This is a genomic window from Methylobacterium sp. UNCCL125 (genome assembly GCF_900116795.1).
Classification (GTDB): Bacteria; Pseudomonadota; Alphaproteobacteria; order Rhizobiales; family Beijerinckiaceae; genus Methylobacterium; species Methylobacterium fujisawaense.
Genome location: NZ_FPBW01000036.1, coordinates 1 through 52,790, shown reverse-complemented (window position 1 = coordinate 52,790; position 52,790 = coordinate 1). Strand labels below are relative to the sequence as shown.

The 52,790-nt window shown below is 69.3% G+C and carries 73 protein-coding genes and 1 pseudogene (1 of these 74 running past the window's edge); 48 read left to right on the top strand and 26 right to left on the bottom strand.

All coding sequences use genetic code 11. The annotated features are described in order from the left end of the window. From BM396_RS27500 to BM396_RS27490, 3 genes are all read left to right on the top strand, one after another. Nucleotides 1–294, top strand: the end of a protein-coding gene (locus tag BM396_RS27500; RefSeq protein ID WP_043387397.1) for an SDR family oxidoreductase. Its footprint begins 720 nt before the window's first position; the window shows 294 of its 1,014 coding nt (coding positions 721–1,014); its start codon lies off the left edge, out of view; the stop codon is at nucleotides 292–294. Continuing rightward, nucleotides 295–1,206 (top strand): alpha/beta fold hydrolase, encoded by a 912-nt coding sequence (locus BM396_RS27495; RefSeq protein ID WP_043387399.1) that lies wholly within the window; start codon nucleotides 295–297, stop codon nucleotides 1,204–1,206. A gap of 428 nt (nucleotides 1,207–1,634) precedes the next feature. Continuing rightward, nucleotides 1,635–3,323, top strand: coding sequence for a methyl-accepting chemotaxis protein (locus BM396_RS27490; protein ID WP_043387401.1), 1,689 nt, complete (start codon nucleotides 1,635–1,637; stop codon nucleotides 3,321–3,323). Nucleotides 3,324–4,068: 745 nt separating this feature from the next. Here the strand turns inward: BM396_RS27490 and BM396_RS27485 are convergent. The 23 genes from BM396_RS27485 to BM396_RS33000 form a co-directional block, all read right to left on the bottom strand. Next, nucleotides 4,069–5,277: a site-specific integrase gene (locus tag BM396_RS27485; RefSeq protein WP_051976250.1), complete on the bottom strand. Its 1,209-nt coding sequence runs from the start codon at nucleotides 5,275–5,277 to the stop codon at nucleotides 4,069–4,071. Nucleotides 5,278–5,494: 217 nt separating this feature from the next. After that, nucleotides 5,495–5,908: a hypothetical protein gene (locus BM396_RS27480; RefSeq protein WP_043387402.1), complete on the bottom strand. Its 414-nt coding sequence runs from the start codon at nucleotides 5,906–5,908 to the stop codon at nucleotides 5,495–5,497. Next, a complete protein-coding gene (locus BM396_RS27475; RefSeq protein ID WP_081948764.1) occupies nucleotides 5,905–6,288 on the bottom strand; it encodes a DUF4031 domain-containing protein in 384 nt (127 codons plus the stop codon). The genes BM396_RS27480 and BM396_RS27475 overlap by 4 nt, the downstream gene beginning before the upstream one ends. Next, a complete protein-coding gene (locus tag BM396_RS27470) occupies nucleotides 6,285–6,986 on the bottom strand; it encodes a hypothetical protein (protein WP_043387403.1) in 702 nt (233 codons plus the stop codon). Before BM396_RS27470 ends, BM396_RS27475 begins: the two co-directional genes overlap by 4 nt. Then, entirely contained in the window at nucleotides 6,979–7,878 is a 900-nt protein-coding gene (locus BM396_RS27465) for a DUF5131 family protein (RefSeq protein WP_043387404.1), read from the bottom strand. The genes BM396_RS27470 and BM396_RS27465 overlap by 8 nt, the downstream gene beginning before the upstream one ends. Beyond that, the gene (locus BM396_RS33165; protein WP_199807266.1) at nucleotides 7,871–8,362 is read right to left on the bottom strand and encodes a hypothetical protein; all 492 of its coding nucleotides are present in this window, start codon (nucleotides 8,360–8,362) and stop codon (nucleotides 7,871–7,873) included. The genes BM396_RS27465 and BM396_RS33165 overlap by 8 nt, the downstream gene beginning before the upstream one ends. A gap of 4 nt (nucleotides 8,363–8,366) precedes the next feature. Further along, a complete protein-coding gene (locus BM396_RS27455; protein WP_043387405.1) occupies nucleotides 8,367–9,047 on the bottom strand; it encodes a hypothetical protein in 681 nt (226 codons plus the stop codon). Then, entirely contained in the window at nucleotides 9,044–11,644 is a 2,601-nt protein-coding gene (locus tag BM396_RS27450) for a DNA methyltransferase (RefSeq protein ID WP_043387406.1), read from the bottom strand. Before BM396_RS27450 ends, BM396_RS27455 begins: the two co-directional genes overlap by 4 nt. After that, entirely contained in the window at nucleotides 11,641–12,117 is a 477-nt protein-coding gene (locus BM396_RS27445) for a hypothetical protein (RefSeq protein ID WP_139239554.1), read from the bottom strand. The genes BM396_RS27450 and BM396_RS27445 overlap by 4 nt, the downstream gene beginning before the upstream one ends. Beyond that, on the bottom strand, nucleotides 12,110–12,376 hold the full coding sequence (locus tag BM396_RS27440) for a hypothetical protein (protein ID WP_043387410.1): 267 nt from the start codon (nucleotides 12,374–12,376) through the stop codon (nucleotides 12,110–12,112). The genes BM396_RS27445 and BM396_RS27440 overlap by 8 nt, the downstream gene beginning before the upstream one ends. After that, the gene (locus tag BM396_RS27435) at nucleotides 12,373–12,969 is read right to left on the bottom strand and encodes a hypothetical protein (protein WP_043387411.1); all 597 of its coding nucleotides are present in this window, start codon (nucleotides 12,967–12,969) and stop codon (nucleotides 12,373–12,375) included. Before BM396_RS27435 ends, BM396_RS27440 begins: the two co-directional genes overlap by 4 nt. Nucleotides 12,970–12,971: 2 nt before the next feature. Continuing rightward, the gene (locus BM396_RS27430) at nucleotides 12,972–13,205 is read right to left on the bottom strand and encodes a hypothetical protein (protein WP_043387412.1); all 234 of its coding nucleotides are present in this window, start codon (nucleotides 13,203–13,205) and stop codon (nucleotides 12,972–12,974) included. Then, nucleotides 13,205–13,498, bottom strand: a complete 294-nt coding sequence (locus BM396_RS27425) for a hypothetical protein (RefSeq protein WP_043387414.1) — start codon at nucleotides 13,496–13,498, stop codon at nucleotides 13,205–13,207. Before BM396_RS27425 ends, BM396_RS27430 begins: the two co-directional genes overlap by 1 nt. A 1-nt stretch (nucleotide 13,499) precedes the next feature. Further along, a complete protein-coding gene (locus BM396_RS27420) occupies nucleotides 13,500–14,135 on the bottom strand; it encodes a lambda exonuclease family protein (protein WP_051976251.1) in 636 nt (211 codons plus the stop codon). Further along, on the bottom strand, nucleotides 14,128–14,706 hold the full coding sequence (locus BM396_RS27415) for a hypothetical protein (RefSeq protein ID WP_051976252.1): 579 nt from the start codon (nucleotides 14,704–14,706) through the stop codon (nucleotides 14,128–14,130). Before BM396_RS27415 ends, BM396_RS27420 begins: the two co-directional genes overlap by 8 nt. 1 nt (nucleotide 14,707) lies before the next feature. Further along, entirely contained in the window at nucleotides 14,708–15,499 is a 792-nt protein-coding gene (locus tag BM396_RS27410; protein WP_051976253.1) for an ERF family protein, read from the bottom strand. A gap of 10 nt (nucleotides 15,500–15,509) precedes the next feature. Further along, the gene (locus tag BM396_RS27405; protein ID WP_051976254.1) at nucleotides 15,510–15,770 is read right to left on the bottom strand and encodes a DUF2188 domain-containing protein; all 261 of its coding nucleotides are present in this window, start codon (nucleotides 15,768–15,770) and stop codon (nucleotides 15,510–15,512) included. Between the two features lie 5 nt (nucleotides 15,771–15,775). Beyond that, on the bottom strand, nucleotides 15,776–16,141 hold the full coding sequence (locus BM396_RS27400; RefSeq protein WP_043387417.1) for a hypothetical protein: 366 nt from the start codon (nucleotides 16,139–16,141) through the stop codon (nucleotides 15,776–15,778). After that, nucleotides 16,138–16,566: a helix-turn-helix domain-containing protein gene (locus BM396_RS27395; RefSeq protein ID WP_043387419.1), complete on the bottom strand. Its 429-nt coding sequence runs from the start codon at nucleotides 16,564–16,566 to the stop codon at nucleotides 16,138–16,140. Before BM396_RS27395 ends, BM396_RS27400 begins: the two co-directional genes overlap by 4 nt. Beyond that, complete coding sequence (locus tag BM396_RS27390; RefSeq protein ID WP_043387421.1) at nucleotides 16,563–16,979, bottom strand: hypothetical protein; 417 nt, start codon at nucleotides 16,977–16,979, stop codon at nucleotides 16,563–16,565. Before BM396_RS27390 ends, BM396_RS27395 begins: the two co-directional genes overlap by 4 nt. Continuing rightward, nucleotides 16,976–17,344 (bottom strand): hypothetical protein, encoded by a 369-nt coding sequence (locus tag BM396_RS27385; protein WP_043387423.1) that lies wholly within the window; start codon nucleotides 17,342–17,344, stop codon nucleotides 16,976–16,978. Before BM396_RS27385 ends, BM396_RS27390 begins: the two co-directional genes overlap by 4 nt. Beyond that, complete coding sequence (locus BM396_RS27380) at nucleotides 17,341–17,625, bottom strand: hypothetical protein (protein ID WP_043387425.1); 285 nt, start codon at nucleotides 17,623–17,625, stop codon at nucleotides 17,341–17,343. The genes BM396_RS27385 and BM396_RS27380 overlap by 4 nt, the downstream gene beginning before the upstream one ends. Before the next feature lie 2 nt (nucleotides 17,626–17,627). Further along, nucleotides 17,628–17,777 carry a hypothetical protein gene (locus tag BM396_RS33000; RefSeq protein ID WP_158713304.1) on the bottom strand — a complete coding sequence of 50 codons (150 nt, stop codon included), beginning with the start codon at nucleotides 17,775–17,777 and terminating at the stop codon, nucleotides 17,628–17,630. Between BM396_RS33000 and BM396_RS32355 the strand changes: the two genes are divergently transcribed. Both BM396_RS32355 and BM396_RS27375 read left to right on the top strand, forming a co-directional pair. After that, nucleotides 17,770–18,276: a hypothetical protein gene (locus tag BM396_RS32355; RefSeq protein WP_139239553.1), complete on the top strand. Its 507-nt coding sequence runs from the start codon at nucleotides 17,770–17,772 to the stop codon at nucleotides 18,274–18,276. The genes BM396_RS33000 and BM396_RS32355 overlap by 8 nt on opposite strands. 34 nt (nucleotides 18,277–18,310) lie before the next feature. Further along, nucleotides 18,311–18,577: a hypothetical protein gene (locus BM396_RS27375; RefSeq protein ID WP_043387427.1), complete on the top strand. Its 267-nt coding sequence runs from the start codon at nucleotides 18,311–18,313 to the stop codon at nucleotides 18,575–18,577. 2 nt (nucleotides 18,578–18,579) lie between these two features. Here the strand turns inward: BM396_RS27375 and BM396_RS27370 are convergent, their stop codons facing one another. Further along, on the bottom strand, nucleotides 18,580–19,404 hold the full coding sequence (locus BM396_RS27370; protein WP_158713305.1) for an XRE family transcriptional regulator: 825 nt from the start codon (nucleotides 19,402–19,404) through the stop codon (nucleotides 18,580–18,582). On the opposite strand from BM396_RS27370, the gene BM396_RS27365 reads away from it, so the two are divergent. The 42 genes from BM396_RS27365 to BM396_RS27170 all read left to right on the top strand — a co-directional run bounded on the left by BM396_RS27365 (nucleotide 19,394) and on the right by BM396_RS27170 (nucleotide 50,365). After that, nucleotides 19,394–19,636, top strand: a complete 243-nt coding sequence (locus BM396_RS27365) for a helix-turn-helix domain-containing protein (protein WP_043387429.1) — start codon at nucleotides 19,394–19,396, stop codon at nucleotides 19,634–19,636. The two genes, BM396_RS27370 and BM396_RS27365, sit on opposite strands and share 11 nt — an antisense overlap. After that, complete coding sequence (locus tag BM396_RS27360; RefSeq protein ID WP_051976256.1) at nucleotides 19,636–19,938, top strand: hypothetical protein; 303 nt, start codon at nucleotides 19,636–19,638, stop codon at nucleotides 19,936–19,938. The genes BM396_RS27365 and BM396_RS27360 overlap by 1 nt, the downstream gene beginning before the upstream one ends. Then, nucleotides 19,938–20,102: a hypothetical protein gene (locus BM396_RS32995; RefSeq protein WP_158713306.1), complete on the top strand. Its 165-nt coding sequence runs from the start codon at nucleotides 19,938–19,940 to the stop codon at nucleotides 20,100–20,102. The genes BM396_RS27360 and BM396_RS32995 overlap by 1 nt, the downstream gene beginning before the upstream one ends. Nucleotides 20,103–20,191: 89 nt before the next feature. Beyond that, nucleotides 20,192–20,608 (top strand): hypothetical protein, encoded by a 417-nt coding sequence (locus tag BM396_RS27355; RefSeq protein WP_139239550.1) that lies wholly within the window; start codon nucleotides 20,192–20,194, stop codon nucleotides 20,606–20,608. 360 nt (nucleotides 20,609–20,968) lie between these two features. Then, nucleotides 20,969–21,457 (top strand): hypothetical protein, encoded by a 489-nt coding sequence (locus BM396_RS27350; RefSeq protein WP_043387431.1) that lies wholly within the window; start codon nucleotides 20,969–20,971, stop codon nucleotides 21,455–21,457. Nucleotides 21,458–21,459: 2 nt separating this feature from the next. Further along, on the top strand, nucleotides 21,460–22,002 hold the full coding sequence (locus tag BM396_RS27345) for a DUF2829 domain-containing protein (protein WP_051976257.1): 543 nt from the start codon (nucleotides 21,460–21,462) through the stop codon (nucleotides 22,000–22,002). A gap of 32 nt (nucleotides 22,003–22,034) precedes the next feature. Continuing rightward, nucleotides 22,035–22,340 carry a Gp49 family protein gene (locus BM396_RS27340; RefSeq protein WP_043387433.1) on the top strand — a complete coding sequence of 102 codons (306 nt, stop codon included), beginning with the start codon at nucleotides 22,035–22,037 and terminating at the stop codon, nucleotides 22,338–22,340. 2 nt (nucleotides 22,341–22,342) lie between these two features. Then, entirely contained in the window at nucleotides 22,343–22,636 is a 294-nt protein-coding gene (locus tag BM396_RS27335; protein ID WP_043387435.1) for a hypothetical protein, read from the top strand. 70 nt (nucleotides 22,637–22,706) lie between these two features. Further along, entirely contained in the window at nucleotides 22,707–23,360 is a 654-nt protein-coding gene (locus BM396_RS27330; protein WP_081948766.1) for a DUF2312 domain-containing protein, read from the top strand. Nucleotides 23,361–23,374: 14 nt separating this feature from the next. Continuing rightward, the gene (locus tag BM396_RS27325; protein ID WP_024828629.1) at nucleotides 23,375–24,304 is read left to right on the top strand and encodes an ATP-binding protein; all 930 of its coding nucleotides are present in this window, start codon (nucleotides 23,375–23,377) and stop codon (nucleotides 24,302–24,304) included. Between the two features lie 2 nt (nucleotides 24,305–24,306). After that, nucleotides 24,307–24,765, top strand: a complete 459-nt coding sequence (locus BM396_RS27320) for a RusA family crossover junction endodeoxyribonuclease (RefSeq protein WP_244538978.1) — start codon at nucleotides 24,307–24,309, stop codon at nucleotides 24,763–24,765. Nucleotides 24,766–24,865: 100 nt separating this feature from the next. Beyond that, the gene (locus BM396_RS27315; protein WP_091995088.1) at nucleotides 24,866–25,480 is read left to right on the top strand and encodes a TRM11 family methyltransferase; all 615 of its coding nucleotides are present in this window, start codon (nucleotides 24,866–24,868) and stop codon (nucleotides 25,478–25,480) included. 3 nt (nucleotides 25,481–25,483) lie between these two features. Continuing rightward, nucleotides 25,484–26,338 carry a hypothetical protein gene (locus BM396_RS32350; RefSeq protein ID WP_139239549.1) on the top strand — a complete coding sequence of 285 codons (855 nt, stop codon included), beginning with the start codon at nucleotides 25,484–25,486 and terminating at the stop codon, nucleotides 26,336–26,338. After that, nucleotides 26,310–26,903 (top strand): hypothetical protein, encoded by a 594-nt coding sequence (locus BM396_RS27305; RefSeq protein ID WP_081948807.1) that lies wholly within the window; start codon nucleotides 26,310–26,312, stop codon nucleotides 26,901–26,903. Before BM396_RS32350 ends, BM396_RS27305 begins: the two co-directional genes overlap by 29 nt. Continuing rightward, nucleotides 26,900–27,184, top strand: coding sequence for a hypothetical protein (locus BM396_RS27300; protein WP_043387867.1), 285 nt, complete (start codon nucleotides 26,900–26,902; stop codon nucleotides 27,182–27,184). The genes BM396_RS27305 and BM396_RS27300 overlap by 4 nt, the downstream gene beginning before the upstream one ends. 64 nt (nucleotides 27,185–27,248) lie before the next feature. Then, nucleotides 27,249–27,638, top strand: coding sequence for a hypothetical protein (locus BM396_RS27295; protein WP_244538977.1), 390 nt, complete (start codon nucleotides 27,249–27,251; stop codon nucleotides 27,636–27,638). A 95-nt stretch (nucleotides 27,639–27,733) separates the two neighbouring features. Continuing rightward, nucleotides 27,734–28,603 (top strand): hypothetical protein, encoded by an 870-nt coding sequence (locus BM396_RS27290; protein ID WP_043387866.1) that lies wholly within the window; start codon nucleotides 27,734–27,736, stop codon nucleotides 28,601–28,603. Nucleotides 28,604–28,889: 286 nt separating this feature from the next. After that, entirely contained in the window at nucleotides 28,890–29,840 is a 951-nt protein-coding gene (locus BM396_RS27280; RefSeq protein ID WP_081948805.1) for an AlbA family DNA-binding domain-containing protein, read from the top strand. Nucleotides 29,841–29,914: 74 nt separating this feature from the next. Continuing rightward, nucleotides 29,915–30,151 (top strand): hypothetical protein, encoded by a 237-nt coding sequence (locus BM396_RS27275; protein ID WP_091995082.1) that lies wholly within the window; start codon nucleotides 29,915–29,917, stop codon nucleotides 30,149–30,151. A 167-nt stretch (nucleotides 30,152–30,318) separates the two neighbouring features. After that, nucleotides 30,319–30,561: a hypothetical protein gene (locus BM396_RS27270; RefSeq protein WP_043387861.1), complete on the top strand. Its 243-nt coding sequence runs from the start codon at nucleotides 30,319–30,321 to the stop codon at nucleotides 30,559–30,561. A gap of 107 nt (nucleotides 30,562–30,668) precedes the next feature. Continuing rightward, nucleotides 30,669–31,499 carry a recombinase family protein gene (locus BM396_RS27265; protein WP_244538976.1) on the top strand — a complete coding sequence of 277 codons (831 nt, stop codon included), beginning with the start codon at nucleotides 30,669–30,671 and terminating at the stop codon, nucleotides 31,497–31,499. Between the two features lie 12 nt (nucleotides 31,500–31,511). After that, nucleotides 31,512–31,682, top strand: coding sequence for a hypothetical protein (locus BM396_RS32990; protein WP_158713313.1), 171 nt, complete (start codon nucleotides 31,512–31,514; stop codon nucleotides 31,680–31,682). Continuing rightward, nucleotides 31,679–31,906: a hypothetical protein gene (locus BM396_RS27260; protein WP_043387858.1), complete on the top strand. Its 228-nt coding sequence runs from the start codon at nucleotides 31,679–31,681 to the stop codon at nucleotides 31,904–31,906. Before BM396_RS32990 ends, BM396_RS27260 begins: the two co-directional genes overlap by 4 nt. Continuing rightward, nucleotides 31,900–32,088 (top strand): hypothetical protein, encoded by a 189-nt coding sequence (locus BM396_RS27255; protein WP_043387856.1) that lies wholly within the window; start codon nucleotides 31,900–31,902, stop codon nucleotides 32,086–32,088. The genes BM396_RS27260 and BM396_RS27255 overlap by 7 nt, the downstream gene beginning before the upstream one ends. Beyond that, the gene (locus BM396_RS32985) at nucleotides 32,088–32,261 is read left to right on the top strand and encodes a hypothetical protein (protein WP_170867512.1); all 174 of its coding nucleotides are present in this window, start codon (nucleotides 32,088–32,090) and stop codon (nucleotides 32,259–32,261) included. Before BM396_RS27255 ends, BM396_RS32985 begins: the two co-directional genes overlap by 1 nt. Next, the gene (locus BM396_RS27250) at nucleotides 32,261–32,566 is read left to right on the top strand and encodes a hypothetical protein (protein WP_043387854.1); all 306 of its coding nucleotides are present in this window, start codon (nucleotides 32,261–32,263) and stop codon (nucleotides 32,564–32,566) included. Before BM396_RS32985 ends, BM396_RS27250 begins: the two co-directional genes overlap by 1 nt. Continuing rightward, complete coding sequence (locus BM396_RS27245) at nucleotides 32,566–33,198, top strand: putative metallopeptidase (protein ID WP_051976290.1); 633 nt, start codon at nucleotides 32,566–32,568, stop codon at nucleotides 33,196–33,198. The genes BM396_RS27250 and BM396_RS27245 overlap by 1 nt, the downstream gene beginning before the upstream one ends. A gap of 30 nt (nucleotides 33,199–33,228) precedes the next feature. Then, a complete protein-coding gene (locus BM396_RS27240; protein WP_043387852.1) occupies nucleotides 33,229–33,690 on the top strand; it encodes a DUF2280 domain-containing protein in 462 nt (153 codons plus the stop codon). Further along, nucleotides 33,623–34,987, top strand: coding sequence for a PBSX family phage terminase large subunit (locus BM396_RS27235; protein ID WP_051976289.1), 1,365 nt, complete (start codon nucleotides 33,623–33,625; stop codon nucleotides 34,985–34,987). Before BM396_RS27240 ends, BM396_RS27235 begins: the two co-directional genes overlap by 68 nt. After that, nucleotides 34,984–37,074, top strand: a complete 2,091-nt coding sequence (locus BM396_RS27230; RefSeq protein WP_107059930.1) for a portal protein — start codon at nucleotides 34,984–34,986, stop codon at nucleotides 37,072–37,074. The genes BM396_RS27235 and BM396_RS27230 overlap by 4 nt, the downstream gene beginning before the upstream one ends. Nucleotides 37,075–37,077: 3 nt before the next feature. Then, the gene (locus BM396_RS27225) at nucleotides 37,078–37,362 is read left to right on the top strand and encodes a hypothetical protein (protein WP_043387850.1); all 285 of its coding nucleotides are present in this window, start codon (nucleotides 37,078–37,080) and stop codon (nucleotides 37,360–37,362) included. Between the two features lie 67 nt (nucleotides 37,363–37,429). Next, nucleotides 37,430–38,473 carry a hypothetical protein gene (locus BM396_RS27220; RefSeq protein ID WP_043387849.1) on the top strand — a complete coding sequence of 348 codons (1,044 nt, stop codon included), beginning with the start codon at nucleotides 37,430–37,432 and terminating at the stop codon, nucleotides 38,471–38,473. Between the two features lie 375 nt (nucleotides 38,474–38,848). Further along, nucleotides 38,849–39,952: a N4-gp56 family major capsid protein gene (locus BM396_RS27215; RefSeq protein WP_043387847.1), complete on the top strand. Its 1,104-nt coding sequence runs from the start codon at nucleotides 38,849–38,851 to the stop codon at nucleotides 39,950–39,952. A 111-nt stretch (nucleotides 39,953–40,063) separates the two neighbouring features. Next, a complete protein-coding gene (locus BM396_RS27210) occupies nucleotides 40,064–40,465 on the top strand; it encodes a hypothetical protein (protein WP_043387845.1) in 402 nt (133 codons plus the stop codon). A gap of 96 nt (nucleotides 40,466–40,561) precedes the next feature. Continuing rightward, nucleotides 40,562–41,200, top strand: a complete 639-nt coding sequence (locus BM396_RS27205) for a phage adaptor protein (protein ID WP_043387844.1) — start codon at nucleotides 40,562–40,564, stop codon at nucleotides 41,198–41,200. 7 nt (nucleotides 41,201–41,207) lie between these two features. Then, complete coding sequence (locus BM396_RS27200) at nucleotides 41,208–41,864, top strand: phage adaptor protein (protein WP_091995079.1); 657 nt, start codon at nucleotides 41,208–41,210, stop codon at nucleotides 41,862–41,864. 3 nt (nucleotides 41,865–41,867) lie between these two features. After that, the gene (locus tag BM396_RS27195; protein WP_043388065.1) at nucleotides 41,868–43,367 is read left to right on the top strand and encodes a hypothetical protein; all 1,500 of its coding nucleotides are present in this window, start codon (nucleotides 41,868–41,870) and stop codon (nucleotides 43,365–43,367) included. After that, nucleotides 43,364–43,669, top strand: a complete 306-nt coding sequence (locus tag BM396_RS27190) for a hypothetical protein (RefSeq protein ID WP_043388064.1) — start codon at nucleotides 43,364–43,366, stop codon at nucleotides 43,667–43,669. Before BM396_RS27195 ends, BM396_RS27190 begins: the two co-directional genes overlap by 4 nt. Next, nucleotides 43,669–44,091 carry a hypothetical protein gene (locus BM396_RS27185; protein ID WP_043388062.1) on the top strand — a complete coding sequence of 141 codons (423 nt, stop codon included), beginning with the start codon at nucleotides 43,669–43,671 and terminating at the stop codon, nucleotides 44,089–44,091. The genes BM396_RS27190 and BM396_RS27185 overlap by 1 nt, the downstream gene beginning before the upstream one ends. Before the next feature lies 1 nt (nucleotide 44,092). Then, nucleotides 44,093–45,379: a hypothetical protein gene (locus BM396_RS27180; protein ID WP_091995076.1), complete on the top strand. Its 1,287-nt coding sequence runs from the start codon at nucleotides 44,093–44,095 to the stop codon at nucleotides 45,377–45,379. Between the two features lie 9 nt (nucleotides 45,380–45,388). Further along, the gene (locus tag BM396_RS27175) at nucleotides 45,389–47,128 is read left to right on the top strand and encodes a hypothetical protein (protein WP_043388058.1); all 1,740 of its coding nucleotides are present in this window, start codon (nucleotides 45,389–45,391) and stop codon (nucleotides 47,126–47,128) included. 3 nt (nucleotides 47,129–47,131) lie between these two features. Further along, nucleotides 47,132–50,365, top strand: a complete 3,234-nt coding sequence (locus BM396_RS27170) for a hypothetical protein (protein WP_043388056.1) — start codon at nucleotides 47,132–47,134, stop codon at nucleotides 50,363–50,365. 521 nt (nucleotides 50,366–50,886) lie between these two features. Here BM396_RS27170 and BM396_RS27165 read toward each other — a convergent pair. Both BM396_RS27165 and BM396_RS32345 read right to left on the bottom strand, forming a co-directional pair. After that, entirely contained in the window at nucleotides 50,887–51,096 is a 210-nt protein-coding gene (locus tag BM396_RS27165; RefSeq protein ID WP_043388054.1) for a hypothetical protein, read from the bottom strand. Nucleotides 51,097–51,355: 259 nt separating this feature from the next. Beyond that, nucleotides 51,356–52,360, bottom strand: a complete 1,005-nt coding sequence (locus tag BM396_RS32345) for a hypothetical protein (protein WP_139239548.1) — start codon at nucleotides 52,358–52,360, stop codon at nucleotides 51,356–51,358. 186 nt (nucleotides 52,361–52,546) lie between these two features. On the opposite strand from BM396_RS32345, the pseudogene BM396_RS27160 reads away from it, so the two are divergent. Next, nucleotides 52,547–52,790, top strand: a pseudogene (locus tag BM396_RS27160) (hypothetical protein); the annotation flags it as partial.

Here is a 52,790-nt window from a genome sequence, read left to right as displayed (position 1 = left end):
AAGGCCTTCGTGGCCGGCAAGGAATTCGCGCCCGGGGCCTACGACCACCTCAGCTCGGCGATCATCGCCCTGCAGAAGCGGACGGACGCGCCGCGCAATCCGGACGGCGCCCTGCATGCGCCGGTGGCGGCCGGCGAGACGCGGGGCGACCCGCCCGTCCCGGTCATGCGGACCAGCGCCTATACCCGTGCGAGCCTGCACCCCCTCGCCGCCGCGGCCGGTCTCCTCGGCGTCGGCGCGGTCACGGCCTTCGCGGTGCTCGGCCCATCGTCCGGGCGCCGACGGCGCCTGTAAGTGGCCGCTGCCACGGAGGCTCTGCTCGGCGCCGTTCGGCCGGCGCAGGGAGCCGGGGCCGATCCCCAGATCGTGCCGCGCCGGATCGTCGCTTTGGCGCAGGACCGGACGATCGCCTACGCGGAGACCGGCACCGGACCGGACCTCGTGGCGATCCACGGCACGCTGATGTGCCTGGAGGACGTCTGGCTCGGCCCCGTGCCGGCACTGGCCGAGCATTTCCGCGTGGTCGCCGTCGACCGACCGGGCCACGGCTTCAGCCGACGCCCGCGGGGCGCCGCCGCCGACATCTGGGATCAGGCCGCGAGCATCCGGGAAGCCGTGCAGCGCCTCGGCCTGCGGCGGCCGGTGATCCTGGGTCACTCGTTCGGCGGGGCCGTCGCCCTGGCGTACGGGATGCTCCATCCGGAGGAGATCGCCGGCGTCGTGGCCCTGGCGCCGATCTGCTTCCCGGAGCCGCGGCTGGAGCAGGTGCTGTTCGGGCCGCGGGCGCTGCCGTTCGGCGGCGACGCTCTGTCGGCCCTCCTGGCCGCGAGCAGCGACCGGATGCTCCTGCCGCTCCTGTGGAACGCGATGTTCTTTCCCGAGGCGATGCCGCCGCGCTTCGCCCGGGACTTCCCGTTCGATCTCGCGGGTCGCCCGGCGCAGATCACCGCCGAGGGGGAGGATGCCGGCTGGCTCTGGCCGGCGCTGACCCGCAGCGTCCTCGGCTACCCGTCGCTGCACCGGCCCGTCCGCATCCTGGGCGGCAGCGCCGACCTGGTGGTGAACACCACCCTGCACGGACAGCGGGCGGCTGGGATGATCCCCGGCGCGCGGTTCGAACGTCTGCCGGACGCCGGCCACATGCTCCATCATTTCCAGGCCGCTGCGGTCGTGCGCGCGGCCTGCGCGGTGCAAGCCTGCGCCTGACGCGTCCGGCGGCCCCGCGCGTGGCGAGGGTACCTGAAGATGCTGCCCCGTGCAGATCCCGATCAGTCCACCGGACATGGCCCGATCACGGCCCGATCACGGCCCGCGACGGGAATGTTCCGATCCAACGACGCGCCGTTCACCTCGATCCAGCCCGTTATCGCTGCCCGTCGCTGCCCGTCGCCGCTTTGACCGCCCGGCTTCCCGCGCAATAAATCTCAGCCGACCCGGAACTTTTCACCTTCGCATGCGTCGTGCACGCGGATGCGGTGCCGCCAATCCCGGCGCGCGCCCGAAACCTCTTGCGCACACAAGTCGAAAATCGCGACACCAAGGAAAAAAACGCGCGATTAGGATTTTCTTTATCCGATACGCCGAAGATTGAGCACGTAATTCCAGCTCAATCACCTCGGATACTGGCGATCCACATGCCCCGCCTGACAATCGGCCGCAAACTGATTTTGTCGTCCGCCGTGACGGCCTTGTTCGCTACTGGCGTGATCTACAACCAATGGAACAGCGACCGTCGGATCGCGGAAGCGACCGACGCCGTCGCCCGGGAGCAGACGATCCTGACCGGGATCTCGCAGGCGCAGGTCGCCCTGAACCGGATCCAGCTGAGCCTCAAGGCCGTCGATCTGGCTCGGACCGCTCCCGAGGCCGACGCGGCCGTCACCCGGGCGGCCAAGGAAGCCGAGCAGGCGTCACGCGGCCTCGAGCGCCCGATCGCCATCGCGTTGAAGCCGCAGATCCTGCGTGACAGCGGGACGGCTTTGCAGGATCTGGCCGGCGCCGTGAGGACTTATGCCGACGCCGGACGGACGGACCTGCGCGGCGGCGCGGTCGATCCGGACGCGGCGAACGCGGCACGACGGTCGATCACGGAGCAGATCGCCCGGGCCGAGGGCATGATCGATCAGGCCGTGGCCAACGCGCGCGGCTTCACCGACAAGGCCATGGAGACCACGACCGAGCAGGTCAGCGCGGCGACGCGCTTCGGCCTCTTGGCGGGTGCGGCCATGCTGCTGAGCCTGCTCGCGGCCGCGATCCTGCTGATGCTCAACATCCAGCGCCCGATCACCCGCTTGGTGGCGGTGCTGGAGCGCATGGCCGCCGGCGAGATCGACGCGGAGATCCCCGAAAGCCAGCGGGGCGACGAGATCGGCGCGCTCGGCCGCGCCGTCGACAACATCAAGACCATGGTCGCCCGCAAAGCCGCCGAGGAAGCGGAACTCCGGCAGATCGCCGATGCGGCCGCCGCGGCGGAGCGCCGGCGCACGATGGTCGAACTGGCCGACAGCTTCGAGCGGGCGGTCGGCGGCATCGTCAGCATGGTCTCTTCGTCCTCCACGGAGTTGCAGGCCACGGCGGAGCAGATGACCGCCAATGCGAGCCAGACGGCCGCGCAATCGACCACGGTCGCCGCGGCGGCCGAGGAGGCGGCGGCCAATGTCGGGACCGTGGCGGCAGCCGCCGAGGAATTGGGGACCTCCGTGCAGGAGATCGGCCGGCAGGTGGCCGGCTCGGCCGGGCTCGCCCAGGCTGCGGTGGCGGAGGCGGACCAGACCACGCGCCTCGTGCAGGAACTCAGCCAGGCCGCCGAGCAGATCGGCGCGATGGTGGGAATGATCTCGAACATCGCCGGCCAGACCAACCTGTTGGCCCTCAATGCGACGATCGAGGCCGCCCGGGCGGGAGAGTCGGGCCGCGGCTTCGCCGTGGTGGCGGCCGAGGTGAAGGAGTTGGCCAATCAGACGGCACGGGCCACCGAAGAGATCGGCCGGCGGATCGGGCAAGTGCAGGGCGTGACCGACCAGGCCGTTTCGGCCATCGATGGGATCACGGGGCGGATCCGCGAGATCAACGACGTGGCCTCCAGCATCGCGGCGGCCGTCGAGCAGCAGAGCGCCGCCACGCAGGAGATCGTGCGCAACGTGGCGCAGGCTTCGAGCGGCACGGCCGAAGTGACCGGCAACATTGCGGGTGTGGCCCGCGCCTCCGAAGACACGGGCGCAGCCGCCGCGCACGTCCTCACCTCGGCGTCCGAGCTGTCGCAGCAATCCGAACATCTGTCGGCCGAGGTGCGACGCTTCCTGACCACCGTCCGGGCGGCCTGAGCCCGCCCGGCAGGCCTCCTCGCGATGCCCGATCGGGTCGCGCCTGGCAGTGCGCCCCGATCGGCCGAAGCGTAGGCCGGCCCCGAGGTCGCGATTCACACGACGTGCGCCGATCGGCCCTCGATACGCCAGATCGGCACATGGCTCTCAAACGGTTGCAATCATTGACGTTCGGAGGCGCGGCCGCTCAGCACACAGATCGATGCTCGACCCCGGGCCATGTGGCGCGCGGACAGATGCGCAGGATCGAAAGGTGCGCATTGGCCCTCGGTCCTGCCGCAAAAGACACCGTCGAAACCGACGCGCCGCCGGACCGCGCGTGATCCCCTCCGGGACCTCGTAACGAGGCCGGCTCGCCCCCTGGCGCGCTTTGCCGGCTCGGTGGCATGGCGGTGCCGTCAGAACGGTCCCCGTGCAGGACGTGCGACCGGTGAAACGGCCAGCTCCGCGAAAGAGGGAGGTTTCTGGTGGGCGGTGAGGGACTCGAACCCCCGACCCTCTCCGTGTAAAGGATTGGCGTTCCCAAGCCTTAGAGCGCCGGCAGAGAGGGAAAGAGCCTTAGAGGGTCTTCCGAGACCCTTTCGGGCCTTCGTTTCCGGAGAATAACCGGAGACCTGTTCCGGGGGCGTTCGCGGTGGTGGAGCGTCGCCCTTCAGCGCGCGTAGAGGACGCCGCCGAAAATCAGTGCGATGCCAACGATCCAGATCACTGTCTCGATATCGAGCTTCATCGGCACCCTCCCGGCTCACGATCTGCCGCCGCGCGACACGGTCTCGACGACGCCGCGCAGGTGCTCCGGCAGGTGGTGGCCATAGACCTGCTCCACGACCTGCTCGGTGGTGCCGAGCGCCCGGGCGACCTTGCCGAACGGCACACCCGCCATCACAGCCCAGGTCGCGAAGGTGTGGCGCAGGACGTGCGGCGTGATCTCGTCGCCGAGCTCGGCGCCCTTCCGCGCCGTCGTCCAGGCGCGTCGTAGGCGCAGGATCGGCTTGCCATCGAACTCGATCACGTAGGCGCCGTTCTTCCGCCAGCGCCGCATGTGCGCGGCGAGCCGCTTCGACATCGGGATCGGGGTCCGGCGCTTCGAGGACTCTCCCTCGGCGGTACCGCGCCGGTAGATGATGCCGGAGCGCAGGTCGACGAAGCCGCCGTCGGTGCTCTCGATCCACTTCAGGCGCAGGATCGCCTCGTGCCGGGTGCCGGTGTAGAGGCCCGCCAGAATGAACCGGGCGACGTGGCGCTGGACGAACAGCGCGCGGCCCCGCCCCTCGCCCGGCCGCGCCTTTTCGCGCGGCCGCCGCCAGATCTCCTTCCCCTTCGCGTCGTGCCGCCCGGTCGGCCGGAAGCCCAGCGCGGCGAGCAGCAGCGCGGCCGCCTGGGAGCGGCTGAGCCACCGATCGCGCGCCGGCGCCCGGTCCGGCATCGTCACTGGGACCGGGTAAAGCAGCTTGTGCTCGCTGTGCGCGTAGCCGAAGGCGGCCGAGAGCACGCCCAGCTCGCGGCGCGCGGTCTGATCGCCAACGCGGGGCACCTCGGCCTCGGTCGCGTACCGATAGCCCGGCCCGAACTTGAACCGCGCCTGCGGCTGAGAGGTCCGCCACTTCGCGTAGGCCCGGCACAGGTTCGGCGTGGCGTGGGCGACCTTCTTCCCATCGAAGAAGGTGATCAGGTGCGGGAGCGCCGACCAAGCGACGTCGGGCCGCTTCGTGCCAGCGGCATGCTCGTCGGCGTAGAGCTTCAGGACGTCCGCGATCTCGACTGTAGCGGGATCACCGCGGCCGAAATCGGGGGTGTGCTTCTCGGAGAGGTAGGCTTGCAGCGCTCTTTCAGCCGCCTCACGCTCTCCATAGCTGCAGCCCGTGCCGCGTTCGATGCCACCGGTGTCTCGGATGACCCAGCGGTCGTCGGCGGCCTTGTAGTAGAGGCGGGCACCCTTGGCTGGACGCGGCATCGCTTCACCATCTTCTTGATGTCGCCGAGGGTCGTGTGCAGGCGCCCAAACACCTCGTAGGTCGTTAGCCGATCATGCTCGGCCTCGCGCCGCAAGGCCTTCGCCGACGCGCTCGTGACGACGCCATGCGCGACCGCGACCTCGGCGGCCACGCTGAGCGGCATCATGGTCTCGTCGGTGACCTCGTTTGGGGCAGGAATCCTGGCGCTTCGGGGCATCAGCGGGGGCCCTCCAGCATCAGCGGCTCGGTCGGCATCCGGCCCTCGTCGTAGGCGACCTGGAGCTGCGGCTCGATCCAGTCGCCGACCGTTCTGCCGTTGGGCAGGACGATGTGCGCAAGCCACTCCTGCTCCACGGTGGTGATCCCCTGCGCGACGGCCTCGATCTTGGCCTTCACGACGAGGCCGATCGCTCGCCAGATCGCCCGGCGGCGCTGGTCGCTAGCGTCGCCCGGGATCTCGATCCGGAGCCGGATCAGGCGCCCGGCGAGCATGAACGCGACCACCGTCTCCAGGGCCTCGTCCATGGTGACGATCCGGTTGGCGCCGGCCTTCCGCAGCATGGTCTCGATCTGTGCCCGGCTCTGCGCGATCGGGACCTTCGTGCCCTCGGCATAGACGCGTCGGCTCACGCTGCCCTCCCGCTCGTGTCCTCGGTCGGCCGAATGATGCCGTCGACCGGCTTCCCCGCCTTGGCTCGGATCGCCTCGATGTCCGCGACCATCTTGGTGCGCCCGCGCTGCTGGGCGTCGAAGTAGCTGGCCCCGTAGCGGTCGGTCTCCAGCGCGCCGGCCTGGATCGCCAGGGCGCGCTTGCCTTTCGCGATGTCGAAGTGGACCCACGAGGCGTTGCGGTGCTTCCCGAAAGAGAGATCCGGGTGGCCCTGGATCCACTTCCGGTCGACACCGATGCGGTCCACCATCGCCAGCAGCTCGTCGAGGCTGTCGGCCCAGAGGTGGCACATCATCATGCGCCCGAATGGGAAGATGGGCTGGTCGACGTAGCAGCTCATTCTGCGGCCTCGGCGATCGGCTCGAGCTGGTCGATGTTGCGCGCGTGGACGGAGAACCCGACCACGACGACCCAAGGATTGACCAGCCAGGACTCGGGCCCGTTGATGTGCCCCCAGAGCTTCGCGAAGCTGCGCGCCGCGTGGCGGCCGCCGGGCTCCTCGACGCCGACGGCAGTGATGCTGTGCGGCCAGATCCCGGGCACGTAGTGGAAGGGCGGGTCGGCGCTTTCGAGCTCGACGCCCTCCGCGGCCGCGTCCCCCTCGCTGATGTCCTGCAGGCGCTCGACCCGGACGTCCGTCACTAGGAGCGTCAGGCGCGAGGCCCGGCGCGGCATGTGGATCGATGGGCGCCAGCGCGAGATCTCGCCGTCGACCGTGCTTCCATCGGCCCGGTAGAAGCCGCGGTCGGCCAGGGCTTGGGCACCCGGATCGCTATGGGTCAGCGCGTCGAGTGGCGCCCACGCCTCGCGGACGTAGAGGCGATCGCCGACGGCATACGGCACCTTGAACGGATCTGATGCCGGCTCGCTGCCGTAGATGCGCCAGCCACCGCCTTCGCGGTGCGCTCGGAGCTGCGAGAACCGCGGGTTCACGTGGTCGTAGATCTGGACCTTCGCGAGCCGCCGCGTCTGCGTCTTCCGACCGGCCAGCAGCGCGCGGATCATGGGCGCCGAGAAGATGATGGGACGGTCAGCCACGGGCCACCTCCGGGAATCCGTTGTGCTCGACGCCGTCGAGGAGCCGGCCGGCGACCTTCTTGCCGACGAGCTGCATCCACACCGGCTCGTCGCCGGCGCCGAACCTGGAGTCGTCCTCGCCGCGGTCGGTGAGCTTGATGCAGGGCGCCGCCTTCGCCTCCGGGAAGACGATGCCCTTCGCGCCCCGGGGCGCCCACTCGCCGTTTTGCTTGTGGTGGTAGACGCGGCCAAGGGCGGCGCTCTGGTCGCGCAGCTTCCGGAACCACGTCGGATGGCTCGGCCGGGCCCGATGCTGGCCCTGGTGCGTCTCGCCGCCGGTGATGATCCAGTCCGGCGCGTCGTCGTCCATCACGATCATGCCGAGCAGCGGCTCGAAGCTGCCGAAGGTGAACAGCGGCTCGCGGTCACGCCGCACCGCTGCGAGCTTCGGCGCGTCGCGGTCGTATTCCTCCTGCTTCGCCATCGTAGCGCCGACGGCGGCGTTCACCGGCAGGAGCGGGTTGCCGCGCTCCGGATCGGTCATCCGCAGCACGTTGCCAATCCGCTTCGTGAGCAGCAGCCAGACGAGATGCGGCGTCGCCTCGATCAGGGCGAACAGGTCCCGGCGCCACGCCGGATCCACCTCGTTGTCGAACACGTCGGCGAGCGAGGCGCAGAAGACGAAGGGCCGGGTCCCCTGTTCTGCCGCCTGCCGGTTCCAGCGCAGAGGCTGCCGCCAGTTCGCGGCCGACGTGCGCACGCGGTCCTCGCCCGGGCCCCAGGACACCTTGCCGTAGCGGGTGTCCATGAGTGCCTCGGCGTAGCACCCCGCACAGGCGACGGAGACCTTCGTGCAGCCCATCCAGGGGTTGAAAGTGTGCGTCGTCCAGGAGATCGCGCTGTTCTCAGCCACGGGCGCCTCCCGTCGCGAGGGCGGGCGACAGGTCGGCGACCTTCTTCTTGGGCCACGCCTCCATGCGGTCGGCGTGCTCCAGCGCCATCGCGATGATGTCTGGGCCCGCGCCCATGTTCTCGGCCTGCTCTACCCACCAGCGCACGGTGTCGGCGGCGACCACATCCTGCCCGCGGAGCAGGAACACCGGCTCGTCTGCGGGGATGATGCGCACCGTGCCGTTGGTCGTGATCGTGGAACAGGCGACCGCCTCTTCGCCCCACGCCTTGATGCCAGCGAGCGCGAAGTCGCGGCGCTTGCCCGTGTCCGGCTCGTCGGCCGTCATCAGCCACTGCGGCTCGGGGTGCCACTCGGTCGACCCAAACCACGTCGGCCCCGGCACGATCCGGCGCACCGACGTCTCGCCGCGCCAGTTCACGTAGAGGATCGGGACCGGCGTCGTGGAGACGGGCGGCTCGCGCGTGATGATGCTGGACTCGGCCATGGGGCTACTCCGCGGGCGTGAAGAGGGGAGCCGGAGCCGATCGGGCTGACCGCTTCCGGACCGGGAAGAGCGCGGGCATGGTCGCCCGGGTCGCCTCCCTGGTGATGCGCGCCACGTGGCAGCGCAGGTTGTGGACGGCCGGGAAGAAGCCCCTCGCCGGCAGGCGCAGGCCGCTGGGCGCGATCACCGCGAAGCCCTCGCCGTCCGGGCTGCTCTCGGCCTGGAAGCCGTCGCCGAGGATCCGCTGCGTGATCTCGACGAGCTTCGCCGGATCGCCGGTCCCCCAGGCCTTGCCGGCCTGGTCGCGCGCATAGACGGCCAGGATCAGGTCGACGTTGAGCGGGGACTCGGCGAGCTGCCGAAGGGCAACCATCGCCCCCTGCGCCGGCTGCGGTCGATCCTCACCCGCGAAGGGCTGGCGGTAGACGGTGGCCGGGAGGGGGAACGGCCCCTTCTTGTCCTTCCGCTGCTCCGCGATCAGCGCGGCCAGGATGTCCTCGGCCGGGCCAGGGCGGTCGTTCCCGGCCGACCGGAAGCCGGTCTCGCTCGGGAACGGCTTGCCGGCGTCGATGGCGTAAAAGCAGCACCACTGGTCGCGCTCGACGATCGCGCGGATGCCTTCGACCTCGACCACCGGGAAGGTTCGGACCGTAGGCTTGAAGCTAAAGAGATCGGGCGCGTTCATGCCGCCTCTCCCGATTTCGCGGCGGCCGGCTGGCCCTCGGCGGCGAGCAGGTCGAACAGCGACGGCGTGGCGTGGGTGCGCTCCTGCGCCCGCAGGTAGGCCGTAGCGTCCGAGAAGTAGCCGGGGTTCAGCTCGACACCGGCGCCGCGGCGGCCGGCCTTCACCGCGCGGAGCGGTACCGTGCCGATCCCGGCGAAGGGGTCGAACACCAGCTCACCTCGGGCCGAGTAGCGCTCGATCAGCCGGTCCACGATGTCGAACTGGAGCGGGCAGACGTGCTTCTCGCGCCCCTTGGCGGCCTGACCCGTGTTCAGGGTGAGCATGCGGGCGATGTCGGTCCAGACATCATCACGGGACGATCCAGGCCACAGGCTCAAGAACTGCGACGGCAGGGCGAACCGCGCCTCCAGCTCCTCGCCGATCCGGACGTGCGTCTCGTAATCGTAGACCTGCTGCAGGCTGAACTCGCGGAACACGCGGGCCAGGACGTCGGGGCCGAGCTTCGCCATCTCGTCGGCGGGCATCAGCCGGTCGCCCGAGGACCGCCAGCGGGCGTGCGCGTCGACCTGCCAGCGGGCCCGCGAGTAGCCGGTACCTGGCACGGACGGGAGGCGCTGATCGAAGGGGACGAGACCGCCCTCGGCCGTGAGGCAGTGCGGCTTCGTCTTCGTGACCGGATCGTCGGCATAGGCCTTCGACAGGTCGGACGGCAGCTTCCGGAAGATCAGGACGAACTCAGGGGACCCGACCCCCATCTTGGTCGAATCCTTGCCGTTCTCCGTCCAGCCGAGGCGGTAGGTCTGATTGTTCTCCCGCACCACATCGGTGTCGATGAAGATCAGGCCCATGTAGGCGAAGCCGTGGCGCTGGTAGTGAAACAGCGTCTTGGCGTGGAACGGGTTGACCGTCGGCGTGCCGAAGCCGGTGGCCGAGCCGAACAGGATCCGGTCCTTCACGTGGATGCAGGCGAGCCGGCCGGGCTTGAGCGCCCGCAGCAGCTCCGGGGTGAGAAAGTCCATCTGCGCGAAGAAGTGTTCGTCGCAGTCGGTATGGCCGAAGTCGTTGTAGCTCGGCGTATACTCGTAGTGGTTCGAGAACGGGATCGACGTAACGATCAGGTCGAGGCTGTTCTCCGGTAGCCGCCGGCATTCCTCGACGCAGTCGTTGTTGACCATGCGCCAGTCGTGGCCGGACGCCTCGATGCGCTCCGTTCCGATGGACCGGGCAAGCGCCTGCGCGAACGCGGCCTGAGACAGGCCGTAGGTACGGATAATCTCTGCCATCTGTGCTGCCATCTCGTCGTGGCGCGCCCACTTCGCCTGCAGGTCCCGCACGGTCTCCCGGTCGGCCTCGGAGTGGATGATGTCGATCTCGACGGGGTGCGCCTGTTGGAACCGCTGGATGCGGTGGATCGCCTGGATGAAGTCGTTGAACTTGTGCGACACGCCGAGGAACACGGCCTTGTGGCAGTGGCGCTGCAGGTTGCAGCCGGACCCAGCGATGATCGGCTTGGCGGCGAGGTTGCGGATCTCGCCGTCGGCGAAGGCGAGGATCGCGGCCTCACGCTCGTCGAGGTCCTGGCTGCCGTAGACCGCTACCGCATCCGGCACGGCCGCGCAGATCGCGTGGCGCTCCGTCTCCAGGTCGTGCCAGAGGATGCGGTGGCTGTCCGGGTCGGCAGCCAGCAGCTCGGTGAGCTTCGCGACCCGCGCCGGCAGGCTGTCCCGCCGCTCGCGCGCCTCGCTGGCCAGCCCGACGGCCGAGGCGCGGAACAAGATGCCCTGGCCGTCCCGATCTGCGCCCGCGTCGGCGAGGTTCGTCTGCACCTCGTGCCAGCGCACGACGAGCGGCGGCAGGTCGTAGCCCTCATCCGAAAAGCCAAGGTCGGACGGGCGCTGCAGGAACACGCCCCAGCTCGCGCACCAGAGCCAGAACTCGCGCTCCTTGTGCGGGTAGAGGGTGAGGTCACCCGCCTTCTCGGAGTTGCGCTGAAAGAACCGGGTAAGGGCCTGGCCGGTGTCCATCACGCCGAGGAATCCGGCGTAGTGGATCAGCTCCTTGAAGCGGTTCGGCGAGGGCGTGGCGGTCGCGACGAAGCGGTGCCGGACCTCGCGGAACAGCGTGAGGAACGTCTGGTACGTCTTCGAGCCGAACGAGCGCAGCACGCTCGCCTCGTCCAGCGAGGCCGCCGCGAAGAGGTTCGGGTCGAGGCGGCCGTCGCGGACGCTCTCGTAGTTCGTGAGGTACAGGCCGGGCGCGTCGACCTCATCGGACCGGCGCACGAAGGCGATGGTCTGCCCGAGCGCGGCGGCCTCGCGGATGAACTCCTGCCGGACGCCGAGCGGCGCCACGATCAGCGCACGGCCACCAGTCCGCGACAGCACGAGGCGCAGGACCTCCAACTGCATGCCGGTCTTGCCGAGGCCGAACAAGGCGAAGATCGCCCGGCAGCCGCCGGCGACGGCCCACGCGACGATCGCGCGCTGATGTGGAAGGAGGCGTGGGTGGATCTCCGCGTCTGTGACGGTGTAGCCGGTGACCGGCGCGGCGCAGGCCTTCGCCTCCAGGAAGGCGCGGTAGTCGGGGACAGCGTTCATGCCGCCACCCCCTCGCCGCTCGCCTGGGCGCGCCGCTTCGTGCCGCGGTGCCGCTGCGCCCAGATCCGCACGTCGTCGTAGGTCGTCGCGTGAAGGACGCGCCACGCCTGTCGGAGCTGATCCAGGTTGAGGTGCGCGAGAAGCCCATCCTGGTCAGCCAGATCCAGATGGTCAGCGAGGAAGGCGCGGACGCGGGCCGCGGCGAGGGTCTGCTCGTTCGGCGGGGCCTGTCGGACGAGCGGCACCATCACCTGCAGGCGGAGCAGCGCGCGGGCGTTGACCGTGGCCTGACCGGCCGGGAGCCCGACGCAGCCGCCGTCCTTGTCCTGATGCGCCCATGATGCGGGGCACACCGGGCAGGCCCAGACCCAAGCGTCGGCGATGGCGGGGTCGTGGGCGTCGACGTCGCGCCCATCGACCAGGGCGCACTCGGTGCCGCAGTCGGCGCAGAAGATGGTCGCCACGTCAGACATCGAACATCTCCGCGATGTCGCGATCGACAGGCAGGCCCATGGCCCGGTCGAGCTGCGCCTCAATCACCAGGTCGGCCGTGCTGGGTTCGGGGTCGCCGCCCTGGCGACGCGCGCGGCGCTCGGCCTCGCGCACGAAGACCGGGTGCTCCGGCACGCAGGCGCGGGCCGCCTTGAGCCCGTGCTTCGCCTTCACGTGCGAGAACAGCGCCTCGGTGCTGGCGAGCGTTCGGTTGCAGTGGGGGCAGCGGAGGGCCGTCATGCCGCCACCTCGGCGGCAGGCGCCTGGGCCTTCATCTTGGCGGCCCAGAGCTTCACGGCCTCGAACGCCCAGCGCGATTGCGCCGTGTGCCGATAGAGCGGATCTTCGAAGTCGCCAGTCAGGTTGTAGATGCGTTCGGCCGACATGCTGTCGTCGTCGCGGAACCTACGGACAGCGTCCTTCCGATCGGCCGGATCGTTCTCGTCGCCGCCGTATTCGTCGCAGAGCTGCTTGAACAACTGCGGCTGCCATTTATGCCGCAGGCCCTCGTAGGCGCTCTGGATCAGGGCTTCGACGGTTGCCTCGCGGTCGTATTCCTCCTTGAACTCCGACTTACTCGTGAGATAGTCGAAGTTGGCTTTGTCGACGAAATCAACCGCCCCCTCCAAAGTGTTGAATGCCGGCCAAACCTCGTAGACGGCCGTGCCGAGATCGCCTCCGACCGCCAGCATGCCGGCGGCCCAAGTGACGCGGAATGCGTAGGCGCCCGTTCCCGGCTTGCCGAGCCGCCACGACATTGCAGGTGCATCCTGCATGACATGCTCGGCGAAGCTCAGGGCGGCGATGCGCTGGATGTTCTCGCGCTCGCTCATGATCAGGCGGCCTCCTCAGCGACGGCCGCGAGCGGCACGTACCGCTCGCCGCAGAACGGGCAGAAGGTCGGCGCCATGACGACGGGACGCTTGCCGCGCGGGGCGACCTTCTCGGTGAGCAGGGTCACGGTGACGTAGCCGGGGACACCGTTGCGCGGGAGCGCGATCGTGCCCGGCAGCTTCGTGTTGTGCTCCGCGAGCAGAGCGTTGGTCTGGGTGAGGCAGTCGCAGGCCATCAGGCGGCCTCCTCATCGGAGGTGATCGGCCGGACCTGGAAGCACGTCGCAGTGCTCGCCTCGGCCTCGCAGATCAGGGAGCCGTAGCCGAGGAGGGTCTCGACCTTCTCGCCGCGGCGGACGGGACGGACGGACAGCTCCAGCATGGTGCCGTCCGTGAACCGGACCGCGAACAGGCGGCCGCGGCCCTCGTACCGAGCGCGGCGGCGTTCGTTGATCGTCTCGCGGTGGACGACGCGGCGCTGGGACGACGAGTAGCCGGACCATTCGCCTTCGAGGACGTAGCGGGCCATCTCAGGCGGCCTCCGCCGTTCCGATGGCCAACAGGGTCGCCACGCGGGCCTCGACCTCGCCGAGGAAGGCGAGCACGGCGGCCTCGTCCTTCGCGATCTGCTCGTCGTCGCGGTGGAGGCGCTTCACCCAGAGGCGGAGGACCGGCGGCACGCTCGGGTGCCACGAGGCGAAGTCGCACCACTTCCGGCCCGTGCAGGCCATCTGCCAGCGCATCTGCGGCAAGTACTGCTCCGGGATCGTGCCGGAGAGCAGGGTGTCGAGGTGCGTGCGCAGGGTCGGGCACTTGATCTCGACGAGGCCGAGATCGCCCACCAGCCGGTCCGGGCTGGCGCCGGCCATGGCTATGCTCGGGTGCTCGACGAAGCCGATCTGGTCGACGTCGACGCCGTGCAGGAAGGCGTAGGCGTCGGCCGCCTGCGGCTCACGCTCGGAGCCCTCCAGCATCGGGCCCGTGAGGTAGTGCTGGGTCGTGAGCCCCGTCAGCCGCTCGCCGACGAGCTCCATCAGGTAGCGCTCGCGCTCGGCGGTCGGCTTGCCGTCCTTCTTCACGGCGAGGACGTCGTAGATGCGCGAGGCCGTGGCCTTACCGGCCCTCGCATCCAACCATTCGGGAGACCCTTGGATCATCTCAGGCATAGGTCGCGCCCTCCAGCTTTCCACGACGAAGGCGCATCAGAGCTGCGCCGCCACTGATCCCGAGTGCTCTGGCGTATTCGATGACGGGCACGATCCCGGCGTCAGTTTTCACCAAGACTAGACTGGCGCGATTGTGTGCCTGCACTTTCGGCGTTGCCCAGCGCACGTTCCCGGGCTCGTACCCGCGTTTCCCGTCGATCCTGTCGAGCGTTGTGCCCGGCGGCCGCTCGCCGATGTGCGCGAAGAACGCCTGGAATGAGTTGATCCACTCGGGATGGACCGTGATCCCCTTCGCTCCGTATCGAGCGAAATCTTTATGGGATGCGTCCAAGCAGCGCCGCTTCATGGATGTCCATGAGCTATACTCAGGCGAGCCGTGCCTGCCGTGTTTCAGGGTGTTCGGAGGGATCTCCCGACGAAGGCAGCCGCAGGACTTGGTCGTGCCAGCCTTCACCCGACCGATGGCGACCTCGGTCTCGGCACCGCACGAGCAGCGGAACAGCCCCATCAGGCGCCCGTCGCTGGAGCGACGCTCGATCTGGCGCACGAAGGTCAGCCGCATATCGGCCATGTCAGCGGCCCTCCTGCTGGCGGGCGCGGTTGGCCACGGTGGTCTTGATGGAGGCGAGGACCTCGTCGAACCGATTGGCCGGCAGGTCCGGCACGCTCTCGACGCCGAAGAAGCGCAGCAGCCGGTCCGGCGGGATCTTGTGCTCGGTGAGCTGCTTGCGGATCTGCTCCGCCTGCTCGTCGCTGATGACGTCGTCGTTGCCGCTGGCCGGCGCCCCGTCCGTGTCGTGCGGGTCGTTCGTCAGCGCGATGTTGAACACCTGCAGGACGAGGTAGCGCCGGGCATAGGTGATCGTGGAGCCGATCCCCTGGATGGGGGTCTTGTTGGCCTTGCCCTGGGCGCCGGCGGTGTCGGGCGGGAGGTCGAGGTGATAGGCGCGCTCGTGCCCTGCCTCGTGGGCACAGGTGCAGGTGACCCGGAGGTTGCCCTGGATCGGCGACGGCTCGGTGTCGAACGACAGCGAGAAGCCGTGCCGGGCGATGATCGGCGCTGTTGCCTTGGCGATGCTCTCCAGGCGGGCATAGGAGGCCCCGGAATGCGAGTTGCGGGCGTCGCGCAGGACGCGCGGCAACTCTGCCTGACAGGCGGACATCGCGGCGTTGAAGGCGATGCGCGCGCGCTCAGCCCGATCCTCTCGCGCCATGACGAGGAACCGCTCGACGCGGTCCGGGTCGATGTTCGGGTCCCGGGCCATCCGCTCGATGATGGACAGGACGGCGGCGCCCTCGGCCGGCTGGGCGGCCGGCACCTGGGTGGTTTCCGCGACGGCGATCTCTTGGCGTGCTGCTGACACGGGTCTCTCCTCAGAAGGGGATGTCGTCGAAGCGACGAGCGCGGCTGCCCGGCACCGGTCCGGGCGAGACCTCGGACGGCTCGCCGAAGGTGAGGCGCTCGAACTCGACGAGGCGGATGGCCTCGACGGCCTCCAGCACGACGAAGGCCTGCCCCGGGTTCTCGCGGGCGAGGCGCTCGGCCTCGCGGATGGCGCTAGCCTTGGTCGGGTGCGCGTAGTTCGTCGGCCCGGTGCCGTGGACGAGCCAGTAGGGTTCGAGGTCCAGCGCCATCGCCGTCACTCCCCTGCCCGCTTGGCCTGGCGCTCCAGCCAGTCGCGGACCTTCTCGTCCTCGGTCTGGACGAGGACGGATTCCCCGCTGTCGCGGACGAAGGAGAGGCCGAAGCCGGCGGAGCGGGCGGCGAGCGTGAGGTGCCGCTCACGGCCGGCCCGAAGCGCCGCGATGAGGTCGCCGCGCTCCCAGCGGGCGCGGACGTGTCCGACCTGGACGTGGACCATGCCAGCGCGCGGGAGCAGCTCGGCCGCCTCGGCGGGCGTGAGGCGCATGTCCTCGGGCGCGGCCGCCGCGCGCGGCTCCGGGGCGGCGAGCGCCAGGGCGGCCGGCAGCGCCAGGGCGAGGTCGAGATAGCTGACGATGCTCACGGGCGGGCAAGCTCCAGGAGGGCCCGGCGGTCGGCCGCGGGCATGTGGCGGAAGGCGGTGAGGAGGGAGCGCTCGTCGTCGGTCAGCGCGACGCTCTCGGCGTCGAGGCCGGCGATGAGGCTGAGATCGAAGCCGTAGAGGTCGGCGAGCTGGGCGCGGCGGGCGAACGGCACGGGCTCGTCGCCGCGTTCCCAGGCGCTGAGGGCGGTCTGGGAGGCGCCGAGCAGGTGCGCGATCTCGGCCTGCGGCAGGCCGGCCCGCTGGCGAGCCTCGCGGATGACGCCGGCGACCGTCTGGCGCTCGGACAGCTCCACGGTGCTCGGCACGCCGCGCGGGCGCGGGCCGGTGGCAGCGAAGCGCGGGCGGGACGGCGGCCGCCGGTCGAGCCGGATGAACGCCGCGTCGGAGGTGCGGGCCGGCCTCACGCGCGCCTCCCGGCGGCCCGGAGCCGGGTGCGCGCATCGGCGAGCACCGTGACATCGTCGCGCCCGTCGAGGTCGACGCGGGTCTCGGCGGTGAAGAGCGCAACGCCGGCGGCCATGCTGGCAGCCGTGGCCTTCTCCAGCGCCTCCTCCAGGATGAGTTCGACGACCGCGCGCGGCTGGTCCAAGCCGGTCCGGGCGAGGAGGACCTGCAGCTCGCCGACCTGGCCCTCGAGGGTGCGCAGGGCGGCGTAGAGGTCGGCGCTGTTGCGCTCGGCCATCTCGTGAGCCGCGACGTGCCGCGGGAGCGCCTGGGCGATCTCGCTGTAGGTTGGGAGACCGAACTCGGCGGCGTAGCGGTCGACCAAGGCGATGAACGCCTGGTGGTCCGGAGCGGAGCGAACGGCGCAGCTCATCGCGCACCCGCCAGCTTCGAGGTCAGCCGGCCGGCCGAGATCTCCACCTTCTGGTGGATCTCGGCGAGGCGAGTGCTGATCGCCTCCAGCTTCCTGAGGTCGTAGTCCTGGCCCGCGCCGCGCCCGGTGGCGCGCTCGACGTGCCAAGCCAACATGCCGAGCCCCTCCAGCATGCCGTCGAGGCCGGACAAGCTGGCGCCGAGTTCGCCGATGGCGTGATTGCGCTCGAACGTGGCGACGGCGTCGACCTCAAAGCCCGGCGCCAGACGGACGAGGGGCTGATCCGCGGCGACGCTCTCGACGAGGTGCGGGGCGACCTTCGGCAGGTGGCCGAAGGCGGCGCGAATGGGATGCTGGGCGTTCACAGCAGGGCTCCGGTCGGCGACCGGACAGCGGCCGGCGCGAGGTACAGGTCGAGGCGGGTGTCGCGGGCCGGCGCCTCGGTGCGGCCCAGCTCGCGGTTGGTCTCGACGCGGGCGGCGACCCAGCGGCGGGCGTGGTCCTCGACGTCGGCGATCGCCGCGTTGAGGGCCGGGCTCTGGCTCGGGCGGAAACGGGGATCCCGGAGGCTCGCCTTGCCGGCGTCGCAGCGGGCGGCGAAGCGGGCGAGGCTGGCGGCGCGCGCCTTGGCGGAGTGGGTCGCCATGGTCAGCGGGCGCCCCGGACGGCGGCCACGTGCTGGATGATGAAGCCCGGCACGAACGGGCCGAAGCCGATGGTCAGCGATGCCAACAGGCAGTGCGCGACCGCAGTGGTGGCCGAGGCGTGCTGGAGACTGTCGAGGTAGGCGGTGAGCATCTGGGGCTCCATCGGCTCGGTGAGCGGCGATGGGCAGATGATACCGTTCTGGTATGTTCAGTCAATACCAGTTCGGCATATTTTGCGTGCGGCGGATCCGGAAGCACCGCTGACCAGCAGCGCAAACGTGGCGGATATCCACATCCGTCCACAGGCTCAAACCGGCGCGGTATTTTCTGTTCGCCTTTCGTTCCTGTCCCGTGTCACCCTCTGGTTGTGGTCGTGCAGAGGAGTGGCCATGGGCCAAAGCGTTCAGTTCGCCGTCCAACGCTTTCAGGATGCCGGTCCGGGGCAGTGGTCTCGCGGGCGTCTCACCGAGTGCAGGACAGCAGACGAGGCTCGGCGATTGGCAGAGCGTTGCGTTGCAAGGGGTGAGTCGACAGGAGCAGCGGCGTTTTCACGACGCTCATCAGGAGAGTTTGGAGTTCAGGACAGCCCGATCACCATTGCTGCTTTTGGCGATGTCCCACCGGAAGCGAAAGATATCCTTCCGTTTTGATCGACCGATCCAGTTCAACAGGGGAGAGCACAACATGGCCCTCAAACCCATCGTCGCTCACAACGTGCAGCTCTTCGTGCTGGTGAAGGGCAAGCTGGTGGCGGGAAATCTCGTGAGCTGCAGGGATCCTGAGGACGCCTGCCGCACCGCCGAGCACAAGGTCCAGACCGGCCGGGCAATCGGGGCGGCCGCCTTCACGCGTACGATCGTGGATCCAGAATATGACGATGGATCGGAGCCGACCACGCTCGCCACCTTCGGCCGGCTGCCGCCTGGGTTGGCGGACAACCTTCCGTTCTGACCTCAGCGCCGGAGGAGCTTCTGCATCGGCCGATATGTGCCAATGACGAAGGCTCGGACCGCGACCTGGAGATCCTCGCGGGGCTTCCACTCCAGCTCACGCCGAGGAACGTGGATCGGCTCCTGCCACCGTGGATCGTCGCTGTCTGGGTGCAGCTCGACGGAGCCACCTTCGGCCACACGGTAGACCTTGGCGGTGCGTTCACGCAGATGACCGCCGAACTGGATCTGCTCGACGATCACGAGGTCGCCGTTCTGCGGCTGGTGCCCGCTGATCCCGATATCGACGCAGTGCAGGATGTCGCCGTCGATCGCTATCTGATTGATCGAGGTGCCACGCACGACGAGGCCGTATTGCGCCTTCCGCGGGTAGCGCGAGTCCGGCACCACCGGCGCGCGCTCATAGATCGTCTCATCGACCGCGGTATCGACGGTGAGGAACCGGCCGGCCGCGACTTCGCCCGGCACGTCCAGGCCGGCTTCCCCATCGATCGTCCAGCCAGGCCCGTCCTCGCCTTCCGGCTCATTCAGGTTCGCGGGCGGGAAGAGCAGGGTCTCCGCGCTGATGCCGAGAGCGGGGGCAAGTCGCTCGGCCCATTCCTTCGTGAGCTTCCGCTCACCCGCTTCGAGCCGGCGGATCTGCGGTTGCGAGGTGCTCGCCGCATCCGCCAGCTCCTGCTGGGTCAGCCGCGCCCTCTCCCGAAATTGCTTCAACGCGCTCATACCAAAGTGATATTTCGCGCCGTCCACCTCGTCTAAGGACAAAATGGTATAAGGGGGCTTGTCGCTGATATACCGTAACGGTATGTTGGTTGGTATGAGGCTCACCGACTACCTTCGCCAGCACGAGCTCACCCACACCGAGTTCGCCGCCATGATCGGCGCGACCCAGGCTGCGGTGACGCGATATGTGAACGGCCGGCGCAAGCCGAGCCTCGACAAGCTGATCCTGATTGAGCGCGTGACCGAAGGTGCGGTTCGTGCGCTCGATTTCGCCAACGACCCGGCGCCTGCTGATCCGTCAGACGCGGCATCCTCCGTCGAGGGAGCCGCCGCGTGATGCGCCGCGCCCTCCTCCTCGCCGCGACGCTCACTCTCGCCGGCTGCTCCGACAGCGACGTCGCGCGTCAGACGGTCGAGCTCTACGGGTTCACCGACATCGCGATCGGCGGCTACACGCCGTTCGGCTGCGCAGAGAGCGACAGCTTCCGAACCAGCTTCACGGCCCGCGGCGTCAACGGCGCGTGCGTGCAGGGTGTCGTCTGCTCGGGCGCCTTCAAGGGCGCGACGCTGCGGGTGACCGGCCCCTCGAATGCCTGCCCTGTCCGCGGGCCTGTAGCCCCTCAGTCGAGCGCGCGCTGATGGGTACGGCATGCCTCTTCCTCGGCGCGTGGTCCGTCCTGAGCTGCACCGCTGGGCGCGCTCTGATCTCGGGTGGTCCGTCTGACGCTCTGGTCCGCCGCGCGAGCCACGTCGGCCTCGTGGTCGGCGCCGGGCTGATCGTCTGCGGCGGAGCGCTCCGGTGAGCGCCGCCCCTCGCCTTTCGCCGCGTGCCCCTGCCGTCGCCAGCGTCGAGGCTGCAGCCTCGGTGGCGGTCTCCTGCCTGGAGCCCACCGTGACCGACGCGAAGACCCTACTGGCGCTTGGCTGCGCCTGCCGCCGCGCTGCGGGCGCGTTCGCGATCCTGGCGTCGCGTCTCTCCATCGAGGTCGAGCGCGGCGAGCATCCGGACACCGGCGCGCCGGCCGAGATGGCGCAGCAGGCCCTCGACCTGGAGCGCGCCGCGCAGCACCTCCAGGCCGAAGCTCAGGACGCCGAGCTTCTCGCGCTGCTCCCGTACCGAGACCGGTTCGCCGACCTGGTGCGCATGGCCGATGCCATGGACCACGGCGTCAGCTTCGTTCCGATCGAGCCTGTCGCTGCCGCCCGGTCGCCCAGCCCCGCGGAGGTTGTCGTTGTCGGGCAGGACAACACCGCCTCGCTTCGGGAGCGCGTGAGCCGTGGCATGGCGCGTCTGAAGAGGCGCGCCTGAAATGTCGGTGCTCAAGCACATCGCCGGGTCTGCCGTTCTCGTCCGCGAAAACTGTAACGCCTCGGCCGTGCCGACGTCTTTACTGGCTGTCGCGCGGCTGTGCACAGCTTCCCCCCATCGCAGCGGTCGCAGGCTCACGCCTCCCGCCAGCGAGCGACCCGGCCGAGACCATCGCAATCTCGGACCCTCGGCCGGGTCGTCCCCTCTCCTGCGCGCCCGTCTCCGCCTGCAAGCTGCCGGTCGCGCTGTGTGTCGTGCGTACTCCGTCAACCTCCCGCATTCGCTGCGCTCCTGTTCGACATCCGCAAGATGTCGCGAAGGAATGGCGCTGTGGGGACAAAGACTGACCGGAACCGAGCAATGCTGACCGCATCTCAAGCTCGGGACGAGACCTTGCCGAAGCTGTCGGCGCTCGTCCGCCTCGCCCAGTCGAGCATGGGTTCGAAGATGGCCGCCTACGACGCGGTCGGGCGCCGGATCGGGGCCTCGGGCTCCTGGGTCCGCAAGTTCATGGGCCGACAGGACACCGGCCTCGACGGGCACGTCCTGCACAACATTCGGACCGCCTACGAGCGGCTCTGCACGAACATCGAGGCCGCGGCCGACGCCGCAGAAGCCACCAACGCTCTGCTCCGGGAGGATCTCCATGCGGCTCTTCGCGCCGATCGTCCGGCTGCTGCGCGCACGCCTGGAGGCGCGCCGGCTGCGGGCGCAGCTCCGCGCCGTCCAGGACGGTCGACCTCACCGGCACTGGTCCGTCCGGATGCTCGCCCGCGTGTGCCGGGCCTGCCGGGTGCGGGTGATCTGACGGACCTGCCGCTGTGGCGGGCCGCGGGTGAGGAGGAGTGAGTATGGGCCGGTTTACGAAGCGCCCCGTCACGGTCGAGGCGGTGCAGTTCAACAAGATCGGCGACCATCCTGCGGTCAAGGCCGGCTTCGGCACCGGCTTCTGCATTGAGGGTCGCCAGGGCTTCGTCGGGGTTCAGCCGGGCGACTGGATCATCACCGAGATGAACGGCGCCGGCTTCTATCCGTGCAAGCCCGATGTCTTCGAAGCGACCTACGTGCCGGCCGAGGACCGCGACCCGGCGGCAATGTCGTTCGGCGATGCCCTCCGTGCGCTGAAGGCCGGCGAGCGCGTCTGCCGGGCTGGCTGGAACGGCAAGGGCATGTGGCTCTCGCTTAGTGGGCCGCCCCGTGGGCTCGAGGTCGTCGCCGAGCGCTTCTGGTCGGCAAACAACGCCCACTTCGCGCGCCGCAGCGGCGGCACCGCGACCGTCCTCCCCGCCATCACCATGAAGACCGCCACCGGCGAGATCCTCATGGGATGGCTCGCCTCCCAGACGGACATGCTCGCCGAGGACTGGATGGTCCTCCCGGCCGACGCCGCCTGACCTCCCCTCCCGCCGCACAGAAGGAGCCGACCATGTCGAGCGACGAGACCAAGCTGGAAGCCGAGCTGCAGGCGAAGGGGCTGAACGCACCCCGCCTGACGCCCGATCACATCGACAGCCGCATCGTCAGCGCAGCCTACCACGTGTTTCCGGGCACGACGCTGACGGTCTGCGCGCTCACCCTGCGCAACGGCTTCATCGTCACCGGCACCAGCGCCGCGGCGTCGCCCGAGAACTTCGATCCGGCGATTGGCGAGCAGATCGCGCACCGGAACGCTCGCGAGCGCATCTGGGAGCTGGAAGGCTACCTGCTCCGTGAGCGGCTGGCGGCGGCCTGACCATGTCCGACGGCGCCTTCGTCACCGCCCTGCCGACGCACTTCGCGACCCTGCGCGAGGGCGTCGAGAAGCACGTCCCCGAGACGGCCGTGAACGCGATCATCCGCAAGGGCCTGATCGCCCTTCTGGGCTGGGCCGAGGCGATGGCGCACGCCCTGGTGTCGATCACGCCGGCGCCCGCGCAGCAGCAGTTCCACGCGCCGCTCGGCGACCGCTTGCCCGTCGTCGAGGAGCCGCGCGTGCCCCGTCACGCCGGCCACGACCCGCGCCTGCCGGGCAACCGCCCGCACCCCTGAAACGAGAACCGCCCGGCCTGCTGTGGGAGCGGGTGCCGGGCGGTCAGTCGAAGTCTTCCTGGAGGATGTGATGGGTAAAGGTAGGAAGGCCGAAGATCAAGCTCGGCCCAACGTCGATACTGTCGCCGAGCTTCGTTCCTATGCAGAGCGGATCGTCCGTATTGAGGACGAGCGGAAAGCGCTCGCGGGCGACATCAAAGAGGTCAAGAACGAAGCCGCCGCTCGTGGCTTCGACAAGAAGGCGCTCGCCGTCGTCATCGCGCGCATGCGCGAGACCATGGAGGAGCGCGAAGCGCGCGAAGAGACCGCGGCGCTGGCGGATGTCTACCTCGCCAGCCTCGGCATGCTCGACGGCACCCCGCTCGGTGATGCGGCTCGACGCCTGTTCGACCCCATCGCGGATCCCGAAGGGCACGCGGCAGCGACCGAGGATGCCATGCACCTCGAGGACGACGCGGAGACAGCCGCCATGGCTCCTTCTGCGCCGCCCGCCGGCGCCATGAGCGAAGAGGCGCTGGCCACCGCCCGCGAGGAGGGCTCCTCCGCGGCCGCCGCTGGCGAGCGCGTCTTCTCGAACCCCTACGTCGCCGGCGATCCCCGCCGCGCTGCCTGGGATGAGGGCTGGTGCCTGCGCAAGGGATCAGACGGGATGGAGATCCCCGACGCCTTCCGCCGGAAGAAGAAGCCCGCAGCTGACGAGGCTGGTGAAGGGGCTGCGTCGTGAGACCGGTTCGGGAGATGCAGCCCACCCGCCTCACGCGCGGGAAGGCGGCCGCCGAGGAGGCGAGCGCGGCTCAACGGCTGCGCACGCAGCTCGGCGCCATGGTCGATGTCCGGGAATCGAAGGATGCCGAGGAGCCGATCCTGGGGCCCGGCGTGCGCGCGGCCATTCTCGGATGGCTCGCCGAGATCCACGCGGCAGCCGATCTCGCGGCGGTCGGAGTGAAGCCGCGCAGCACCGCCCTGCTCTACGGACCGCCCGGCTGCGGAAAGACGACGCTCGCCCATCACCTCGCCGCCCGCCTCGGCGTGCCGCTGGTGATCGTCCAGGCCGAGCAGCTCGTGGAATCGTCGCTCGGTGGCACGGGGCGGAAGGTCGCCGAGCTGTTCGATGGTCTGGCGAAGGTCGGTGCGCCGTGCGTCGTCCTGATGGACGAAATTGACGCGATCGGTTCGGAGCGCAGCAACGACGATCAGGCCTGCGCTCGTGAGATGAATGCGGCGCTGACCACGCTGCTCCAGAAGATCGAGGCGTTCGGCGGCCGCCTGATCGCTGCAACCAACCGGCACGACAAGCTCGACAAGGCGCTCTGGCGCCGGTTCGGCCTGCAGATCGACGTCGCCCTGCCCGGTGATGATGAGCGCTGGGCGATCCTCAAGCGGTACGGGCTGCCGTTCGACTTCGACGACGACACCATCGACGGCCTGGCCGAGATCACGCGCGGCGCTGCTCCGTCGCTGTTGCGGCAGACGATGGAGGGCATCAAGCGGACCCTGGTTCTCGGTGAGCGGCTTCGCCTACCGGTCGACGATCCGGCCGCGGTGCTGCGCATCGTCATCGAGCACGCGCGCCCGCACCCCGACTATCAGGCGCCGCCCCTCTGGGCCGACACGTCGCTCGCGCGGACGTTCGCCCCCGAGGCTTGGCCGCCGGCTCGGCAGGGCTGACCATGCGCCAGCCGCCAGCCTCCCACGGCCCCGTGTTCGCGCCGCCTGGGCGCCGCGTGGTCGATTCCGTGACCGTGCTCCTGCCGGTTCCGCCCTCGGTGAACCGGATTTACCGGCACACGAAGGAGCGCGGCCCGGTGAAGTCGGACGCCTACAAGTCGTGGATTGATGGCGCCGGTTGGCGCCTCCAGGCGCAGCGTCCCGGTCGCGTCCCCGGGCCGTACGTCCTCCTGCTGGCCGTCCCGCGCACGGCCCGCATGGACATCGACAACGCCGCCAAGGCGGTGTCCGACCTGCTCCAGCGGCACGGCGTCGTCGACAACGACCGGGATGCCGTCCGCGTGCTGCTCGAGTGGCACGCCGAGCACGACGAGGTCGCTGCCACGGTGCGCGGCCTGTCCGATGGCGCTGCCCTCGAGCCGATCGCCCCCGTACGCCCTCCGCTGGAGGCGGTGGCATGACATGGCACCTCCCCGTCCTCGCGGGCCGCGCGCTCTCCGGCAGCATCTCCCTCGTCGTGCGCGGCAGCGCCGATTCCTCGCGCCTGCGGAGATCCGCGCTGTGACCCATCGCGAGAACAAGGCGCACGCGCTCGCGGAGCGGGGGAACGACCTGTACGAGACGCCGGCCGTCGCCGTGCGGGCTCTGATCGGGACCGAATGGCTCCCACAACGGATCTGGGAGCCTGCCTGTGGGCCCGGCGCCATCGTGCGCGAGCTGTATGCGGCCGGGCACGACGTGCTGGCCACCGACCTCGTCGACTATGGCTGGAAGGGGCAGGTCTCGGACGTCGACTTTCTGAAGGTCGACGCGGCCCCTGACGGCATCGACTGCATCGTCACGAACCCGCCCTACAAGGACGCTCGCGCCTTCGTGGAGCAGGCCGTGCGGCTCTGCCCGCGCGTGATGATGCTGCTGCGGTTCTCGTTCTACGAGAGCATCTCACGCGGCTCCATCCTCGACACCGGCACGCTGGCCCGGGTGCATTGCTTCCGCAAGCGCCTGCCGATGATGCACCGCGACGGCTGGGTTGGCCCGAAGGCCTCCTCGAACATGGCCTTCGCGTGGTTCGTCTGGGACCTCTCTCATCGCGGCCCGACGCAGCTCAGCCGCATTTCCTGGGAGGACTTCACCGACGAAGCCGGCGCCGATCCCCTCCTCATGGCCGCGGAGTAGGCGATGGCGATCCGTTCAGAAGCCCTTCGCGCGCTCGTGGCGGCCGGAGCGTCGGCCGAGATGCTGCTCGCGGTGATTGAGGCAGACGAGAAGGCTGCGGCTGCCGAGGTCGATGCGAAGACCGAGAAGCGTCGAGCCCAGACCGCAGCTCGGGTGCGCAAGCACCGTGAAACGCACCGTAACGCTGGTAACGGCGGTAACGCGTTACCCCCCGTCCCCTCCCCGGATGGTCCACCCCCTCCTCCTGCACCTCCACCCCCACCCCTTAACCCCTCCCCGACCCCCGGTTCCGACCCTGACGGGTCGGCCGACGATGTCGGGCAAGCTGGCGCAGGCGCGGCCGAGCAGGCCCGAGCCTTCCGCCGGGATCTGCTGACCCGGGGTGCCGCGCTGATCTGCGCGAACACTGGTCGGTCCCAGCGGTCCGCCCTGGCCCTGATCGGCCACTGGCTGGCGATCGCCCAGGACGAGGCGGTGGTGGTGCTCGGCCTGATCGAGGACGCCGACGGCCGCGAGCTGGCCGACTTCACGAGCTGGGTCGACCGGCGCCTCCAGGCCCGCCGCGAAGCGATGGGTCGGCGCCCGGACCGCGGCCGCCCTGCCCAGCCAGCGCCTACGGGTCTCGCCGCCCGCCTCATCCGCCAGCACGCCGCATCTCAGATGGGAGCCTACGATGTCGAACCGCCTGCCATCGACGCGAACGACCCCGACGCCGGCCCAGGTCGAGGAGAGGATCTCGGCACTCCATGGCAGGCTGGAGGCGCATCCCGTCCTTCCGACCCGTTGCTGCGTGCGGCGGGACAGGGCGGCCACGACAGCCGAGCGTCGAGTGCTCTCCGACGTCGCCGAGCGGCTTAGGGCCGAGCTGACGGCGGCCTCGAATCCTCGGCACGTCGACACGGTCGTGACCCGGGTGCTGCTGGGATTCGAGCAGGGCCGCGGTCGCGGCGACGACGAGAACGAAGTGCTCGTCGCGGAGTACGTGTCGGCGCTGAAGGACCTCCCTTTGGCCGCGATTCACGAGGCGGCCGAGCGCTTCCGGAACGGTAAGACGCTGCGGCCGTGGGCGAAGCGCTGGCGGCCCTCCCCGGCCGAGTTCACCGACGAGGCGCGCGAAGGGCTGATTCCGCTCCGGATGCAACTGCTGCACATTCGGCGCGTGCTCGACGCCGAGATCTACGACGTGCCGACGGCGGAGCAGCGCGCGGAGGTCGCGAAGGCGGCTGAAGCGCACCTGCAGCGCATGCGGCAGGCCGAGCCTCCGCGGCACCGCGCTGAGACGCCGGCCGAGATCGCCCGGGCGCAGCGGGCGAAGCTGGACGAGGACATCGCCCGGCTCCGCGCGACCGGCCACGGCCCGGACATCGGCCGGCTGATGGCCCGCCTCGACCAGCGCCAGGGCCAGGTGGGAGGCGCACGGTGAGCCGGCGCCCCGATCTCTGGAAGGCCGAGCTGCGCGACCGCGAGGCCGCGCGGAAGGCGGCCGAGGCTCAGCGGGAGCCGCCGGGCGAGCACACCTGCGCCTCTTGCGGGGTGTTAGGCGCCTCGTTCGGCTATGGCGTCTTTCGGAATCGCAGCGACGGCATGTGGTCCTGCGCCAAGGGCAGATGCCGCGCCATCGTTGAGGCGCGGGCGGCGGTGCCGGCCGTGCCCGCCCGCGCGGATCCGCCGACGGCTGACCTGTTCGGCCGCTCGGCCGCGTGAGGAGAGCACGTACCCGGTGCTGATGGCGAACCCGCTGAGGATCGAAGGCCCGGACCCGCCGGCCATGACGTGCGCGGACGTGGAGCGGTGGCTGGTAGCGGCGTTCATGGCCTTCACCAGCTCGGGCATCTTCAGCGTGCGGCCGAACCGGCTCCAGCCGAACGACCCGCAGGAGATGCGGGCGACCTTCGACTGGATCGTGTTCTCCGCCGAGGTGCTGGGCGTCGGCAGCCCGGAGCGGATCGCCCTTCTCACCTGGGCCCGCGCGAAGGCTCGGCGTCGGATTCGACGCCACCGCCGGCTCCGGCTGCTACGGGAGGTCCCGGGGGGCACCGTCACGGATTTCTGCGCCGAGGTCGGCGTCCAGCGGCGCACCTTTGACCGGCGGCGCAAGCGCGCCTGCCTCCGCCTCGCCGATGCCTGGAACGCAAAGGTCACGGGCAAGCCGGAGTGACGCAGGCATAGATCACGCTTGCGTGTGTCCAAAAACGGGACGCAGATCGGCTGTCACGGATCGACGGAAGGTCGACCGCCGCAAGGGGCACCACCGTGGCAGCGTCCAGGACCAAGGCCATCACCCTCGCCGGCTCGCCGGCAAACCACACGCACGAGCGCTTCGCTCGGCCGGAGCGGCGTCGGGATCCGCGCGGCGACCGGTACGACCATGCCGGCGCCTTCGACCCGCGCACCGACCTCTCGAAGCCGGTCAGGGGCAAGCGCGGCCCGATCCAGACGGCGGCCGTCGCGGTCGACGATCCGTGGACCCCGGGCGGTCGTTCGCTCGCCGCGGTCAACCGCCGGGTCGACGTGCTGGAGATGGAGCGCTCCCACGGGCGGCTCACGGTCTCGCAGTATGAGGTCGGGCGCCAGGTCCAGGCGATCTTCGAGCGCGCCTCCGGCGCCCGGCTCGGCTCCATGGACTTCGGGGTGCGCGGCTCGAAGGACATGACCATCGCGCACGAGCTGTCGGTCATCTACGCGATCGACGACGCCCGGCTGGTGGCGAAGCTTAAGGACAAGGTCGTCCGCGCGGTCGGCGTGCCTGGCGCTCGATTCCTCCACGAGGTGCTCACCGGCCGGCAGACCTTCGCGCAGTTCGCCGAGGCCCGCGGCAAGGGCGGCGATCGCGGCACCAGCCAGATCGCCGCGCATTTCCGGATCCTGATGGAGAACCTCGACGAGGACTTCGCGGCCGAGGGCGTGGCGAACGTGCAGGAGCGCTTCTTCCAGGGCCAGAAGACCGGCGAGGAGACCGATGCGCGCGGCCGGGCCGTCCCCGAGGGCCACGGCCAGTACTGGGGCAGCGAGGAGGCGCGCTACGCCCCGCAGGCCAAGCCGGAGGTCCAGCGGGCCGTCGCCGGTCGCGGACGGGTGCGGGACATCGTGGCGGCGCGCTGCCGGGTCGGCGGGGAGGCCTGACAGCGTGTGCAGCGGCCACCTCGCGGTCTATCCGCCGCTCGGGATGCGGCGGGTTGAGCGACCGCGCGTCCGGTACGAGCGCCTCAACCGATTTGCTGCCGACCGGATGCTCGCCGCGCGGTCGCCGGCGGCACATCGCTTCTGGAAGCGCGTCTCCGATTCCACGGTGACCGTTGAGGCGACCTGGGTGCGCGACGAGGCGTTCTACAAAGCTTGGCGTGGGCCCAATCCGTGCGGTCCGTGACAGGGAGACGTTCATGAGCCAGCATGGGGTCAGGAGGCGTCCATGCGTGAGCTCTACGACCGGCTGATCGAAGAGGGTGAAGCTGGGATTGATCGATTGATTGCTGAGGAGACACAAGAGTCCCTTCAGCTCGATTTCAAACGCAAAGAGATTGATCGAAACGGGGAATTTTCGACGAAAGATCGGCAAATATTCGCCCAGGCACTGTCCGGATTTGCCAATTCATCAGGCGGATTACTGATTATCGGTGTTGATGCGCGCCAGGGCCCGGATCGCATCGACCGAGCTCAGGCTGCTTACCCAGTAGCCGATATTCGACGATTTCTTTCTGAAGCACGCACGGAAATCGGGCAGCTCGTTCAACCTCGGCTTGAGGCGGTAAACGTGACCGCTATCGAGTCCAGCCGAACTGCAGGCGCTGGATATTTATTAGTATATATCGATCGCTCAGAGCGCCGGCCGCATCGTTCGGAGGCAAAAAATCAGAAGAGTTATTTTAAGCGTTCGGGCGCAAGCTTCTTCGAAATGGAACATTACGATATAGAAGATGCTTTTTCCCGTTCGGGAACTGCCATTCTTGAGGCAACATTCCATCCTTTAACACAATGGGCCGACCAGGATGAAGCGCATTGTATTCTAAAAGTATTTCTGTCAAATACAGGTAGCGTTATTGCAAAATTCCCATATATTGTATTTCAGAAAATAGACGGCGCAATATTGCCATTGGCCGACAATCAGCCCTGCAAAATTCAGGGCGGAACTAGAAACTATCTCGCAATTGGCGGATCTGATGACGTGATACATCCCGGAACGGAGAGATTTATGGCATATCTGCAAGTAGTGATAAAGAAAAATCCCGAAGGAAAATGGATGTTTATTCCTGCAAAGGATGGAAGATTGCTGTCTATGGATTATCTCTTCGGCTGCGAAAGTGGCCGGGCGATGAAGGGTAGCTCGAGCACTTCACCGATTGCCTTTGACCTTTATCCGTGAACGGTTTGGTTCAGCGATCGTGACACGGGCTGTCTGGTGGGGCAGCATGGGCGGGTCGGAACGGAGGTGAACACGTGGGGCTGATTGAGCTTACAGCGACCCAGTCGGGCGAGCCGATTGTGATTAACCCGCAGCAGATCGTTTCCTACTATGGTCAGCGGCTGACCGCCGACAGAGCGGATGGGACGAGGATTAACCTTACTGCAGCTGCTGTCGGAACGATGACGTACGTGACGGTTCAGGAGTCGCCGGAGCAAATTGCTGAGATCCTCAATCTCGCAGGGGTGGGGGTTCATCGCGCCCGTTCTTGACCCGTCGGGCGAAACCCGGCAAAACCCGATCGTCGCGAGACGCACGCCCGGGGCTGAAAAGCCGCCGGGCGTTTGCATGTCCGGGCCCAGCTTCACCGAACCCGCTCAACAGCTTAGGCGTTGCCCCGTGAGACGCGGGCGGTGTTCCATGTCATGATCGGTCCCCGATGAGCGCCCACGCTATCGTCACCGCGATCGAGGAGGAGAGCCTCGCGCTCTGCCGTCTGCGCGCGACCGGGCGCCAGGACGTCGACCTCGAAGCCCGCGACCATCACTGCCGGCGCATCCGGTCGCTGATCCGCCAGCTTCGGCCCCTCATCGGCACCGTCGAGAAGCGCACCTTCGGCACCGCTGGACGGAGCGAGAAGGGCAAGCCCTTCACCGTCGCGAGGCGGCGCCGGGCGGCCTGATTGGAGGCCATTTCCAAGGTCTCCTGAGATCTTGGAAATATCGGCCGTTTATACACTAAAACATCAACAAAACCAGAGGCTTGCAGGTGGTTTCGGGCTCACGCCGTGTGGGCCGCCAGCGGGCCCGGAATAAAATCCAGACCGAGACGAAGGCAGCCAGCGCCGTCCGGGCGCTCGGGTACCTGCGGGTCTCGACGGAAGAGCAGGCCGCGACCGGCCACGGGCTTGAGGCGCAGGAGAAGGCGGTCCGCTCCTTCGCCGAGAGCCAGGGCTACGAGCTGATCGAGGTCCTCACCGACCCGGGCGTCTCAGGCGCGACCCGGCCCGCCGATCGCCCCGCCTTCGGGCAGGCGCTGGATCTCGCCGCGGCCAAGGCCTTCGACGTGCTTCTGGTGGCGAAGATCGACCGGCTGTCCCGCGACATCCGCCACGCGATGACGACGGTCTCGGATCTCGCCGAGCAGCACGAGGTCGCCTTCCGTTCGGTGACGGAATCGGTGATCGACACCTCCAACCCGATGGGTCGGACCTTCTTCGCGATCTTCGCCGGCATGGCGGAGAACGAGCGTTTCGTGATCCGGGATCGAACTGCCGGCGGCCGGGTGGCCAAGGCCGGCAAGGGCGGTTTCGCCGGGGGGCAGGCGCCCTACGGCTACACGAAGGATCTGGAGGGCGGCCTCCGGGTCGTCCCGGAGCAGGCGCGCATCGTCCGCCGGATTTACCAGGAGCGCCGCCGCAAGCGGACGCTCCAGGCTATCGCCGATGGCTTGAACGCCGAGAGCATCCCGGCGCCGAAGGGTGGCCGCTGGGCCGTCTCCACGGTCGCGTACGTGACCGACAACCCGAAATATCGCGGCGCGATCGAGTACCTGTTCCGCTGGAACGGGACCGAGACGCACGTCCTGCAGCCGGGCGCCCACGCCGCGATCATCGGCTGACGAAAGACCCACATGAACGTGCACGTCCAGGCCGCCGCTCATCGCGCGCGGGTCAATGCCCTGTGGAACCTGATCGCGCCGAAGCGCATCGCGGCCATCCGCTATCTGCCCGACGCGATCGAGGTCCTGCACCCGACCAAGGGCTGGCGCCGCATCTCGCACAAGCGCCTCGGCATCGCGTGACCGCACGCCCCGACTTCACCCCGGCCGACGCGGACCGGGCGCTTCGCCATGCGCAGCGCCTCCAGCGTGACCCGGCGGCCCAGGCCTACGGCGACCATCTCCGTCGCCAGGGCCTGATCCCGGCGCCGGTGCGGCTCCCGGCCGAGACCCCGTACGACGAGGCCCGGGCCGGCGAGTTCGAGGTCCGACGCTCCATGGCCATGAGGAACGCCCGGCCATGCTGAAGCGCCTCGTCCTCCGCTGGCTGCTCCGCGGTCAGCCGGCCACGCCCGCGCCGATCGTCCACCGCGGCGAGCGCGAGCTGACGTCCGGCCCCGACCTCGGCGCGCCGGCCGGCCCGATCGCAAAGCTGTCGCGTGAGGATGCAGAGCGTCTGCTCGGCATCCCGGTGAGGAGCCATCGCTGATGCCCCGCCTCTGCGCCGCCATCCTGCTCGCCGGCATCGCCGCGGCGGCCCTGCGCTCGCGGCGCCCGGCCGTTGTCGTGGGCGCGCGCCGCGCCGTCCCCGACGATGTGCGCGTGTCGGCCGAGCACCTGATGCTCCTCTTCGGCGACATGCCATCCCGGGCCAAGCACTGATGCGCGGAATCGTCGGCTTCCGGCACGCCGCCGGCATCCTCCTGGTGCTCGTCGCCGGCTGGGCCTGGGTGTGGGTGTTCGACCGCCCCGCCCAGGCCGCCTCGTCCGGATTCCTGGCCGGCGCCCTCGCCTGCCCGGCCGGCGTCGAGGGCCCGGCCTGCACCCGCGAGACCGCGCTCGACGTGCTCACCCAGCCGGTGGCGCTGGTCACCGAGTGCCCGATGGTCGGCACGCTGCTGGCCACGCATCTGAGCCTGCCGGCCGGCGGCACGCACAAGACGTTCTGCGAGCGGCGGAAGGGCTGATGCTGGCTCGCCCTCGCCCGCCGGAGCGCCTCCTCGGACAGGAAGGTGCGCTCACAGCGCTGCCGTTCGAGCCGTCGCCGGAGCTGGAGACCTGGGCCCGCGCCGCCTTCATAAGCGAGGACGCGGTGCTGCTGAACGAGGAGCACGCGCACCTCCGGGAGGCGACGCTCGGCTTCATGTGGACGTCCGTGCCGAACGCGCGCGGCGGGAACGGTGTCGTCGGGCAGGCCGAGATCCCGTCCATCCAGGGCGGGAAGTGGGCGCGGGCCCGGTTCTTCCAGCAGGTCGAGGCGTGGTTCGGCCTCGTCCCGGACTTCATGATCACCCTCGACGCGGGCTTCGCGGACCAGGCCGACGACGCCACGTTCTGCTCCCTCGTCGAGCACGAGCTCTACCACTGCGCGCAGGCGAAGGACGCGTTCGGCGCCCTGCGTTTCTCGAAAGCGACGGGCCGGCCGGTCTTCACGATGCGCGGCCACGACGTCGAGGAGTTCGTCGGCGTGGTCGCCCGTTACGGCGTCGGTGCGGCGGCGGGCCAGACCGCGGCGTTGGTCGAGGCGGCCAACCGGCCCCCGATCGTGTGCGAGGCGGACATCGTCGGCGCGTGCGGCACTTGCGGCCGGCGCGTCTGAGATTGACCCGGCGTTGACGGAATCGCGGCCGTGACCACGCTCCCGGATGAGGTGAAAACCTTCATCGTCCAACAGCTTGCGTGCTTCGACGCCCCTTCAGCGGTGGTGTCGGCCGTCAAGGACGAGTTCGCCGTGGCCGTAACGCGCCAGGCGGTCGAGGCCTACGACCCGAACAAGGTCCAGGGTCAGCGGCTCTCGGAGGAGCTGAAGGCCCTTTTCGCCGCGACACGCGAGCGCTTCCTCGCAGATCAGGCCGCGATCGGCGTCTCGCATCGGATGGTGCGGCTCCGGCGCCTGGATCGAATGGTCAACAAGGCCGAGGCGCAGGGCAACATGAGCTTGGCGGCGAACCTCCTGGAGCAGGCTGCTCGGGAGTGTGGCGACGCCTTCACCAACAAGCGCCAGAACGAGGTCAGCGGGAAGGATGGCCAGCCCCTCCTCGCCGGCGGCATCGCCGTCACCTTCATCGACGGCCCCGGCAAACCAAGCTGAGTTCCCGCGCAAGCTGGCGTTCCTGTTCCGGCCGAAGCGGTACAAGATCGCGAAGGGCGGCCGTGGCGGAGGGAAATCCTGGGCCTTCGCCCGTGCGCTCCTGATCCTCGGAGCCCCGAAGAAGCTCCGCATCCTCTGCGCCCGCGAGTTCCAGAATTCGACCGCGGACAGCGTGCACGCGCTGCTGAAGGACCAGGCGGACAAGCTCGGGCTGGGCGCCTTCTACGAGGTGCAGCAGACCCGGATCATCGGGGCGAACGGCACCGAGTTCTCGTTCGAGGGGCTCCGGCACAACGTCACGAAGATCAAGTCCTACGAGGGCGTCGACATCTGCTGGGTCGAGGAGGCCCGCACGGTGTCGAAGTCGTCGTGGGACACGCTCATCCCTACGATCCGCAAGCCGGGCTCCGAGATCTGGATCAGCTTCAACCCGGAGCTGGCAGAGGACGAGACCTATAAGCGGTTCGTCACGCACCCGCCGACGAACTCGGAAGTCGCGACCATCAACTGGTACGACAATCCGTGGTTTCCGGAGGAGCTGCAGCAGGAGGCGAAGGACCTCCTGGCGCGGGACCCGGTCGGGTACGAGACCGTTTGGGAGGGCCACTGCAAGCAGGTCCTCGACGGCGCGATCTACACCCACGAGATCCTGGCCGCGACGCGGGCGGGCCGGTTCCGGAAGGTCCCCTTCGACCCGTCCAAGCGGGTGCACACGTTCTGGGATCTGGGCCGGGCCGACAAGACGAGCATCTGGTTCGCCCAGATCGTCGGCTTCGAGTTCCGGCTGATCGACTTCTACGAGAACCGCGGCTTCGCCCTCGGCCACTACCTGGAGATGCTGGCGCAGCGGGTCGCCGACTGCGGGTACGTCTACGGGGAGCACTGGCTCCCGCACGATGCGCAGAACGAGCTCCTCGCCTCGGAGCGCACGATCGAGCAGCAGATGTGGGCCGCCGGGCACGAGGTCCGGATCACGCCGAAGCTCTCGGTCGCCGCCGGCATCGACGCGGCCCGGCAGGTGTTCGCCCGGTGCTTCTTCGACGAGGAGCGCTGTGCCGACGGCATCCAGGCGCTCCGGAATTACCGGTACGACGTCGACCCGGACACGCAGGCCTTCTCAAAGAACCCGCTGCACGACTGGGCGAGCCACGCGGCCGACGCCTTCCGCTACTTCGCCGTCGCGATCGCCGAGCCCCGCCCGGACGACCCGCCGCCGGAGACCCCGAACGACCGCTACGACCGGCGCCGCCGCCGCGAGCGCGCTGAGACCACCGAAGGCTCCGGATGGGCGCAATGACCGATACCGACGACGCTCCGCTGTCGCCGGAGGAGCAGGCGCGCCATCAGGCCGACCTCGACGCGGCCGCGCTGTTCCGGAAGCTGCGGACGTGGTTCCGGGCGGACCGCGAGGCCTCCTCGGAGTGGCGCGCGGAGGCTCGCGAGGACTTCGACTTCGTTGCCGGCCATCAGTGGTCGGCGCAGGACGAGGCCGCGCTGCGCGAGCAGGGGCGGCCGCCGATCTCCTTCAACCGCATCCTGCCGGTGATCCGGGCCGTTGCCGGCTCCGAGGTGAGCACCCGCCAGGACATCCAGTACCTGCCTCGCCAGATCGGCGATGCGGCGCTGAACGAGGTGCTCACCGAGGCGTCCCGCTACCTCGCCGACGAGGCGGATGCCGAGGACGAGGAGAGCGACGCTTTCATCGATGCGGTGACCTGCGGCGTCGGCGTCGTGGAGATGCGCCTCGATTACGAGACCAACCCCGACGGCGATTACGTCGAGGACCGGGTGAACCCCCTGGAGATGTTCTGGGACGCCTCGGCCACGAAGCGCAACCTCTCGGATGCGCGCCGCGTCTGGCGCGCGAAGTCGATGGACCGTGCCGAGGCCGAGAGCCTGTTCCCGGACGTCGACCCGGCCGACCTGGATGCGGCCTGGGCCGAGGATCGCGACGGCGGCGAGCCGCACCATCAGATCCAGCCCGGCGAGCGACGCTCGGACCGGCTCGGCGATACCGACCAGACCGGCGGCACGAAGCGCGTCACCATCGTCGAGTGCCAGTGGTGGGAGCGGGTGCGGGTCGCGGTGGTGATCGACCCGCAGAGCCAGCAGCCGATCGAGATGGATCCGGCCAAGGCGAAGGTGCTGCTGGAGCGTGCCGAACTGGTCGGCATGCCGGTGCAGGTCTTTCACCGGATGACGCGGAAGTACCGCCGCGCCTTCCTCGGCAACATCATCCTCGGCACGGTCGGCGATGCGCCGGCGGGCGACCGCTTCAGCTACGCCTTCCTGACCGGCGACCGTGACCAGAACCGGGGCTCCTGGTTCGGCATCGTGCGACCGATGCGCGATCCGCAGCGCTTCGCCAACAAGTGGCTGTCGCAGACCATCGACATGCTGAACCGGCAGGCGAAGGGCGGCTACTTCGCCGAGACCTCGGCCGTGAAGGATCAGGCGGCTTTCGAGCGCACCGCGGCCAAGTCCGGCGCGGTCACCTTCGTGAACCCGGGCTCGCTGCGCACCGGCGCGATCAAGGAGAAGCCGCTGCCCGTGATGCCCGCCGGGCACTGGCAGCTCATGGAGTTCGCGATCAACTCCATTCGGGATTCCTCCGGCGTGAACATGGAGTTGCTCGGCCAGCAGCAGAACCAGCAGGCCGGCGTGCTGGAGTACCAGCGCAAGCAGGCGGCGATGAACATCCTCGCCACCATGTTCAACGCCCTGCGCCGGGCCCGGAAGCACATCGGCCGGGTGCGGCTGCATTTCATCCAGACCTACCTCTCGGACGGGCGCCTCGTGCGCATCACCGGGCAGGCCGGCCAGCAGGTGATCCCGCTGCTGCGCGACAAGACCGCAGGCGATTACGACGTGGTGATCGACGAGGCCCCGTCCTCGCCGAACCAGCAGCAGGTGGTCTGGCAGACCTTCGTGTCGGTGCTCCCGATCGTCCGCGACATGATCACCCCGCAGGTGCTCCTCGAGGTGCTGCCCTACTCGCCGTTCCCCGACAGCTTCGTAGCCAAGATGCGCGAGCTGCTCGCGAGCCAGCAGCAGGATCCGGAGGCCCAGCAGCGGCAGCAGATTGCCCTGCAGGAGGCCCTCACGAAGATCGAGGAGACCGCGGCCGGCGCCGACCTGAAGCGCGCGCAGGCCCAGCACCAGCGCTCGCTCAGCCAGTACGACCAGGTCGACACGGTCGGGCGCACGCTGGAGATCGCGCACGGCCACACGCAGGTGATGCAGGAGCGTCGGAACACCGCCGCGCCGCATCAGCATGGTGGCCCGGCCCCGACGCCGATCCCCGTGGACCGGCCGCCGTTCAACGCCCTGCCCGCGGCCGCCGCGCCAGGGCCCCAGCTCTATCCGGTTCAGCCGAGCTTCTAACCCATGCGCCTCGTTGAGCTGCGCACCTTCACCGGCGATCCGTCGGCGGAGGGCGAACCCGTGTTCGTGGCGCCCGACAACGTCGGGATGGTCGCGGTCGCGATGGCTGACCCGCCCGCCGCCGAGGTGTGGCTGAAGGTCGGCACCCCGATGCTGCTGGTCGATGGCTCGGCGCGGGCCGTCTCCGAGCTGCTCGCCGAGGGCAAGGTCGACCGCCTGCCCGCCCCGCCCAAGCCGATCGCCGAACCGCGGCGCCCCCGCGCCGACGGGATGACCTGGCGCACCTGACCCCTTCCGCCCGGCCGGCGCGTCAGACCGGCCTTCCGTCCCATCACGTCACGAGGATCTGGACCACATGATCGACAGCGATTTCTCCGCCCCCATCGACGCCGACGACGCCTTCTCTCCCGAGGAGCAGGCGCAGTGGGATGCCATGCGCAGCGGTGCGACCGATCTGGAGCCGGTGGTCGGCTCGACGACCGCCCCCGCTCCCGCCGCCGCTCCCGAGGGTACCGCTGCCCCGGCCCCGGCCGGTGAGGCTGCCGCGCCCGGCGAGGTCGTGGATCCGGATGCTGAGGATGCCGACGATCCCGAGAAGAACCGCGGCCGGTTCGTGCGGCATGGCGCGTTCCATAAGGAGCGTGAGGCCCGCAAGGCTGCCCAGCGCGACCTCGCTGCCCTCCAGGAGAGGTTCGCCCGCGGCGACGAGCGCCTGCGCATCCTGTCCGAGGCGATGCAGAAGCCGGCCGCCCCTGCCCAGCCGGCGGCCACCGCCGAGCCCGCCAAGGTGCCGGATCCGAACGAGGACATCTTCGGGTACGCGAAGTACCTGGAGCAGCAGATCGAGGCGATCCGCACCGGCCAGACCCAGCTCACCGAGACTCAGAAGAAGGCCGAGGAGGATCGCCGGGCCGCAGACGAGCGGAACGACGTGATCGGCTTCTACCGCCAGGATCTTCAGCGCGCCGTCGCCGCCGACGCCACCCTTTCGGACGCCTACCAGCACCTGTTCTCCGGCCGCGTGGCCGAGTTGGAGCTCGTCGGCATGTCGAAGGAGGACGCCATCAACACCGTGCGGGAGGAGGAGTTCAACCTCGCGCAGACGGCTCGCCAGCGCGGGCAGTCGCCGGCAGCTCTGATCGCCGCGCTGGCCAAGAGCCGCGGGTTCACCCCCAAGGCTGCGGAGGCCGCCCCCGCCGCCGCCCCGACCGAGACCGCGGCAGAGAAGGCGGCCCGTGTCGATGCGGGCCAGAAGGGGCCCGGCATGTCGCTGTCGGCCGCCGGCGGTTCGCCCGCGGGTGAGGTGACGGCCGAGATGCTGGCCAACATGTCCGACGAGGAGTTCTCCGCCTTCCAGAAGGCCAACGGGCGGAAGCTCCGCCAGCTCATGGGGGCCTGATCGCTCCGCGGCGCGCGGGATCACTCGCGCGCCGCACCTTTACTGTTGACCCGACGGGCGAACACGCTCAAAGGACTACCGCCGCGAGACGCGCGGGCCCAGCCGGCCCCGTCTGCGAGCATCCCCAGTTTCCGACAGGTCGACGCGCCGCACTCTGCTGTTCCCAGCGGGGCGCTTCCGCACGTCAGCCTGTCGTCCGCCTGATCGCATGTCACGCGATCCGCACGGCCGCGTCACAGCCTCCGTCCGCGCCACGTCACGGTGCCCGTCCGACCACCGTCCCCAACGGTCACCCGGGGCCCGGCTTTCGTCTGCCCGCGACGTAACGCGCGGCACGAACCTTCCCGCATCCCCCCGATTTCAAGGATCCCCGTCATGGGTGTGACCGCTTATGCGCTGAACGACGCGCTGGCGGCGAAGCTCTGGTCGAAGAGCCTCTCCGTCGAAGCCACCAAGGCCCTCGATATCGCCCCGCTGTTCGGCGAGTCGGCCAAGTCCGTCATCCAGATCAAGACCGAGACCCAGAAGGGTGTCGGCGACAAGGTCACGTTCGGCCTGCGCATGCAGCTCGCCGGCAACGGCTTCACCTCGTCCGACCGCGCCGAGGGCAACGGCGAGCAGCTCTCGACCATGTCCGACGCGATCACCATCGACGAGCTCGGCAACGTCGTCGGCATCCGCTCGAAGTTCACGATCGACCAGCAGCGCGTGCCGTTCAACCTGCGCGACGAGGCCAAGGACGGCCTGTCCGACTGGTTCCAGCTCCGCACCTCGGTGTCGTTCTTCAACCACGCCTGCGGCTTCACCCCCGCCAACGTGGTGCAGGTCGACGGCTCCGGCGGCGTGAAGTTCACCGGCAACAACGTCGTGACCGCGGCCACCCGGGTGATCCGCCCGAACGGCAAGGCCAACGACGGCGCCCTCGGTGCGGGCGATGGCCTCACCCTGGCGCAGATCGACGCCGCCGTGGAGATCGCCAAGACGGGTGGTGCCGCCGGCGCGCCGAAGATGCGCCCGGTCAAGATCGACGGCATGGGCGAGATGTGGGTGATGTACATCCACCCGACCCAGGTGACCCAGCTGCGGATCAACGCCGGTGCGGGCCAGTGGCTCGACATCCAGAAGGCCGCGATGCAGGGCGGCGAGATTACCAAGAACCCGATCTTCGACGGGTCGCTCGGCGTCTACAACAACGTCATTCTGCGCGAGTCCCAGCAGGTCACCCTCGGCGTCGCCCCCGACGGCAAGACCATCCTGCCGAACGTGCGCCGCGCGGTTCTGCTCGGTGCCCAGGCCGTCACGGCGGCCTTCGGCAAGGGCGGCGGCCCCGAGAAGTTCCGCTGGAACGAGGAGCTGTACGACCACAAGCGCGAGCTCGAGGTCTCGGCCTGGGCGATCTGGGGCATCAAGAAGACGACCTACAACGGCGTCGACTTCGCCGTGATCGTCATCCCGACCTACGCCGTCAACGCCGGCTGATCGGCCTCCCTCCCCGCATGAACCCCGCCCGCGGCCCTGACCGGCTGCGGGCTCCTCTGCCCATGCGCGTGAGCCGCCCGGCTGCGCGTCCATCTTCGAGAGGGGCCTGACATGGCCACCAACACCAGCCCGACCAAGCCGGCGGTGCGCTCCCTCCTGCACGGGCAGGTCGGCGAGATCCGCACCACCGTCACGTTCAACGACGTCAGCCGCCCGATGACGGCCGCCTTCCCGGCCGGCGCCCAGATCCTGTCCACGGTCATCACCGTCACGCAGGCCTTCAACGGCGGCACCAATGCCCTCACCGTCGGCTCCGCGCCGGGCGGCAATGACCTTGTCGCCACGGGCGACTCCGCCGTCGGTGCGGCCGGCGTGAAGCGTCCGGACACCGCCACCGCCCTTGGTCGCCTCCCCGCCGATACGGTGCCGTACATCGGCTACGCCCAGACCGGCGCAGCGGCGACGCAGGGCTCGGCCGAGGTCGTGTTCACCTACGCCGCGCCGCGCGCCTGATGCGCGGCTCGATGCTGCTGCACCTCGCTGCGGCGGCCCTGGCGGCGGAGGCGGACCAGCCCCCGCCGTCGCCCTCGAAGACGGAGACGGTGCCCGATGCCGACCAAGGACGGGCGGCCGACGCTCGCCGATCTGTACGCGGAGATCGCGGACGACATCGAGCGCGCGGACCTCGGCCCGCAGATCGCGACGGCCGTTGACCGGGCGATCCGGTTCTTCCAGCCGGACCGCTTCTTCTTCAACGAAGGGTACGTGACGTTCCAGACCATTCCCGGGTCGGACGTCTACGCGTCCGGTGATGCGGGCGCGATCCCGGACCTGATGGCGATCGACAGCGTCGTCATGCTCGATGGGTCGACCCCGACCGTCCTGCAGCGAGTCGATGAGGCCGGGATTGAGGCGGCAGATCAGCCGTCCAGTCAGTCCCAGCCGTTCGCCTACTCGTACTTCGAGCGCTCGCTCCGGCTGTGGCCGATGCCGTCCGACGTCTGGACGGTGCGGGTCATGGCGCATGTCCGCCTGCCGGCGCCGGCTCTCGACGAGGCGAACGCCTGGACCGACGAGGCCTCCGGGCTGATCGCGGCCCGGGCGAAGTGGCACCTCGCGCTGAACGCCCTGCGCAGCGCGCCCATGGCGCAGATGCAGGCCCAGATCGTCGACGACGAGCTGCGGGCGCTGCGCGGGCGCTCGAACGTCATCGCCTCCACCGGCCAGGTCCAGGCCTATTACCTCTGAGGCGCTCATGGCCAGCGAGATCACGGACTACCCGAGCCTGTCGGCCGCGTTCGAGAACTACCTCGCGCGCACCGACCTGACCGAGTTCCTGCCGTACTTCGTGCGCGTCACGGAGGCGTGGCTGAACCGGCAGCTCCGCACCCGGGAGATGATGGCCACCGCCGGCCTGCTCGGGGTCGACGGCACGCCCGGGTACGCGATCCCGGCCGACTATCTGGAGTGGATCGCGCTCCAGTGGTCTTCGGCCGACCTCTCCCGCGTGCAGATGCTGCGCTACGTCGAGCCGGACAGCCCGGAGTTCCGGCACCGGTTCCGGCCGAACGGCGACCCGCAGTACTTCACCGTGCTCGGCGACCAGGTTCAGACCCGCTCGCTCCAGCCCGGCAAGGTCACCCTGACCTATTACCGGCAGATCCCGGCGCTCTCGGCCGCCGCGCCGACGAACTGGCTCCTGACCAAGGCGCCGGAGCTCTACCTCTACGGCGTCATGGCCGAGGCCTACCGGTTCCAGAAGGACGAGGCCCGGAACCAGAAGTGGCTCGCCGACGGCATGGCGTTCCTCCAGGCGCTGATGGGCCAGGGCGACTCCCAGAAGACGGGCGGGCGCCCGCGCCGCGCGGCCGAGGATCAGGCCGAGGCCACCGCCCGCGACACGCCGAACTAAGCCGTGCCCGATCCGATCAAGCTGGCGCCGTTCGCGCCCGATACGGCCTCGGTCGACGCTGCGGTCTCGGCGGTCGCCACGAACGTGGTGCCGCGTTCGGACGGCTACGGCCCGGTCCTGGCGCCGGTACCGCTGTCGCTCGCCCTGCCGGCGGAGTGCCGCGGCGCCATCGCGGTGTTCTCCCCGACCTACAACTTCCCGATCTACGTCGCCGGCACGTCGAAGGGACTGTTCGTCTACAAGACGACGGATCAGGCGTGGCACGAGGTGACGAACCCGAACACCTCCTACAGCGTGCCGCCGGGGGACTACTGGTCCTTCGCGATCTACGGCACCCTGCTGCTCGCCTGCTCGGCCGGCACCCCGGTCCAGAAGGCCACCATCGACGTCATCCAGGCCGGGACGCAGCCGTTCGCGGACCTCGGCGGCAACCCGCCCCGGGCCCGGCACATGGGCGTTGTCGGCGACTTCCTGGTGCTGGCAGGCCTTCCGGACACCCCGCAGTCGGTGCGCTGGTCGAACAGCGGCAACATCGAGCAGTGGCCGCTCGGCCAGCTCGACCAGGAGGGCGACGACCAGCAGCTCCCCGACGGCGGCGCCGTGACCGGCTTCGCGGGCGGCGAGTATGGCGTGATCTTCCAGGAGCGGGCGATCCGGCGCATGACGCTGAGCCCGGATTCCGGGAACGTGTTCGACTGCTCGGTGCTCGAGGAGAACCGCGGCGCGGTGGCGCCCTGGTGCATCGCCAAGGTCGGGCCGCGCATCTTCTTCCTCGACCGCGATGGCTTCTATGCCCTGGTGATCGGCGGCGGCCCCTCGCAGCCGATCGGCGCCGAGCGGGTGAACCGGTTCTTCCAGGGGCGCGTCGATCCGGAGCGGGTCGGCATGACGGTGGCGTTCCGCGACCCGACCGGCGAGCGGATCCTGTTCGCCTACCGGCTCGCCGGCACCGACGCCTCGGACCCGTCCCTGCTGGGCGAGGCCCTCCTGTACGACTGGCTGCTCGACCGCTGGTCGTTCATCAACACCCCGATCCGCTTCGGCATGTCGGCGGCGACGCCGGACACCTCGGTCGACAGCATCGAGGGGTCGATCGATGACCCGGCCCAGCCCTCGCTCGACGACCCGATGTACCAGGGCGGCGCGACGCTGCTCGCGGTCATGACGACCGATAACCGCCTCGCCGTGCTCGACGGGGCGCCGCTCGAGGCGGTGGTGCAGACCCCCGACGCCATGCTGGCGCGGCCGAACCGGGCGTTCGTGCGGGCGGCCCGTGTCGACACAGATGCCGACGACTGGCGCCTGACCCTGGGCGTCCGCGAGAGCCTCGGCGCCTCGACCGCCGTCCGCTGGCTCAGCGAGGCCGCGCCGACCGTCGAGCGGTTCGCGCCGGCGCGCGCCTCGGGCCGGTACCACCGCGCCCGGGTGCGGATCCCGGCTGGCACGACTTGGTCCTACGTCTCGGCGATCGAGCCGGACGCCACGGCGGAGGGGGCCCGATGAACGTCCCCGGCCGGAACGAGAAGGACCTGTCGCTCTTCAGCCGCGCGATCGACGACCTCGCGCGCGGCGCCACCAACGCGATCGCGTCGAGCACCTTCACCCTCGCCAACGGGGTCTCGCGCACCGTCGTGCCTTGCGAGAACTGCGGTCCGGGCGCCCTGCCGCGCTGGGTGCCAATCACGGAGTCCGCGTCGAAGGCGCAGCTCTGGCTCGTCTCGGCCGACCGCCGCAGCTTCACCGTCGGCCACGATCTGAACCCGGCCACGGACCGCACCTTCCGCTTCGAGATGCGCCGGGCCTGATGCGCCTCCAGCCCCTGTCGATGCCGCTCGCGCCTGACCTCGCCGAGCGCGTCGAGGCGTGCCTGGGCGCCGCCTGCGCCCTGCCCCGCTGCGACCTGACCGTGGCTGGGCTGCTGGCGGCCTGCGCTGCCGGGCAGGCTCAGCTCGTCGGGATCTTCGAGGGCGACCGGTTCGTAGCGGCGGGCGTGACGCAGGTCCGCCAGCACCGCGGCGGCCGCCTGTCCTGTTGGGTGCTGTCGCTCGGCGGCCGCGCGGCCGGCCCGTGGGGCGCCGTCATCGCCGCCGTCGAGCGCGGCGCGGCCCGGCTCGGCTGCACCACCGTCGAGTTCGTCGGCCGCCGCGGCTGGGCCCGCGTGCTGCCGGATTACACCGCCGCGCCCTGCGAGCTCGGCCACCACTTCACCAAGCGCATCGGGGCCTGACATGGGCGGCGGCACCAAGACCCAGACCACGGTCCAGCAGCAGAACAACGACCCGTGGGCGCCGGCACAGCCCGCGCTCCAGGGCGTGCTCGCCGGCGCGACCGCGGCGTACAACTCGGGCGTCGGCTCGCAGGTCTACACCGGCCCGCGCTACGCTGGCCTGGGCGACACCTCGCTCGCCTCGCTGGACATGATCGCCGGCAACGCCAACGCCGGCCAGGGTGCGGCCAAGGCCGGCGACAGCTTCCTGACCGGGCTGCTGTCGAACGGCGGCACAACCTCCGGCATCCAGGCCGCGCTCTCGGGCCTCGACAGCATCGGAAAGATCGATTCGTCGCGGGTGAGCCAGCTCGCCGACACGATGGCCGACCCGAACAACCTCGCCTACTCGACGGCGCGGGCGCTCACCCGGGGCGACTATAACCTCTCGACCGACGGCTACACCGGCCTGCTCAACGGGCTGTCCGGGCAGACGCAGACGGAGAAGTCGCTGCAGGACGCCGCCGACGGCAAGTTCCTCGGGGGCGCGAACCCGTACCTCGACGCGGTGATCGGGCGGAGCCAGGGCGAGGCGGCCTCGAAGATCGCCCAGTCCATGGGCGCGGCCGGCCGCAGCGGCTCGGGGCGCTATGCCGCGACGATCGCCGACTCCCTCGGCGCGATCGGCACGCATGCGCGGTACACGGACTACGACAACGAGCGCACCCGGCAGATGCAGGCGGCCACGGCGATCGACAGCTCGCGCAACGCCCGGACCAGCCTCCAGCAGGGCCTCTACGGGTCGATCAACAACGCCGAGCAGGTGAACGCCGGCCTCGCGCTGTCCGGAGCCGGCCTCTACAACGACACGAACTCGACCGCGCTGACGGGCGCGAACTCGCTGGCGAGCCTGGATAACCAGAACATCCAGAACGCCATGCAGACGTCGTCGCTGAAGCTTTCGGCGGCGCAGGCGGACCGCGCCGCGGCGATGGCCGGCCTGGGCATGATCGGGCAGAACATCGACAACCTCCAGCGTCCCGGGCTGACCCTGGCCGGTGTCGGCGCCGCCCTCGATGCGGACCGCCAGGCCCAGCTCGACGCCGCGCAGGAGCAGTTCGCCGACCAGCAGGCCTCGCCCTGGAAGCAACTCGGCCTCTACGCCGGCATCGTCGACCCGATCGCGGGTCTCGGCGGCTCCTCGAGCGGCACGTCGGTCCAGAAGATCCCGCAGCCGGGCGTGCTCCAGCAGCTGCTCGGTGGCGGTCTGGCCATCGCCGGCACCGCCTCGAAGTTCATCGGCAAGTAGGAGCGCGTCGTGTCCGCAGGTCTCGCGCCGTTCGGCGCCCTCTCCCCGGCCGACATCGCCCGGCTGATGCAGCAGACGCGGCCGCAGATGGACGTCTCGGCCGATGACGTGCCGGCGGCCGTCCCGCCCGGCTTCACTGGCTTCGTGCCTCCGACCGCCCCGACCATGCAGCCGCAGATCGCCGCCGCGGTACCGGCCGTCGAGCCCGAGGCGCCCGCCCGCGCGCCGCTGCGTATGTTCGGCGCGCTGCCGCCGCAGATGTCGGCGCCCGTGGCCGCGGAGCCGGAGCGGTCGCCGCTGCCCAGCCTCGTCGGGTCGCGCGCGCCCGCCCTTCCGGTAGGCGCGCCGGCCGCCCCGCGCGGCGGAGATGATGCGCCGGCCGCGCCCGCGGCCGCCCGCCCGCTGAGTTTTGGCAGCCTGCCGGCGCCCGCCGCACCGGCGACGACCGGCTCCACGGCCGCCCCTGCCGCGCCTGCGCCGGCCGCTCCCGCAGCGGAGCCGTCGCTCCTCGACCGCATCGGCGACGGACTGCGAAATCTCAACGCGAACGGGGGCGGCGACCTGCTGACCTCGCTCGGCATCGGCCTCATGTCGACGCCCGGCTTCGGCCGCGGCGCGGCGGCGGGGCTCAAGGCCTACCAGGACAACGAGGGGAAGCGCGCCGCCTCCGATCTCGCCCGGGCCGAGTTCGGCCTGAAGGTCCGGAAGGAGACGCAGGAGCAGCGCCAGCTCGCCGGCAACGCGCAGTACGTCACGAGCAAGATCCCCGGCATCAGCCCGGAGCAGGCCCTGACCCTCGGCGGCAACTCGACCTTCATGAACGAGCTGTTCAAGGGCGTCCTGCCGCCGGCCGAGCTGTACAAGCAGTACACCGACGACAAGGGGAACATCTGGAACCAGAACGCCCGAACCGGGCAGGCGACGGTCGCGCTGAAGGCGGACGACGACAAGACCGTGACCCCGGTCCCAGAGGCCGACCGGGTAGCGCTCGGCCTGCCCGCCGGTTCCTACCAGAAGGACGCCAACGGCAAGATCAGCCCCATCAACGCGACCGGCACCACCATCAACATGGGTGCCGAGAAGGCGCAGGATGCGACCGTGGGCAAGGCGTACGGCGACTATCAGGTCGACCTCGCCACGAAGGGCCGGAACGCCGGGAACACCCTCAACAGCCTCGCCCTCATGGAGCAGGCCGCCCGCAGCCCGAACTTCTACTCCGGCACGGGTGCCGAGACGGTGAAGCGAGCGAACCAGTTCCTCGTCGCCATGGGTGTGAAGGACGCGAACTACACCAAGCCGACCGAGGTGTTCGACGCCCTCTCCAACAAGGTCGTGCTCGACGGTCTCGGCGGCTCGCTCGGCCCCGGCATCTCGAACACCGACCGCGACTATATCGGCCGGACCGCGCCGACCCTGGCCCAGAGCCAGGCCGGCAACCTCGAACTCATCGCGATCGCCCGCTCGCTCGCGCAGCGGCAGCAGGCGGTGGCGAAGTTGGCCCGGGACTATGCGGCGAACAACGGTGGCCGCTTGGATTCCGGCTTCGACCAGAAGCTCGAGGAGTATGCCGGGGCCAACCCGCTGTTCCCGGCCGCGCAGGCGTCCGCGACGCAGCGGTCCGATGGCGCCACCGGCGCGAACGGTCCCGGCGGCCTCGCTGCCCCGCGCACCCAGGCCGACTTCGATGCTCTGCCGAAGGGGGCGATGTACGTCGACCCCGCCGATGGCCGCCGCTACCGGAAGAACTGATCCATGGCCGGACCCCGCTTCAGCGGCACGCTCGTCGAGGATGATGCGGCGCCGGCCCCGGCCGGCCCGCGGTTCTCGGGAGCGCTCGTCGAGGACGACGCCCCAGCTGCCGGCCTGCCCGGCGATGCCACTGCCGCGATCGGCCGCGGTCTGGTCGACGGCGTGCCCGTCGTCGGGCCGTACCTGCTCGGCGGTCTGAACCGGGTGGCGGCGGGCGTCCGCGCGCTGAAGAACGACAGCCGGTACAGCGACGAGCTGAAGGCGGTCGAGGACTTCGGGCAACGGACTGCGACCGAGCATCCCTATGCGAGCGGTGCCGGTGAGATCCTCGGCGGCGTGCTCGGGACGGCTCCTCTAGTCGCTGCAGCTCCCGCTGCGTTCGGCGCGTCGGGAGCGGCGCTTCCCGCGCGGATGATCGCATCAGCGGGCTCCGGTGCCGCGCTTGGTGTCGCCGATGCCGCGGTTCGATCCGATGGTGACGCCGATGCAATTAAGTTTGCGGCCGGCCTTGGGGCCGGTCTCGGCGCTGCTGGTCCTGCCGCTGGCCGTCTCGCCGGCAAGGTGGTCTCTGTCGTCACCGGTGGCGGTCGCGGCCAGGGCGTCGTGCGCGAGGCGCTGGAAGGCCTCGACGAGAAGGATCTGGAAGCCGCGCAGCATCTGATCCGGCAGGCTCGGGATCTTCCGGGCGGCGGCGTGCCGCTGTCGCTCGACGAGGCGCTGAACGCCGCGACCGGCGGCCGCGCGGTGCGCGCGTCGCAACTCGCGCGGGTAGTGGCCAATTCCGGCGGCGATGGCGGCCGCGTCATGAATGAGTTCTACGCGGCACGCCCGGCTGCAATCGACAACGTGGGCCGCGAGGCCTTCGAGCGCCTCGCTCCGATGCCGGAGGCACCGTCGACGCTCGGCCCTCAGATCCAGGAAGCCGCTCGCGCAGGCATGGCTCAGACGCCGGAGGGGGTGGCGTTCTCGGCTGCGCGCTCGGCCACCGGTCCCCGGGTGACGCCCGAGCAGGCCGGCCAGACGATCCAGGGTGAGCTCTCCGGGATCCGCGGCGGCCTCGAGGCGACGCGGAAGACGGCGAGCGACCCGCTGTACGAGGCCGCGCGTAACGCCCCGGAGCGCGCCGGCATTGAGCGAATGATCACCGTCGAGCGTCCGGGCGAACCCATCGTGACGCCGCAGGCCTACTCGCGCCCGCAGTTCACCGACGCGGCGCCGCGCCCGCTAGAAGCCTTCGTGCGTCCGGATGCCGAGGCCGCCGCAGCCGGGCCGGAGAGCCTCGCGCGCTTCATCGCGCGCAACGGCGGCATCCGGCTTGATGGCGATGTCGCCGCGACCGACCTGCACCGGTTCAACATCCCAGGGCAGGGCAACGTCGCCCGCCCGACCGGAAAGGGGATCGACGACTTCTGGCGCGAGCGGCTGATCGAGGAGGGGTACTTCCGGCCCGACGCCGATGGCGGCATGGCGCGGGACATCTCGTCCGAGCTCCTGCGCAAGCTCCAGAACGAGCAGCGCGGCTTCCCCTCCTACCCGCTCGGCACGACCCGGGGCGCCGGCGGCGCGCCGACGGCAGGTCAGCTCGCCGACGATTACAGCCAGGCGGTGTCGCTGGCGAACAGCCGCCTCCGCGAGGACCTGGGCAAGGTCGGGATCGACGCGAGCACGCTGCACCCTGACGTCCGCGACAGAGTGATCGGGTCGCTGGTGCGCGGCCAGCACGCCGATCCGCTCGACGCCTTCGAGGCTGTCGTCGGTGCTATGCGCGAGCCGCCCGCGCCCCTCGTGAAGTCGACGACGATCCAGGAGCAGATCCCGGATGTACGGTTCGGGCAGGTGAACCCGCAGCCCGGCATCGCCTCGATCGACGGCCTGCTGCAGACGGCAAAGGGCGATGTGCGCTCCGGTCTCCAGGCCGCGCGCCGCAACCTGTTCGAGGGGTCTAACCCGGACGGGGCGGTCGACATGACCGTGGCGGGCAATCTTCGCGCTCGCGAACGGCTCGACCAGGACGTGCGGTCCGCCATCGAGATCGGAGATGGCACGAAGGCTCGCGACCTGACGATCGCGCGCCAGGGCATCGACCGCGGGCTCAAGGACGTGCCCGAGGTGGCGGCAGCCGACGAGGTGTTCGCGCGCCATTCCGTGCCGCTCGAGCCCTACACCCGTCCGAACGCGCCGCTCGGGCGCGCCACGGATCGGTTCGAGACGCCGGCCGGCGACGGCCCGTTCCGGATGCCGGCCGAACAGGTGCCCGGCACCTTCACGGGCGCGACCGCCGCCCGCGATCTGCTCGCCCAGCCTGCGCCCCTCTCGCGCGAGGCCCTGGAACGGTATGTGACGACCCAGATCATGGATCGTGCCGCCGGCGCCGAGGGCAACCTCTCTGCCGAGGCGATGCGCACCGCGATGCGCAAGCATGCCGACGTCCTGGATCAGCTTCCGGGCGTTCGCGATCGTCTCTCCAACTTGGTGCTGGCTCGCGAGGGCCTCGCGCGGGTCGAAGCCTCGCCGCTTGGCCAGCTCGCGCGGTCACCCGATGTCGGCAACGCCGTGCGGACGCTGTTCAATCCGAACCCGGCGCCCGGCAGTCATGCCGAGGTGGCCTCCGCCATGCAGGCGCTGGCGGCCAATCGCCCGCAGCAGTCACGCGAGCTTTCGCGGACCTACCTGGAGACCGTGTTCAACGAAGCGACCCAGCAGACCAAGGGGCTCGCCTCGCAGTACGGTGGCGCGGGCTTCGCGTCCGCGATCCGGGGCAACGCCCAGCAGCGGCACAACCTCGAAGCCGTGATGCGCGCCTTGCCGGAGGGCGAGATCCGGTGGTCGGCGCTCGACAAGCTGCTCACCACCCTGGAGGCGACCGGCTATCGCCCGAACAAGGGCAGCGACACGGCCTTCAACGCCGCGATCCAGGAGCGTCTCAAGAACGGGACCCCGGTGGCGGCGGCGATTTCGGATGCCGTAACCGGTGCGGTGGCGGGTGGAACGGCGGCAGGGCCGTTCGGCGCAGCGGCTGGCGGCTTGGTCGGCGTCCGCAGGGCTGCTGCCAACGCCCTCGGCGATCGATCCCGGGATATGAACAATGCGGCCATCGCCCGGATCTTCACCGATCCGCAGGCGGTACCGGATCTACGGGCGCTGGCGAAGTCGGCTCCAGGCAGCAAGAACGCGGAGCTGTTCACGCACCGGCTCCTGACGCTCGCGAATGGCGGCGCTGCTCCGCTGCGGCAGTGAGCGGCGGCGCGGTAGGAGCGGCTTCATCCGGCCGGTCGAGTCGCGTGGCCAGAAGCCGTAGACCCCGCCTATGATCGCGAGGGCGATCACTACGGTGGTCCAGGTCGATGCTCCGACGGCGTGGTCCATCCATCGGTTGAACGGGGGCAGGATCACGTACAGCACCGCCCGCACGGCGAGCATGATGCCGACGAACAGGACGAGCGCGAGCAGGATCTGGGGCCAGCGGGGCATGGCCTAGCGCCAGTGAAGCTCGGCATGGAACCGCACGTTCTTAAGTGTGGTGCCAGCAGTAGAGCCGCCGATCTTCACGGTCGCGCGGTTGCCAGGCTTGGGGCCGATATGTGCGACCGCACCCGGATACGTACTCGCGACCCAATTCCTGCAGGCGGTCGAGTCTTTTGTCGGTATGGTGAAGCTCTTCTTCATCGGCCCCGTATAGCACGGTGCCGAGCCAGGGTTGAGTCGTCACGCCACGACAAAAATCTCGAGCGTTAAGACGATCTCCGGTCAGCAGGTCATCACGCTTCTTCGTCCCGGTGCTCGGACCGGTATCCCCGCGCGGCCCGCACGACGATCGCCACGAAGCTGACGGCCAGCACCAGGACGAGCGCCTCGTAGCTCTCGCGCTCCATCCCCTTCGGCAGGTGGCGCGCGATGGCACGCACGATGCCCACGGCGAGCGCGACCAGCGTGACGAGGCCAAGGGCGAATTGGAGCCAGCGGGGCATAGCGTCGGCATATCACGACGCCAGCCTCCGGTCCGCCTACCAGAACTGAAGTAGCAACAATCATTCTTCATCCAAGGGATTAGCTCGGATAAAGCGCAGGACCTTCAGTCCGAATGCGGTAGGGACGATCCAACGCCCCTGGCACTCGCTGCAGCGCACCCAACCACCTTGGATGTTTCGCCCTCGCGCGCCCTGACAACTAGGGCACGATCTGTCCAGCTCTGGTTCGTTGCCATCGCAACCTCCCACGTCTACCTGATTAGGGCTTATCTGCATCTAACCCATCCACAAATCGGAGCAGACCAAATCCAACATTAATGCAAGACGTTACACTGGCGCAAACAATATGACCGTCGATCGGATACGGCTGGCCAACAGAAATATTTTTAGCCCATGGAAACGCGCCACTTTTGTCGATAAATTCTCGATCTATTATGCCGCCCGTGTGGGCGTACAGATGGCGCATCTGCTCGACGGCCACAATATGGTTTCCGTCGCCGTCGAAAATGCTTACTATGTCATCGCCAAATGCCGCCTTATAATTGTTCTTGATATCATTGAGGCTAATGAAATTAACTTTTCTCGTCTGCTTGAGAATTGATCCCAGCCTATTTGTAAGATCGGTCCCTCCGCCGATAATATCTAGCAACTTGATCTGCCGTTCCGGATTTTTTTCGAGCCATCGCTTCGCATACGCAGGATTTGAGTCGAGCGCCTCGACCCACAGATCTGCTGCCATGCTTTCAAATGCAACGTAGGCATTAGACAGCATGGCACTCAAAATAGACTCGATGCCATCTAAGAAATAGCCTTCGCTTTCGCGTGGCATCGCGGCGATCGCATCTGGGTGCTGCAACGCCTTGACCAAGTCGATAATGAGCTGCGATCCAAGGCCCCAAGCTTGATGAGGGCCAGTTGGATCGTCCATTATTCTTGGCATGTATATCTCAAGCCATGCCTCCCAGGCCTTATTGACCAATCCAGATGATGTAATGCGTCCAGACTTGAATTCTTCTTTGTGAACATGGCTTATTTGACCGTACAATTCGCCAATACCAAATACCAATGCCGATAAATCAACCGGCATATTTCCAAGATGCACTATTTTATTTAGGCTTCTCGCGAATGACTCACCGATTGGCCTGTAATTGTGAGACTTGATTTCGGCAGCATAGGTGCGGTAATCGCGCGGAAAACGTGATGCTATGTCGAAAGCATAATCTCGTCCTTGCGATACTAGACGACCAGTTTCGTTAGAGGGCATATTGGCTTATCCATCGGTTGAGTCGCATCTCCGAGGATGACGGGGCCGGGCCGCTTCCACAAGCGCCCGGCCCACCCCTTGACCCGACGGGCGAACCGCGGGAATAAGCAATCGTCCGCAGCGCTGCGCGCCGGACCCTGAAAGCCGCTCCGCAAGGGCGGCTTTTGTCGTTTCAGGACCGCCCCCATGCCGACTGCCGCAGACCGCGACGCGCTGATCGCCAGCGCGCAGCGCATCGGCGCGGACCCGCTCGACCTGGCGACCGTGATGTCGTTCGAGAGCGGGTTCAGCCCTTCGATCCGGGGCGGCTCGGGTAATCGGCACATCGGCCTAATCCAGTTCGGGCCGACCGAGCAGCAGCAATACGGCGCGAGCCAGGACCAGAGCTTCGCCGACCAGCTTCCCGCCGTCGAGCGCTACCTGACCGACC

Bases quoted from the DNA above. Each gene is read 5' to 3' on its own strand.
- BM396_RS27245 (WP_051976290.1), top strand. From the start codon at position 32,566: ATGCTGGCTCGCCCTCGCCCGCCGGAGCGCCTCCTCGGACAGGAAGGT.
- BM396_RS27455 (WP_043387405.1), bottom strand. From the start codon at position 9,047: ATGAACGCGCCCGATCTCTTTAGCTTCAAGCCTACGGTCCGAACCTTC.
- BM396_RS27320 (WP_244538978.1), top strand. From the start codon at position 24,307: ATGCGCCAGCCGCCAGCCTCCCACGGCCCCGTGTTCGCGCCGCCTGGG.
- BM396_RS32345 (WP_139239548.1), bottom strand. From the start codon at position 52,360: ATGCCCTCTAACGAAACTGGTCGTCTAGTATCGCAAGGACGAGATTAT.
- BM396_RS27215 (WP_043387847.1), top strand. From the start codon at position 38,849: ATGGGTGTGACCGCTTATGCGCTGAACGACGCGCTGGCGGCGAAGCTC.
- BM396_RS27365 (WP_043387429.1), top strand. From the start codon at position 19,394: ATGAGGCTCACCGACTACCTTCGCCAGCACGAGCTCACCCACACCGAG.
- BM396_RS27445 (WP_139239554.1), bottom strand. From the start codon at position 12,117: ATGTCTGACGTGGCGACCATCTTCTGCGCCGACTGCGGCACCGAGTGC.
- BM396_RS27345 (WP_051976257.1), top strand. From the start codon at position 21,460: ATGGGCCGGTTTACGAAGCGCCCCGTCACGGTCGAGGCGGTGCAGTTC.
- BM396_RS27485 (WP_051976250.1), bottom strand. From the start codon at position 5,277: ATGCCGCGTCCAGCCAAGGGTGCCCGCCTCTACTACAAGGCCGCCGAC.
- BM396_RS27220 (WP_043387849.1), top strand. From the start codon at position 37,430: ATGATCGACAGCGATTTCTCCGCCCCCATCGACGCCGACGACGCCTTC.
- BM396_RS27230 (WP_107059930.1), top strand. From the start codon at position 34,984: ATGACCGATACCGACGACGCTCCGCTGTCGCCGGAGGAGCAGGCGCGC.
- BM396_RS27430 (WP_043387412.1), bottom strand. From the start codon at position 13,205: ATGGCCTGCGACTGCCTCACCCAGACCAACGCTCTGCTCGCGGAGCAC.
- BM396_RS27165 (WP_043388054.1), bottom strand. From the start codon at position 51,096: ATGCCCCGCTGGCTCCAATTCGCCCTTGGCCTCGTCACGCTGGTCGCG.
- BM396_RS33165 (WP_199807266.1), bottom strand. From the start codon at position 8,362: ATGGCCGAGTCCAGCATCATCACGCGCGAGCCGCCCGTCTCCACGACG.
- BM396_RS27375 (WP_043387427.1), top strand. From the start codon at position 18,311: ATGGCCCTCAAACCCATCGTCGCTCACAACGTGCAGCTCTTCGTGCTG.
- BM396_RS27250 (WP_043387854.1), top strand. From the start codon at position 32,261: ATGCGCGGAATCGTCGGCTTCCGGCACGCCGCCGGCATCCTCCTGGTG.
- BM396_RS27435 (WP_043387411.1), bottom strand. From the start codon at position 12,969: ATGAGCGAGCGCGAGAACATCCAGCGCATCGCCGCCCTGAGCTTCGCC.
- BM396_RS32995 (WP_158713306.1), top strand. From the start codon at position 19,938: ATGGGTACGGCATGCCTCTTCCTCGGCGCGTGGTCCGTCCTGAGCTGC.
- BM396_RS27255 (WP_043387856.1), top strand. From the start codon at position 31,900: ATGCTGAAGCGCCTCGTCCTCCGCTGGCTGCTCCGCGGTCAGCCGGCC.
- BM396_RS32985 (WP_170867512.1), top strand. From the start codon at position 32,088: ATGCCCCGCCTCTGCGCCGCCATCCTGCTCGCCGGCATCGCCGCGGCG.
- BM396_RS27205 (WP_043387844.1), top strand. From the start codon at position 40,562: ATGCCGACCAAGGACGGGCGGCCGACGCTCGCCGATCTGTACGCGGAG.
- BM396_RS27450 (WP_043387406.1), bottom strand. From the start codon at position 11,644: ATGAACGCTGTCCCCGACTACCGCGCCTTCCTGGAGGCGAAGGCCTGC.
- BM396_RS27170 (WP_043388056.1), top strand. From the start codon at position 47,132: ATGGCCGGACCCCGCTTCAGCGGCACGCTCGTCGAGGATGATGCGGCG.
- BM396_RS27360 (WP_051976256.1), top strand. From the start codon at position 19,636: ATGCGCCGCGCCCTCCTCCTCGCCGCGACGCTCACTCTCGCCGGCTGC.
- BM396_RS32350 (WP_139239549.1), top strand. From the start codon at position 25,484: ATGGCGATCCGTTCAGAAGCCCTTCGCGCGCTCGTGGCGGCCGGAGCG.
- BM396_RS27280 (WP_081948805.1), top strand. From the start codon at position 28,890: ATGCGTGAGCTCTACGACCGGCTGATCGAAGAGGGTGAAGCTGGGATT.
- BM396_RS27225 (WP_043387850.1), top strand. From the start codon at position 37,078: ATGCGCCTCGTTGAGCTGCGCACCTTCACCGGCGATCCGTCGGCGGAG.
- BM396_RS27185 (WP_043388062.1), top strand. From the start codon at position 43,669: ATGCGCCTCCAGCCCCTGTCGATGCCGCTCGCGCCTGACCTCGCCGAG.
- BM396_RS27340 (WP_043387433.1), top strand. From the start codon at position 22,035: ATGTCGAGCGACGAGACCAAGCTGGAAGCCGAGCTGCAGGCGAAGGGG.
- BM396_RS27270 (WP_043387861.1), top strand. From the start codon at position 30,319: ATGAGCGCCCACGCTATCGTCACCGCGATCGAGGAGGAGAGCCTCGCG.
- BM396_RS27425 (WP_043387414.1), bottom strand. From the start codon at position 13,498: ATGGCCCGCTACGTCCTCGAAGGCGAATGGTCCGGCTACTCGTCGTCC.
- BM396_RS27325 (WP_024828629.1), top strand. From the start codon at position 23,375: ATGCAGCCCACCCGCCTCACGCGCGGGAAGGCGGCCGCCGAGGAGGCG.
- BM396_RS27335 (WP_043387435.1), top strand. From the start codon at position 22,343: ATGTCCGACGGCGCCTTCGTCACCGCCCTGCCGACGCACTTCGCGACC.
- BM396_RS27415 (WP_051976252.1), bottom strand. From the start codon at position 14,706: ATGGCCGATATGCGGCTGACCTTCGTGCGCCAGATCGAGCGTCGCTCC.
- BM396_RS27440 (WP_043387410.1), bottom strand. From the start codon at position 12,376: ATGACGGCCCTCCGCTGCCCCCACTGCAACCGAACGCTCGCCAGCACC.
- BM396_RS27200 (WP_091995079.1), top strand. From the start codon at position 41,208: ATGGCCAGCGAGATCACGGACTACCCGAGCCTGTCGGCCGCGTTCGAG.
- BM396_RS27350 (WP_043387431.1), top strand. From the start codon at position 20,969: ATGCTGACCGCATCTCAAGCTCGGGACGAGACCTTGCCGAAGCTGTCG.
- BM396_RS27475 (WP_081948764.1), bottom strand. From the start codon at position 6,288: ATGAGCTGCTACGTCGACCAGCCCATCTTCCCATTCGGGCGCATGATG.
- BM396_RS27295 (WP_244538977.1), top strand. From the start codon at position 27,249: ATGACGTGCGCGGACGTGGAGCGGTGGCTGGTAGCGGCGTTCATGGCC.
- BM396_RS27330 (WP_081948766.1), top strand. From the start codon at position 22,707: ATGGGTAAAGGTAGGAAGGCCGAAGATCAAGCTCGGCCCAACGTCGAT.
- BM396_RS27210 (WP_043387845.1), top strand. From the start codon at position 40,064: ATGGCCACCAACACCAGCCCGACCAAGCCGGCGGTGCGCTCCCTCCTG.
- BM396_RS27390 (WP_043387421.1), bottom strand. From the start codon at position 16,979: ATGAGCTGCGCCGTTCGCTCCGCTCCGGACCACCAGGCGTTCATCGCC.
- BM396_RS33000 (WP_158713304.1), bottom strand. From the start codon at position 17,777: ATGCTCACCGCCTACCTCGACAGTCTCCAGCACGCCTCGGCCACCACT.
- BM396_RS27235 (WP_051976289.1), top strand. From the start codon at position 33,623: ATGGCCAGCCCCTCCTCGCCGGCGGCATCGCCGTCACCTTCATCGACG.
- BM396_RS27490 (WP_043387401.1), top strand. From the start codon at position 1,635: ATGCCCCGCCTGACAATCGGCCGCAAACTGATTTTGTCGTCCGCCGTG.
- BM396_RS32990 (WP_158713313.1), top strand. From the start codon at position 31,512: ATGAACGTGCACGTCCAGGCCGCCGCTCATCGCGCGCGGGTCAATGCC.
- BM396_RS27420 (WP_051976251.1), bottom strand. From the start codon at position 14,135: ATGCCTGAGATGATCCAAGGGTCTCCCGAATGGTTGGATGCGAGGGCC.
- BM396_RS27180 (WP_091995076.1), top strand. From the start codon at position 44,093: ATGGGCGGCGGCACCAAGACCCAGACCACGGTCCAGCAGCAGAACAAC.
- BM396_RS27190 (WP_043388064.1), top strand. From the start codon at position 43,364: ATGAACGTCCCCGGCCGGAACGAGAAGGACCTGTCGCTCTTCAGCCGC.
- BM396_RS27405 (WP_051976254.1), bottom strand. From the start codon at position 15,770: ATGGCGCTGGACCTCGAACCCTACTGGCTCGTCCACGGCACCGGGCCG.
- BM396_RS27380 (WP_043387425.1), bottom strand. From the start codon at position 17,625: ATGGCGACCCACTCCGCCAAGGCGCGCGCCGCCAGCCTCGCCCGCTTC.